The following is a 56,666-nucleotide window of genomic DNA, read 5'->3' on the forward strand; positions in this document are numbered from 1 at the left end:
TTGTTCCCGCACCTCGTCGTACTCTTCGCCGACCCACCCGCCCCCCGCCGCCCCCCCCCCCCCCCGCGCCGCCCCCCCCCCGGGGGGGGGGCCGCCCCCCCCCCCCCCGCGGCCGGGACCGGCTGGTTGTACGTCCTGCCCGCCCTGGTGATGTACGCGGTGTTCGTCCTGCGCCCGCTCGTCCTGACGCTCCAGTACTCGCTCTACGACTGGAACGGCATCGGGGTGGCCCGCTGGGTGGGCCTGGACAACTACCTCACCGTGTTCACCGACAGCGACCTGCTGAAAATCATCGGCAACGCGATCGTCCTGATCGTCTTCTTCAGCTTCATCCCCGTCGCGCTGGGGCTGTTGGTGGCCAGCATGGTTCGCCGGATCACCACCGGCGCGTTCGGCACCGTCGTCCGGACCATCCTGTTCCTGCCGCAGGTCATCCCCCTGGTGGCGGCGGGCATCGCGTGGAGCTGGCTGCTCTCGTCGAACGGTCTGGTCAACCAGGCGCTGCGCGCGGTCGGGCTGGGTGGCGTCGCCCGCGCCTGGCTCGGCGACTTCGACACGGCGCTGCCAGCCGTCGGCGTCATCGGGGCCTGGGTCCTGCTCGGCCTCTGCACGATCCTGCTGGTCACCGGCATGAGCAAGATCGACCCGGCGCTGTACGAGGCCGCCCGCCTCGACGGTGCCGGTCCGTTCCGTGAGTTCCTCGCCGTGACCCTGCCCAGCCTGCGCCAGGAGATCGGCGTCTGCCTCACCGTGACGATCATCGCGGCGTTGGCGAGCTTCGACATCGTCTACATCTCCACCAGCGGCGGCCCCGGCCTCCAGACCACTGTGCCGGGCCTGGAGATCTACCGGCTGGCCTTCTCGCAGCGGCAGGTGGGGCTCGCCTCGGCACTCGCTGTCGTACTCATGCTGCTCGTGCTGGCGTGTGTGCTGCCGATCCAGCGCCTGAGCCGAGGGGAGAAGCAGTGAATCTGAGCCGACGCGAACAGTTGACCGGCCGGGTCTTCCTGATCGCCCTGATCGTCGTCACCCTGCTGCCGTTCGTGAGCATGCTCTCGGCGGCGTTGCAGCCCCGGGGCACCGTGCCCAGCGGGCTCGAGTGGCCGTCCGACCCACAGTGGGGGAACTTCGCCGACGCCTTCACCGCCGCGAACATGGGCGCCCTGCTCCGCTCCAGCCTGCTCATCGTGGCCGGTGTCGTACCGGTGTCGGTGCTCATCGCGACCATGGCCGGCTTCGGGCTCGGTCAGCTGCGGGTCCCCGGTGGCCGCCTCGTCTTCGGTCTCTTCCTGCTGGGTCTGACCCTGCCGTTCGAGGCCGTGGTCACGCCGCTCTACTACCAGATGCAGGACCTCGGCCTGCTCAACACCCGCTGGGCCATCATCCTGCCGCTGATCGGGCTGTACATGCCGTTCGCGGTGTTCTGGATGCGGGCACACTTCACCAACGTGCCGGTCGAGTTGTCCGAGGCGGCCCGGGTGGACGGAAGCAGCACGTGGCAGTTGTTCTGGCGGGTCCAGGTGCCGCTCGCCCGGCCGGCGATCGCCTCGCTGACGATCCTGATGTTCCTCTGGACGTGGAACCAGTTCCTGCTCGCCATCGTCCTCGTGGACGACGCCACCAAACGCACCATGGCCGGGGCGCTCGGAGCGTTCCAGGGCCAGTGGGGCACCGACCTGGTGCTGCTGTGTGCCGGGTCGCTGCTGATCCTCACCCCGACCCTCATCGTGTTCCTGATCTTCCAGAGACAGTTCATCAAGGCTCTGATCCAAGGGTCAGTGAAGGGGTAGGCAGTGGTCACACAGCCGCAGATCCACGGCGACGTCGACGATCGCTTCGGCCGCGTCGCCGACGTCTTCCGCGACAACTTCACCTCCCGGGGAGAGGTCGGCGCCGCGGTCACCGTCTACGTGCGGGGCCGCAAGGTCGTCGACCTGTACGGCGGGCTGGCCGACACCCGTACCGGGCGGCCCTGGGACGCGCACACGCCGGTCGTCGTCTTCTCCTGCACAAAGGGGATCCTGGCGATCTGCGCCTACCTGCTGGCCCAGGAGGGCCGGCTCGACCTCGACGCTCCCGTGACGCGCTACTGGCCGGAGTTCGGACAGCACGGCAAGGCGGACATCCCGGTTCGCTGGCTGCTCACGCACCAGGCAGGTCTGCCCGCGGTGGACCGCTCCCTGACCCTCGACGACGTGCTGACGTGGGATCCGGTCATCAAGGCGATCGAGGCGCAGGCCCCGCTGTGGAAACCGGGTACGGCGCACGGCTACCACTCGATGACCTACGGCTGGCTGGTCGGAGAGGTGATCCACCGCATCAGCGGCCAACTACCTGGCGCGTTCTTCGCCGACACCGTCGCGGGCCCGCTCGGCCTGCACACCTGGCTGGGGCTCCCGGCCGCCGAGAGCGACACCGTCGCCTGGGGCCTGGCACCGCCCCCGGACCCTGACCCGTTCGTGGACCCGGTCGCCGAACGGGGCATCACCATGGGGGGCGCCTTCGCCTTCCCCGCCGACGCCGACGGCCTGGTCAGCTTCAACGACGACGCCATCCGGGCCGCGGGTGTTCCCGGCGCGGGCGCGGTGAGCACCGCCGAGGGCCTCGCGCGCCTCTACGCCGCCTGTGTGTCGGAACTCCAGGGTGGACCGCTGCTCACGGCGGCGTCGGTGGACGACGCGGTAGTGGTTCGCTCGCGTGGTCAGCAGCGGCACGGCCCGCCGGACACCGGGCAGCGCTGGGGCACCGGCTTCCTGCTGCACTCCCCACCGGCCCGGCCCTTGCTGGGTGAGCGCAGCTTCGGCCACGACGGCGCGGGCGGCAACCTGGCCTTCGCCGACGCCGAGCACCAGGTGGGCTTCGGCTACGTGGTCAACCAGATGCGCGGGATGGGCGACGAGCGCGCCAATCTGCTCACCGCCGCCGTCCGCGCCTGCCTCAGCGACTGAGGCGACCGGGCTGTGTGTCTCCCCGGTGTCGCCACAGTCGGCACCGGGGAGCCCGGCGGAGCGCCCGCTCCGGCGGGCTCGTGATCAGCGGTCACCGTCGACCCGTCTGTCCACTGTGGCCTGTCGACGGTGTTACGGGGATACTTCGGGCACGTTTCATCGATAGTCTTGACAGGCGTTGTTAGCGATAACACCATGGCCTTCACGCCGCTCTCGCGTTTGGAGCCAGCCTTGGTCCTGTCGGTCCGCTCGCGTGTCCTGAACATCGCCCGCGCATCCGCTGTGAACAGCCTGAACGCCGCCGCTCGCCACGCCACCACCACGTTGACTCGACTGACGTCCACAGTGCGCCCGGATCGCCTCCGTCCACTGTGTGCGCTCGCATCGGCGGCTGTTCTCATCGGTGCGAGCCTGGTGGCCACCCCCGCCGCCGCGCACGCTGCCGACGGATGGTCACCCCGATCGTCGTACACCTCGACCGACACCGGCGCCGGCACCTACTCGGTGCCGCTGCTCAACGCCGACGTGCCGGACATCAGCGTCGAGCGGGTGCCAGCCGCCGAGAACGACGAGGGCCGCGATCTCTACTACATGATCAGCACGACCATGCACCTGAGCCCGGGTGCGCCGATCATGAAGTCGTACGACCTCGTCAACTGGGAGATCGTCAACTACGTCTTCGACCGGGCGAGCATCGGCGACTCCTTCTCACTGCGCAACGGCCAGAACTCGTACGGCCAGGGCCAGTGGGCGTCGTCGCTGCGCTACCACGACGGCACGTTCTACGCCGTCTTCAACACCAACAACCTCAGCGGGGCGTACCTCTACCGCACCGACGACATCGAGAACGGCCCGTGGCAGCGCACCGCCCTCGGCCGTGGCCTGCACGACCCGTCGCTCTTCTTCGACGTCGACGGCACGCCGTACATCTTCTACGGCTCCGGCGGCACCAGCGCCGTACGCCTCAACGCCGACCTGACCGCCATCGCGGAGGACTACCCGAACATCTTCACCGCCAACAACTACGCCGGGCAGCCGTTCATCGGCGGTCTGTTCGAGGGCGCGCAGGTCTACCACATCGACGGCTGGTACTACGCCGTCATCATCACCTGGCCGTCCGGGCAAGGGCGCCAGGTGGTGATGTTCCGGTCGAAGGACCTGCTCGGGCGCTACACCTCCGCCGGCGGGGTCAACACCTACGAGGCGCGCGGAGTGCTCAACTCCAACGGCTTCGCGCAGGGCAGCCTGGTGCCGATCAGCCGGGCGGGCGGCGGGACCGACTGGCACGGCATGTTCTTCCGGGACACGTTCCCGATCGGCCGGATCCCGGCGCTCATCCCCGCCACCTGGCAGAACGGGTGGCCGACATTCGGCACCAACGGGGTCGTGCCGGTCAACGGCCTGTTCGACAAGCCGATCCGGCTCAGCCCGGCCGAGGAGCTGTTCGAGCGGCAGAAGAGCATCGTCGCCTCGGACGACTTCGCCAACGACGCGCCGCACAAGGCGTACCAGGACGAGCAGTGGACGGTCCCCGCCCCGCTGGACCCGGCGGAGATCGCCCCCAACGGCTCCCGGCTGGACCTGGCGTGGGAGTGGAACCACGCCCCGGACAACCGGTACTGGTCACTCACCGACCGCGACGGCTGGCTGCGGTTGACGGCCCGCACTGTGGTCACCGGCCAGTACGTCTACACGAAGCTGTCCAACCGGGCCGAGCTGGCGTGGTTCGAGGAGGCACGCAACACGCTCTCGCAGCGGACGTTCGGGCCACGACAGTCGGTCCAGACCCGGATGGACATCTCCGGGATGAAGAATGGCGACGTCGCGGGCCTGGCCGCCTACAACCGCGGATTCTCGTACGTGGCGGTCAAGCGCGTCGGTGACGTCAACACCCTCGGCGTGGTGAACCGGTCGCAGCCGTTCGCAGTCGACCTCGACCAGTCGACGCTGGAGAACTTCATCTCCGGCACGACGGTGTCGCTGGGCGACGCGACCGAGGTGCACGTGAAGGCGGACCTCGACTTCACCTCGCCGGTCGGCCAGCTGTGGACGACGTTCTACTACAGCCTGGACGGGGTCCAGTGGACCCGGCTGGGCAACCGCGTGGGCCCGCAGGCGCTCGACGGCAGCCTCGCCCACTTCATGGGCCACCGGGTCGGCCTGTTCAACTACGCGACCCAGGAGACCGGCGGCCACGTCGACTTCGACGACTACCTGCTCAGCGACGTGCTGACCGCGCAGGCCCGGCCACTGGACACCACCGCCCTCGACGCGGCCATCGCCCACGCGCAGACACTCGACCCGCGGCACTACCCGGCCGACGCCTGGGCCGCGACGCAGTCCGCGCTCACGGCGGCGACGTCGGCACGGGCCGGCCAGTTCGGCACGCAGAACCAGATCGACGCACCGGAGCGGGCACTCAGCTACCAGTTGGCCCGACTCGGAGTGCTGGCGGCGCTGCCCGTGACGGCCACCGCCCAGGTGCGCTGCCTGAGCGGCAAGGCGTACCTGGCGGTGCAGGTGCGCAACGACTCGGACGAGCCCGTCGAGATCACCGTCGAGACCCCGTACGGGAACCGGTCGTTCGCCGCCGTCGCGCCGGGGGCGAACGTCTACCAGTCGTTCAACACCCGTGCGTCGTCGGTGCCGGCCGGCTCGGCGACGATCCGTGCCACCGGGGCGGTCGCCGGCCGGGACGTGACCACCGTCCACGCCGCCCAGCACCCCGCCAACGCCTGCGGCGGATAGCCCCACGAGCCCTCGGCCCACCGACCAGCACCACCGGCGACCGGCCCGGCGGCACGGAACAGCGGACCTGTCCCGTGCCGCCGCCCACGGTCGGACCGGCGGCGGCAGTCGACCCCTGATGTCCGGACCACCCACGGAAGCGCACCCACCGATCCCCCGTACACCGATGACCGCACGTCAGAGATGAAGGAGGATGTCTCGTGGAACAACGAATGCGACGGGCGACCCGAGGACGGGTCGCAGCGCTCGCGACAGTCGGCCTGATGCTGACCACGGGGTTCGTCGCCCCGGCAGCGCCGGTCCAGGCCGCCGACACGAACCTCGTCGTCAACGGCGGCTTCGAGGACGGCCTGGCCAACTGGTTCGTCAACAACGGAAACGCCTCCGACGGCGCCCAGCTGTCGGCCACGTCGGACGCCCACTCCGGCGCGAACGCGGCGCTCGTCACCAGCCGGACGACCACCGGGTCCGGCCCGATGCAGGACCTCAGCGGCAAGGTGCAGGCCGGCCAGGCCTACACCCTCACGGCCCGCATCAAGTACGAGAACGAGAGCGGACCGGCGACGAAGCAGTTCTTCGCCACCATGCACTACGGCGGTGGCACCTACACCAACCTGGTCAGCGTGACCGCCACGAAGGGCCAGTGGGCACAGTTCAACGGAACGTTCACGATCCCGACGACGCAGAGCGTGTCGACGGCGCGCCTGTTCTTCGAGACCCCCTGGACGAGCACGCCGTCCACCGACCCGGCTCTGCACCTGATGGACTTCAAGCTCGACGACGTGTCCGTGGTCGGCGCCGCGCCGCCCGCGCCCGCGTCGAAGACCATCGAGGTCGTCGGCAAGCTGCCCGGCGAGCACAACCCGTTGATCGGGCACAAGTTCGGGGCTGACGGTTTCGGCCTCGTGCACGACGGTCGGGTCTACATGTACATGACCAACGACACCCAGGGCTACGCCCCGAACCCCACCACGGGAGTCTCGCCGGGGATCAACTACGGCGACATCAACCAGATCACGGTGATCTCCTCCGAGGACCTCGTGAACTGGACGGACCACGGTGAGATCCAGGTCGCCGGCCCCAACGGGGTGGCCCCGTTCACCGCCAACTCGTGGGCTCCGGGCATCACCAAGAAGGTGGTGAACGGAGTGGAGAAGTTCTTCCTCTACTACGCCAACGGCGGTGGTTCCAGCAACGTGATCACGGGTGCGTCGCCGCTCGGCCCGTGGACCAGCGAGCGCACCAGCACGCTGATCGACGGCCGTACCCCCGGCGCCGAGAGCGTCGCGTGGAAGTTCGACCCGGCCCCGTTCGTCGACGACGACGGCCAGCCGTACCTCTACTTCGGTGGTGGTCCCGCGTCGACGAGCATGCCGCCGGCCGAGCGCTTCAACAACCCGAAGAACATCCGGTCGATCGAACTCGGCGACGACATGGTCTCCACCGAGGGAACGGCCGCGGTGGTCGACGCCCCGGTCGCCTTCGAGGCGGGCCACGTCTTCAAGCGCGAGGGTAAGTACTACTTCTCGTACTCCTCGCACTTCGGCGGGAACGACTTCGGTGGCAGCCAGCAGCCGCTCCCCGGTTACCCCGGGGGTGGCCAGATCGGCTACATGATCTCCGACGGGCCGATGTCGTGGCCGAAGGAGACCTACGCCGGGGTGCTCTTCCCGAACCAGTCGCAGTTCTTCGGGGCCGGCACCGGTGGCAACAACCACCAGTCGGTGTTCGAGTTCGGGGGCAGGTACTACTTCACGTACCACGCCCCGACGCTGAACAAGCGCATCAACGGCAACACCACCCAGGGGTACCGCAGCCCGCACATCCAGGAACTGACCTTCAACCCGGACGGCACCATCCAGCAGGTCGTCGGCACCTACGCCGGCGTGGACCAGGTCCGCGACTTCGACCCGTACCGCGTCTTTGAGGCCGAGACGTTCGGCTGGAGCAAGGGCGTCGCGACCACGAAGGTCGACGGCAGCTCCGCCCAGTTCGGCGGCACGGCACCCAACCTCGTGGTCCGCGACATCGACAACGGGGACTGGACGGCACTGTCCTCGGTGACCTTCGGGGACAACGGCGCGCAGAGCCTGACGGCTCGGGTGCGTGCGCTCGCCGCCGGCGGGCAGATCCAGGTCCGGCTGGACGACGTCAACGGTCCCGTCGTCGGCACGGTCGCGGTGGACACGCCGGTCGGACAGTGGGCCGAGGTGACCGCCGAACTTGACGGCGTCAGCGGCGTGCACGACGTCTACCTCACCTACACCGGCCCGGCCGGCGTCGACCTCTTCGAGATCGACAACTGGGCCTTCGCGGCGGCCAGCTCCGACCTGCCCGTCACGCTCACCGCGTCCACGCGGTGCGTGGGCGGCAAGGCGTACGTGGCGGTGCAGGCGCGCAACGACCACGACGCGCCGGTGGGCATCACCCTCGAGACGCCGTACGGCGAGCGCTCGTTCACGTCCGTCGCGCCGGGCGCGAACGCCTACCAGTCCTTCAACACCCGCGCCGAGTCGGTGCCGGCGGGTTCGGCGACGGCCCGGGTGACCGGGGCGATCGGCGGACACGACGTGACGACCGTCCGCACCGTGCAACACCCCGCCGGCACCTGCGGCGGATAACCCCTCATGGCGGAGAACGGAGATCACATGAACACATACAAACGGCGACAGACACTCGCGGCCGGCGTCCTCGGCGCCGTGCTGACCGGGGCGGCTGTGCTGCCGTCGCCCGCACTGGCCGAGCCCGGTGACGACGCCAGCGTGCGGGTCACTGTCGACATCGACGAGATCAGGGAACCGGGCGTGCTCGCCCTGTCGATCGCGGGCGACGCCGTCGCGCTGTCCGAGGACGGCTCGACGCTGCTGGTACGCCAGTTCGTCGGCACGCTGCCGACGGTGACGGTCACCGACACCCGCGTCGCCGACGAGGTGCCCGACGGCGCCAACTGGGCGGTGCTCGGCAGCGCGACCGACTTCACCGGTGCCGCCGGCCAGGCGCCCATCACCGCCGACCACTTCGGCTGGAAGCCGCGCCTGCTCGACGGCGGGGAGACCGGCCTGGTCACCGAGGGCGAGGAGGTGGTGACCAGCCTGGACGAGCCGACCCAGCCGGGCAACAATGTCGGCCTCGTCGACCAGGAGCTGTTGGTCTCGGCCTTCGACTCCGAGGCCGTCGCCAGCGACTCGTACTCGGTCAACGCCGACCTGTACCTGCGGACTCCGGCGGAGGTCGCCGCCGGCGCGTACAGCTCCACGCTCACGCTCTCACTGTTCGAGTAGTGGCCTGGGCGGGGGCCCCGGACCGGGACCCCCGCCCAGCCCCGTGCCGAAGGGCCGATTCATGACCGTCACCCCGCTGCGCCGGGCGCTCGTCGTCCTCGCCGTCGCGTCCCTCGCGGTTGCGGCCGCGCCGACCGCGGCGGCGGCGGAACCGGACCCGAAGGCCCTGACCTGGACGGTCCAACCAGCAACCGCGACCGGGCCGGACCAACGCCGATGGATCAACGCCAGCCTCGACCCGGGGCAGGCGGTGACCGAGCACCTGGCGGTACGGAACTTCAGCCGCACTGCCGTCGCCTTCTCCCTGAAGGCCGCCGACGGCTATCTCACCGACAAGGGCCGCTTCAACATGCTGCCGTCCGACCGTCCCTCGGTCGACGGCGGCACCTGGATCGACGTGCAGGAGAAGGCCACCGTCGGTCCCAACGAGACACGGGTGGTGCCGTTCACGATCACGGTGCCCCAGGGCGCCACACCGGGTGACCACCCGGCCGGCATCGCCGCGACCGTCACCAGCACGGGCGGCACGGTCAACGTCGAGAGCCGTGTCGGCTTCCGGGTGATGCTGCGGGTGAACGGCTCCGCGCAGGCCGCTCTGGCCGTCCGGGGCCTCGACGCGACGTACTCCCCGTCGTGGAACCCCTTCGCCGGTGGCACGGTGCGGGTCCACTACACCGTCGAGAACGACGGCAACGTCTGGGTCGGCGGAACGAGTCGGGTGGCGATGTCCGACCTGCTCGGCCGGACCAACCACGACGCCACCAGCGCCGTCGAGGAGTTGCTGCCCGGCGGCGCTCGGACGGTGAAGACCCGGGCCGACGGCGTCTGGGCCCTGGGACGTCTCCGCACGACCGTCAGCACCTCGCCGACGTTGCTCGGCGACGGCCAGGCCGGGGCCGACCTCCGTCCGGCCTCGGCCACCGTCACCACCTGGGTCGTACCGTGGGCGCAGCTCGCACTCTTGGGCCTGCTGGCCGGCCTGCTCCTGGGTCTGCGGGCGGCGGCCCGGCACCGGCGGCGTCGGCTGGCCGGGCTGCTGGCCCGCGCGAGGCAGGAGGGCCGGCAGGAGGGTCAGGAGGCCGTGCTCGTCGGGGGCTCGCCCGCTGCTGCCGAAACCGACGCGGGCGACGCCCGCCGGTAACCCGTCGGCGCGAGGAAACCGCGCTGCCGGATCGCGGCGAGGCGTCGCCCGGTCCGCGGCCTCAGGGCTTGGACTGGCCCAGCAGCCAGCGCAGGATGCTGGCGTCCTCGTAGGTCGGCCCGAACGCCGCGTGATAGTCCGGCGACGAGAACGCGGCGTCGGCGTACTCGGTGTAGCGCACCAGGCCGGCGGTCTGCTCGGGCGTCTTGCCCCGGGCGGCGTACGCCTGCCGCAGCACGGCCGTGGAGTTGCGCGCGCCCGAGACGTTGAGCAGGTGGTCGTGCTCGCCGTGGGTGATCCACACCGGCACCTCGGCCGCCGCGATGGCGGTCGCCTGGGCGGCGTTGACCGGGAAACCACCGGTCACCAACCCGCCGGCGAACAGGTCCGGACGCTTGGCGAACGCCTCCCAGAGCAGTTGCGAACCGTACGACACGGTCGTCGCGTACACCCGACGGGTGTCCACCGCGAACTGGCCGACGAACTGGTCGAGCAGCTTGACCAGCAGGTCCGCCTCGGCGGCCCCACCGACCCGCTGGTGCTGGGGCGCCAGGACGATGACGTCCTCGGCGGTGCCGGTCCACCGGGGTTGGAGCCACGCGGTCGCCGGGATGTCGGCGGCGAGTTGGACGCCGAGGTTGTCGCCGTCCCAGCCCATCCCGTGACCGGGCAGGACGACCATCAGTGGGTACTTGCGGCCCGGCTGGTAGTTCTTCGGCAGGTGGTAGTGGTACGGCAGCACCATTCCGCCACTCAGGAACGAGCCGTAGGTGAACTCGTCGACCAGTTGGTTGACCGGCTTCTCGGTGACCGGTCGGGACTCGCGCGGGGTGGCCCGGGCGAGCACCGGCCCCTTGCCGGCCCCGCGGCCGGGCTGGCCGTGCACGTCCTCGCGCTGCACGACCCGGGTCGGCAGCTCGGGATTGACCTTCACCGTGCAGAGGAAGGTCGGGCACTTGGAGACGATGACCGTCGAGCCGCCGGTGTCGGCGGGGTCGAGCTCGACGATGACGTACCTTCCCGGCGCCGATCGGTGGTCGGCACGGGTGCCCGGTGTCCCGTTGGTGTAGGTGTGGGTGACGGTCCGGTCGGCGAGCTTCGGCAGGTCCTCGATGGGGTTGAAGCGGAAGTTGTAGATGGTGTCGGTCACCGAGAACGTGGCGGTGTCGAGGGTGCGGGGGTTGACCGTGGCTCCGTACTCGATCGCCACCGCCGAGACCTTCTGGCCGTACGTGTAGACGGTGGTGATCGGGGTGATGCTGCGGATTTCGTCCGTGTCGCCCCGGCTGCCGTACGCCGTGCCGGAGGCGCCGGCCAGGACGAGGGTGGCAGCGAGCGGGATCAGTCCTTTTCGCAGTCTCATGCGGGTCCTTTCTCGGGGGTGGTGCGCTCAGTCAGCGATCTCGCCCGGGGAGCCAGGAGTGGGACGGGTCGACGCGAGCCGGTCGCTAAACTGATTTAGCAGAGCATCGATGGCGGGCCCAGCCGTGTCAATACCGAGCGCGCAACAAGCCGGGAACCCGCGCCACCGACGGCCCGGACCGCGCTGGCCCGCACGCCCGACCCTCCCCGCGAGCACTGCAACAAACCTGCAAGCGTCAGCTATTGCCTTCAGGGAAACCGCTTTCCTACGATTGCGTTACATCGATGTTTCATTTAACGGTCGGGCGAGCGGTGTTGCCGGGCACACCCGTTCGCACGACACATCCCCGCTTCTACCAGGGCGCGAGAGACCTCGATGAAATCCTCGCGATTGACTGTCGCCAATTCCGAATGATGTTCGTCGGCAGGTGCGGTCGCGATGTCCGTCGGGGCGAAGCCTGGAACGAGACGAATGCGAAGGTGAGGCGACATGAGACGACCAGTCGTGTTGCGACGTCAGGCGGTACTGGCCGCGGCGGCTGCGGCGGCCGTGGTGATCGCGGCCGGGGTGGTGCTGCCGACCCCGCAGGCATCGGCGGCGGTCGGTAACGCCACCGGCTACGCCACCCAGAACGGCGGGACCACCGGCGGCGCGGGCGGGCAGACGGTGCGGGCCAGCACGGGCACGGCGATCCACGCGGCACTGTGCGGACGGACCAGCAGCAGCACCCCGATCACCATCGAGGTGACCGGAACGATCAACCACGGCAACACCAGCAAGGTGTCCGGGTCGAGCTGCAACACCGCCGCGGGCGTGATCGAGCTCAAGCAGATCAGCAACGTCACCATCATCGGGGTCGGCAGCGGCGCCGTCTTCGACCAGCTCGGCATCCACATCCGTGATTCCAGCAACATCATCATCCAGAACGTGACAGTGCGGAACGTCAAGAAGTCGGGCTCGCCCACCTCCAACGGTGGGGATGCCATCGGCATGGAGAGCACGGTCCGCAACGTCTGGGTCGATCACGTCACCCTGGAGGCCTCGGGCGGGGAGTCCGAGGGGTACGACGGCCTCTTCGACATGAAGGACAACACCCAGTACGTGACGCTGTCCTACAGCATCCTGCGCAACTCAGGTCGCGGTGGTCTCGTCGGGTCCAGCGAGAGCGACCTGTCGAACGGCTTCATCACGTACCACCACAACCTCTACGAGAACATCGACTCCCGCACGCCGTTGCTGCGCGGCGGGGTCGCCCACATCTACAACAACCACTACGTGAGCCTGCATGAATCCGGGATCAACTCCCGGGCAGGGGCCAGGGCCAAAGTGGAGAACAACTACTTCCGCGACTCCAAGGACGTCCTGGGCACCTTCTACACCAACGAGCGCGGCTACTGGCAGGTCGCCGGCAACGTCTTCGACAACGTGACCTGGTCCAGCGCCGGCAGTGAGAACTACCCCGCCGGCCCCAACCCGACCTCCAACACCACGGTCAGCATCCCGTACCCGTACAGCCTGGACGGGGCGAACTGCGTGCCGGACATCGTCCGTCAGACGGTCGGCGCCAACACGGGCCTGAGGGTGTCCAACGGCAGTTGCTCGCCGCAGACCCCGCCGCCCACGACGCCTCCGCCGACCACGCCTCCGCCGACGACACCTCCGCCGACCACGCCTCCGCCCACGACGCCTCCGCCCGGCGGCGGGACCAACCTCAGCCTGGGCGCCGGCGCCGACGGCTCCAGCAAGGCCAGCGGGACCAGCTACGGCAACGTGCGTGACGGCAACCTGAGCACCTACTGGTCGCCGGCCGGGTCGACCGGCACGATCTCGATCAAGTGGGGCTCGGCGACTCAGGTGTCCCGGGTGGTGATCCGCGAGCCGTCCGGTACCCAGGGCTCCATCGGGTCCTGGCAGCTGATCAACAACGACAACGGAGCCGTCCTGGCCTCCGGTAGCGGGGCCGGTTCGATCACCTTCTCGGCCGCCGCGATGAGCAAGATCAACTTCAAGATCAACAGCTCCAGCGGTACGCCACGGGTCGGTGAGTTCGAGACGTACGCCAGCTAGCGCCGAGCACGGGCGGGAGCGGGCAGGTGACCCCGTTCCCGCCCGTGCGCGTCCGTCACGAATCCGTGGACGGCAGGGTGTCCATGAAGGAGCTGACCGAGAAGACTGCTCGCCCGGGTCCGGCGGGGCCGTACCCGGGCGGGCTGGACAGGCCGTGGGCGTCCATGGTCGCCCGGTAGGCCTCCAGCAGGCGGACGTGGTATTCGAGCGGTGCGCCCTGCGGGTTCGTCCGGCCCAGCGGTGTGGTGGGCTCCGGGCACCAGGTGGTGAACCGGGGCGTGATCCCCCGGGACATGAAGTAGTCAAGCCCCTCGGTGGTGGAGGCGATCGCCTCGTCGACGCTCGTGAAGCCGTGTGGGGCGGCCATCTCGACGCCCGCCACGAAGTTCGGGATCACGTTGCGCGGGCCGAAAACCTCGGCGGAGTCGAGGATGCGCCGGTGCCACTCCTCCCGGCCGACGTACCGCTCCTTGCCCGGGCAGTACAACTCGAACAGCCGCTTGTCCCACACCTCGTAGTTGGGGTGGTAGATGCGGATTCCGTAGTCGTGGAACCGCTGCACATCGGCTCGGGGCAGCGCCTGGGCGACGACCTTGCCGATCCACCGTCCGGGAAACCGCTCCTCGATCGCCTGCGCGTACCGGCCGTAGAAGTCCGCCTCAGCCAGCCCGTTGACCTGCGAGGTGATGCTGCCACCGGTCAGCGTGTACGCCTGCGACGCGCGGTCGACGTCGTGCCGGTTGATGATCTCCAGGGCTTCGAGGACCTCGTCGACGGGCTTGACCCCGGTGTAGGGCCGGCCGGCCTGCTTGTGCTGCCGCCAGTTGTGGTTGATGTCGCAGTACTGGCACTCCTCCTTGGCGCCGAAGTACTGACAGACCCGGAACGCGGTGAGGTAGATGAGGTAGCCCCACTGGATCGTCGGGGCGACCTCCATCACCGACTTGCCGTTGGCGAGCGTGTGGCGGTAGTACGCCGGCATGGGGGGCAGCCCGACATCGGCGATCGGCCGCCCGTCCAGGAACAGGCGCAGCCGACCGTCGCTGTCGGTGCCGACGCGGTACGGCGAGCTGGGGTTGGTGCGGACCGAAACGACGGTACGACGCAGCTCGTACGGACCCCCGGTGAGCACGATCTCCTCCGGTGGCCGCCGCAGCGCCGCCGTCCCCAACTCCGGCAGCGTCCGGTGGTCGAAGGAGAAGATGAAGTACGACTTCGGCTTGACGTCGCCGTGCTCGTTGTCGGTCAGTGCCGCGTCGTCGAAGGCGAGCCCGCCCCGCAGCAGGTCCTCCTTGAGGACCGATTCCCGCGGCACGTGTGGAAAACGGCCCATCAACTCTTCGACGAGGTCGGTGCGCGACGTCATGCGGTTCCTCCCGAACGCGGTACGCCGAACCGGGTGGCCGGTGCCACCCGGTGCCGGCTGATCAGCTCTGCTTGGTTTCCCAGAAGATCTTCGAGATCTCCTCGATCTTGCCGAGGAGCTGCTCGGCGACCGCCGGGTCCGCGGCGCCCTTCGCGCCGCCGGCACCTGCCAGCTTGGTCGCCTCGTTGAAGAGGCCGTGCAGCTGGGGGTACTTCTCGAAGTGCGGCGCCTTGAAGTAGTCGGTCCAGAGGACCCAGAGGTGGTGCTTCACCAGCTCGGCGCGCTGCTCCTTGATGAGCAGCGCGCGCGTGCGGAACTCCGGGTCGTTGCTGGCCTGGTACTTCTCGGAGACCGCCTTGATCGACTCGGCCTCGATGCGGGCCTGCGCCGGGTCGTAGACGCCGCAGGGGAGGTCGCAGTGCGCGCTCGCGACGGTGCGTGGGCGGAGAAGGTGGGACAGGAACATCGGAATCCCTTCGACTGTGGCGTTCGGCTGACGTGCGTCCGGGCGCGGCGGCCCGGACGTGATCATCTAGGGACGCTAAAACCTCAACCGCACTTCATGTCAAGGTCGAGTCGATGGCGAGTGCTGTTTCCGGATGAGCGTCAGCAGGGCGGCGTGCGTCCGCTCGTCCGCGGCCACGACGAGACCGTCCCCACCGGCGTGCAAGGGCTGGCCGTCGAGCCCGGTGACCACGCAGCCCGCCGCCTCGCAGAGCGCGATTCCGGCCGCGAAGTGGACGCTGTTGCGCAGGTCGTGGCGGTCCGTCACGTAGGCGGCGCGGCGGCCGGCGGCGACCCAGGCCACGGCCAGGCTGGTGGAGACCACCCGGGGGCGGAACTGTTCGAGGAAGCTCTCGTCGGCGAGCATGCGGGCGGCCAGGAAGACGTCCCGGTTGGGAAAGGGCGGGTCGAGGTTGAGGTCGACAAGCGCCGACTCGGCCGACGGGACGAGTCGCCCATCCGTTCCCGCGCCCCGGACGTACGCGGCGGTGCCGTCGGTCCAGAACACCTCATCGGCGAACGGGTCCACCGAGGCCGCCACTGTGACGTCCGACCCGACCCGCAGGGCGACGTTGACCGAGGCCAGCATGGTCCGCGCGGCGAAGTTCAACGTTCCGCACAGCGGGTCGACCAGCCAGGTGCGCCCGTTGTCGCCGGCACCCGTGCGCCCGCTCTCCTCGGCCACCACGGCGTCGCCCGGACGCGCCGCGCGCAGGACGTCGATGATGGCCTGCTCGGCCTCGACGTCGGCGGCGGTGGCGAAGTCGCCGGCGGTCTTCATGACGCGCGTCAGTGCTGAGCCGTACCGGGAGCGGACAACTGAGGCTCCAGCTTCCGCCGCCTCGACAACCAGCGCATGGTCTGTGATCGACATGCACGAACCATAGGAGCTGTGGGCAAGGTCGATGACAGCCCCGCACCCAGGCCGTGGGTCACCTGGCAGGTCAGTCCGACAGTTCGATGATCGGTAGCTGACTGACGACCGCCGTCATGATCATCGGAGCGTCGCCGTCACACTGGTTGACTGAGACCGCGACCCACCGCCCCTCGGTCACCGTCGGCCCCCAGACGGTCAGGTCGCCGTAGCAGTCCAGGTCGCAGAGCGACTGGAACAGCGCCGGCATGGGTTCACCGGCCTGACCCCGAAACAGCGGCACCCGCATGGAGACCTTGCGGTGCGTGCCCCACCTCTGGTCCAACTCCGCTACGACCAGGGCCAGGTTCGCCTCGGCGGCCTCCTCGGCCTCGTTCCATTCGCGACCGTACACACCCGTCAGGGCGTCGCTCTCCCAGAGCGGGGCGACCCGAAAGCCCTCGCCACGGGTGCCGGTCCACTCACCGGTGGCCGGGTCCCCCTCGCTGACCGGCACGCCGCCCGTGGGCAGGTCCGCGGCGAGCAACGACTCGATGTCGGACACCGTCCGACCGGTGTCGAACACCTCACCGGCCCGGCCGGTCATCGGGGGACTCGTCGTACCGTCGGCGGCTCATACCGCATCGTCCGCACCACCTGTCTCCGTCGGCTCCGGGCCTCGATCATCGCACCGTGAGCCAGCCAACGAGAGGGCGGGCGTCGGTCAGGAGACCGCAGTCCGCACCAGCTCGGTGATCTTCTTCTCCACGGCCGGGCTCCACTGCTGCAACGCGTACGCCACCGGCCAGAAATCCCCGTCGTCGAGGTTGGCCGGGTCCTGGAAGCCCACTGTCGAGTACCGGTAGTTGAACTTGCCGGAGTCCTGGAAGAAGACGACGATCTTGCCGTCCTCGTTCGCGTAGGCGGGCATCCCGTACCAGGTCTTCGGCGTCAGGGCCGGGGCGGCGGCGGTCACCGTCACGTGCACCCGCTCGGCGAGCGCACGGTCCTCCGGTTCCATCTGCGCGATCCGGTCGAGGACCGCCTGCAGCCCGTCCGCCTTCTTGGCGCCCTTCTTGCCCTCGGCGCGCAGTTCGTCGGCGCGCTCCTTCATCGCGGCCCGTTCCTCGGCGCTGAAGCCGTTGGACCCGGTCGTGGTGCTCTTCGCGGACATTGTCGGGCTTCCTCTCGTCGTCTGGCCCGGCGCGCTGCCGACTGCCTGGGAAAAGGCTAGGTCGGGCGGCGCTCCCGAGCTTCTCGATTCCTGATCGTTCGAGGACCGCCCTCCTGCCGGTGAGGTGCCGCTGCGGGGTGACCTCGGCCTCTCGAAGGTGCTCAGCAGCCCGCCCGGTGGCTAAGTTGCCGGACGAGGGCGAGCGAGCGTTCCGGGGGAACCAGACATGAGCACCACCGCCGACCAGATGGCGACGGCGTACTTCGACGCGATCCAACTGCTCTGCCGGGTGACGCCGAAGGGCTGGTACGCCGAGCGGGGCACCGCCCGTGCGGGGCTCACCCACGCCAGCGTTCCGACACTCAACGGGGTCCTCGAAACGGCCACCGAGCCGGATCTCGCGGCCATCGACGAGTTGGCGACCGAGGTCAGCCGGCAGACACCGCACTGGTCGATCATCATTCGCGGTGCGGCGAGCGACGAGGTCGCCGAACTGGCGGCCCGGCACGGGCTACGCGGACGCGGCGACCTCCCCCTGATGGCCTGCGCCACCGACGACATCGTGTTCCGGGCCGGCTCGACCCAGCAGGCGATGGTCCGCCGGGTCGGAGCCGCCGAGAGCGACAGGTACACCGACGCCCTCACCCGGAGCTTCGAGGCGCCCGACGGCGTTTTCGGCCCGCTGATGGGCGGCGCGGTGCTCGATACCGACGCCATCACCGGGTATATGGCTGAGGAGGCTGGCAGCCCCGTCGGCACCGGGCTCGGAATGCGCACACCCGGCGTGATCGGGGTGTTCAACATCGCCGTCGTACCGTCCGCCCGGGGTCGCGGCCTGGGCCGGGCGCTCACCGAGGCGGCGCTGCGCGACGGCGTCGCCGCCGGCGCGGACGCAGCGTACCTGCACGCCAGCCCGATGGGTCGCCCGCTCTACGAGGCGATGGGCTTCACGCTCGTGGAGACCTGGACCGTGTTCCAGGCGGCCTGACCGGCGCGACCGGCCAGAAGGAGGAAGACCTGTGACCTTCAGCGAGAACGTCCGCTCGGCTTTCCGGCGTGGCGAGACCGACGCCGTGGTGCGGATGAGCGAGGCCGAGATCGAGCGCGCCCAGGCGGCCGGTGACCTGGTGGGCGAGGTGGAGGCCCGGTACAGCCTCGCCCGGGTCGCCATTCGCGGCGGTGACCTGCCGGGGGGCGAGGCACGGGCCCGGGAGGCCCTCGCGGTGGCGCTGCGCTCCGGCGACCGGGCCCTGGAGGAACGACCGAGGCACGTGCTGGCCGGCGTGGCGAGGATGTCCGGTGACCTGCTCCGCGCTCGGGACCTGTACCGGGAGAGCATCGCGCTCAACGAGGCGCTCGGCCAACCCAAGACGGTCAACTCCGAATTCCACAACCTCGCGTTCTGCGAGTTGGGGCTGGGCAACCTGGACGTGGCCCGAACGCTGTTCGCCGAGAACCGCGAGCGGGTGTTCCGCAACCGCTGGGCCGACTTCGTGCCGTACGTCTGCGTCGCGGGTGCCGCGCTCGCGACCGCCGACGGGGACCACTCCCGCGCGGCCCGGATGATCGGCGTCGCCGATGCCGCGTTCGCGGCACTCGGCCAGGTGCCGGACCCGGACGACGCGGCGGACCTGGCCAGGATGCGCGCCGCCGCGACCGAGGCGCTGGGCCCGACCGGCTTCGACGAGCAGTACGCCGTGGGCCAGCGCCTCGAACCGCGGGCGGCGTTCGACGCTTAGGCAGCCTCGGGCGAGGTCGAGGCTCGGGCAGCGGTGATGATCCGTCCCCGCTCCGACTCTCCGAAGCGGTCGAGCATGGCGCGTACCTCGTCGGCGCTCACGTTGGCGCCGAACAACTCGCTGCCCGGCTCGAGTCGTACCCCCTCGGCCAACGGGCCGGCGACGACCGGATCGAAGCCGAGCGCGTCCACCAGGGCCGCGACCTCGGTGAGGTCGGCGTTGTCGTCGCCGGCGATCGCGATGGCCTTGCGGCCGGTCGCCCCCGCCGGCCGGGCCTCGTCCTCCAGGTCGTGATAGCCCATGTGGTTGAAGGCCTTCACGACGCGTGAGCCGGACAGGAACGCCTGGACGGTCTCGCTCGACGAGGTACGCGGGTTGGTGAGGTCGTCGCGGATGCCGTCGATCTCCCACCAGTAGTTCATGGCATCGACGACGAGCTTGCCGCGCAACGCGTCGGCGGGAACGCTGCGGTACTTGCCCAGGGGTAGGGCGAGGATGACGACGTCGGCGTCGGCCGCCGCGTCGACCGCCGTCGTGGCCTCGGCCCCCGGGGCGAGGACCTCGACGGTGAGGGCGATCTTCGCCGGGTCGCCGGAGCCGGCCACCCGTACCCGGTAGCCGGCGGCGACGGCGAGCCGGGCGAGCACCGTGCCCACCTTGCCGGCCCCGAGGATGCCGAGGGTCGCAGGCCGGCTCCGGTCGTTGTCGTTCATGTCGTCCTCTCGCTTGGAAAGTGCTGATCAGGCCAGCAGTTCGCGGACCATGGGGATCACCTTCGAGCCGTAGAGTTCCACGGCGCGCATCCGGGCGCTGGCCGGCTGCGCTCCGGCCGAGTAGATGAGGTCGAACCGGCCGACGCCGAGGCTGCGGATCGCACGGGCCATCCGGCGGGCCACCGTCTCCGGTGAACCGATGTAGAGGGAGCCGTTCTCCACCTCGGAGTCGAACTCCGGACGGCGGATCGGGGGCCAACCCCGCAGTTTGCCGATCCGGTCTCGCATGATCCGGTAGTGCGGCCAGTAGATCTCCTTGGCCTGCTCGTCGGTGTCGGCGATGAAGCCCGGCGAGTGCATGCCGACCGGGTGCGCGGTGGTACCGAGCTGATCGGCCGCCCGGCGGTACAGGTCGATGTAGGGCGCGAAGCGCTCGGGGGCGCCGCCGATGATGGCGAGCATGAGTGGCAGCCCGTACTGAGCGGTGCGGACGACCGACTGCGGCGAGCCACCCACACCGACCCAGGTGTCCAGGTGGCCCGATTCGGTCTTCGGGAACACGTCGGCGTTCTCCAGTGGGGCACGTAGGGTGCCGCTCCAGGTGACCGGCTTCTCGTCCAGCAACTTGACGAACAGTTCGATCTTCTCCTCGAACAGCGTGTCGTAGTCGCGCAGGTCGTAGCCGAAGAGCGGGAACGACTCGGTGAACGAGCCGCGACCGAGGATGACCTCGGCTCGGCCGTTCGAGAGCGCGTCCACTGTGGCGAAGCGCTGGAACACCCGTACCGGGTCGTCCGAACTCAGCACGGTCACGCCGGAGGCCAACCGGATCCGCGAGGTGCGGGTGGCGATTCCGGCCAGCACCGTCTCCGGCGTGGAGACCGAGTACTCCGGCCGGTGGTGCTCGCCCAGGGCGATGACGTCGACCCCGAGTTGGTCGGCGAGCACGGCCTCGTCGACGACCTGCCGGATCGCCGCCGCGTGGGAGACGAGCTTGCCGGCGTCGTCCTGCGGTACGTCGCCGAAGGTGTCCAGGCCGAACAGCAGATCAGACATGGTTGGGCTCCTTAGCCAGCAGCTCCCGGACCCGCGGCGCGACCTCACTGCCCAGCAGTTGGATGGTGCGCGCGCGTGCCTCGCGGGGCAGGTGCATGATGTCGTACTTCAGGTCGAAGCGGCTCAGTCGCAGGTCGCGAGCGACCTTGGCGATCTTCTGCGCCACCGTCTCGGGCGATCCGACGAAGAGCGCCCCGTGGTCGATTTCGGCCTCGTAGCGCGCGCGGTCTGGTTTGTAGAAGCCGCGTTCGGCGGCCAAGGCCGCCACGACCGGCTGCCAGTATCGCCACCACGTCTCCACCGCCTCCTCGTCGGTGTCTGCGACAAGGCCGAGTGAGTGCTGCCCGATTGGCTGCAGGGTATGCCCGAATTGTTCGAGCGCCCTGGTGTAGAGGTCGACGTGGCCGGCGAAGCGCTGGGGGCGCCCGCCGATGATCGCGAGCATGAGCGGAAGTCCGTGCCGGGCGGCGCGGATGACCGAATTTGGGCTTCCCCCGACACCGATCCAGGTCGGGATGCCGCCCGGCTGCATCCGTGGGTGCAGCCGCTGCGCTGTCAGTGGGGTTCGTACCGACCCGGACCAGGTGACCGGTTCGTCCTGCTGAAGCCGCAGAAAGAGGTCCAGCTTCTCCTCGAACAACCGCTCGTAGTCGGCCAGGTCGTAACCGAACAGCGGAAACGACTCGGTAGCGGATGCGCGGCCGAGGACAATCTGGGCGCGACCGTCGGAGACGGCGTCGAGGGTGGAGAACTCGTGGTAGAGCCGTACCGGGTCGTTGGTGCTGAGCACGGTGACCGAGGTGCCGAGGCGAATTCGCTCGGTCGCCGTCGCGGCCGCGGCCAGCAGTACGGGTGTGGCCGAGTCGTTGTGGCCCTCGCGGTAGTGCTCACCGACGCTGAACACATCGAGTCCGGCCGACTCCGCGAGCCGTGCCTCGTCCACGAGTAGCCGTACGGTCTCGGCGTCGCTCAGAACCCGGTCGCCGTCGGTGGCCACCTCCCCGAACGAGTTGAGCCCCAGCTCGAAGTCTGCAGCTGCCATCGTCTCCTCCTCCGTGCAATCCGCCGCCGGCCCACGGGAGCGGACCTACCGGTTGACGTGTCAATGATGCTAACTTGACGATTGACACGTCAATTCCCGGGAGAGTGAGATGACGGAGGCCACACCCGGCCGGCGGGGCGGACGACAGCTCCCGACCGCCGACGAGCTGCGAATCTGGCGGGACTTCATCGAGGCGACGGCAGCGCTCGGCTCCCGGCTCGAATCCCGACTACAGGGCGACTCCTCGCTCTCGACCGGGGACTACTCCGTGCTCCTCGCCCTCAGCGAGGCGGAGGGCCAGGCGATGCGGTCGTCCGAACTCGCCTCGCACATCGGGTGGGAGCGGAGCCGACTCTCCCACCACCTCGGGCGGATGGAGCGGCGCGGCCTGATCCGCCGCCAGGAGTGCGCCACGGTTCCCCGCGGGTCGGAGGTGCTGCTCACGGCGGCCGGCGCCGAGGCGTTCAGCGGAGCCACCTTTCCCCACCTGCGCGCCATCCGGGAGCTCTTCGTCGACGCCCTCACCCCGGATCAGATCGTCGCGGCGGGCGAGATCGCCACGGCGCTGCGAGCGCGGCTCGACGTCCTGGCGAAGGATTGATCACTGGGCTTCCCGGTCATCTGGCGAGCTGCCCGAGCACAGTGGTGTCGGTGATCGTGTCGTCGGCGGCCAACATGAACGCCTTGGACAGGATCGTCGACAACATGGGGTCGTCGTCGAAGGGCAGGTGCAGCCGGCCTGTGCGGTCGCGCGCCGCGACGATGCAGAGATAGGCGTCGTCGGGCTCCATCATGATGTTGCCGGACCCGAGGTGGATCCGGTAACTGCGGATGGTGCCGCGGACGTGCAGGTACCGTTCGGAAAGGCGCACCCGATCGGCGATGTTCGTGCGGGGCAGCAGCCGAGCCAGTGCGTCCTTGCGCACCTGCGCCGACGGGGTCAGCTCCGCGACGGCAGTGCTGTGCCAGTAGGCGTGGAAGCGATCCTCGCCGCGATCGGCCCACTGCGGGTCACTGGCGATCGAGGTGACGCCGACGAACAGGTCCACGTCCCGCATGGCCTCGCTGAACACCAGCGGTGGCACGTCGACGACCGGCGTCGGTTGCCAGGTCGCGCCGTCGCGTTGGGCGAAGCGGACCTGGTCGGTGGAGCAGAACTCGACGTCGTGGCGGCGTTCATCCGTGTTGGCGACCAGTTGGTGGTGGAACGATGCCCGCCACATACCACCGCCGAAGGGCTTTGTGGCTTCGCTCTCGTAGCCGCCGTCCCAGGTGCCGAGGTATCCGGCCTGCCAGCCACGGGCGCGGACGAGCGCGTTCGCCTGCCGGTAGCGCAGGATGTGCGCGGCGAACCGGTTGGAATAGGTGTGCGTCCGTTCCTCGGCGGGCGTGAGCAGGTAGACCTCTCGGAAGGCCTGCTTGAACGGCTGCGTCAGACCGGTGGCGAGGACGTGCTCCCGCCAGGCGAGGACCTCGTCCGTCGTCGCGCGGACGGGATGCCAGAGCCTGACCTGATCCCCCGGGGCGGCCCGACCCTCCAGGTCGGCGATCGTCCAACCGTCGCTGTCGCGTCGGGGCAGGCCCGCCGTCCACCGGTGGCCGTCGCTGCTGGTCTCCCACACCAACCGCCGCCCGTAGGTCGCGGTGATCGGGTGTTCGAGGTATCGGGCCGACCAGTCCGAGTACGACCAGATGCGCTCCTCGGACAGCAGCCCCTCCACCCGCTGGCGCTCGCCGGACAGCGTCGCGCCGACACTCTTGGCGAGGTCACGCAGTCGCTGGAGTTCGCCACCGTACGCCTGCTTCACCGCAGCCGGAACGCCCTTGAGCGCGACGGCGTCACGCGAGAAGGTCAGGCGCGCCTTTTCGCCGATCACCTCGACCGCCGCCTCGTACGGCCCGACCCCTGTGCACAGTCGACCGTCGGGGGCGAGCCCGTGGTCGTCGACGGCGAGCTCCATCACCTCGTTGAGCGACCACCCGCGCAGCGCCCCGAGGGTGGCCAGTGCGGTCTGGACGCGGCTCTGCACCGCCTTGTTCCGGACCGTGACCGCCAGCCTCGCCAGCGTGCGTAACGGCGCCTCGCCGTCGCGTCCCGCGAGCAGCTGAATGGCCGCCACCGCCGTCTTCTGGGCATGGGGGAAGCCCGGCGACTGTCGTGGCGCCGCCGCCGCGGCGGCGGTCACCCGCGCCAACAGGTCCGTCGCCCGCTCGTCCGGCTGGCGCGACAGCGCCCAGACCAGGCCGCGTAGGAGGCGGTCGGTGTCGTCGTGCAGGGGGACACCGTAGGCGGCGAATGCTTCCAGGATCGATTGCACGGCCGCGGTGCCGCCCGGCGCGGTGGCGAGGAGGTCGTCGACGCGGCGCTGCCACTTCGCTGGCGCTGTCGGCTTCTCCAACGAGGCGCAGTGCGCCAGCAACTCCGGCACGCCCGGCGCGGCGAGGACGACACCCAACTTGGCGCGGGCGAGCGGCCCGAACCCGTCTCCGTCGTGGAGCAGCCAGGACGGCACACTCCGGCCGGTGGCACGATCGAGGCCCGCACCGATCAGGAGGACAGCGCGTCGTCGAGGCTCCACTGCGACGAAATGGTCACCGACCAGTTCGCTGACGAGGGCGTCGAGGGCAGGCACCAGGTCGGCCAACTCGGCCGGCGCCAGGCGCGCGGCGACCACGGCCGGTAACTCCAGGTGCGCCCCGTTGTCGTAGCACTCGCCGCGTGCGCAGACCTCCAGGCACCAGACGAGATCCTCCCGCGTCCAGGGCAGCTCGCCGTCGGCGAGGCTCCGCACCACATCGTTGAGCGCGGTGGGAGTCGAACTGGTCGCCGACTCCAGGTGCATGGCCAGGGCGGCGCTACGGCGTAGCTCGACGGGCCACGTCTCGACCGCGCTCCACTCCGGCACGTTGGTCACCGAGTACCGCCAGTGGTAAGTGCTGGCGGCGTGCAGGACGGCCCTGATTCGAGCGTCCGCCTCGGCGAGACTGAACTCCACCCGACGTCGGTCCGCCTCGGTCAGGACGGGGAGAAGCGCTGCCCAGTCAGCCATGTCAGCCACCCACCAGCGGGACGAGCCGTACGAACGCCACGTCCGGGTCGGCCAGCAGATCGATCTCCTCGTCGAGGTCCTCGATCTGGCGGTGCCCGACCAGCAGCAGGAAGCCGTTGCGGGCGAAGGCCTTACAGGCGGCATCCGCCTGCTGCTCCCAGTCGAGCCGCCTGCCCGAGGTGACCCGGTAGCCGTTCAGGGTGGCCTCCGTGTCGGTTGGCTGAACCAATCCCCGGAAGTGCTCGGACTGCTGGGCGTTGAACCGGGCAACCTCCTCGCGGACGCGTAGCCGGACCAACTCCCGAGCGGAGATGCGCTCCGGCAGCCCGGTCAACGGCCAGTGGTCGATGGCCTTCCCTGTCGCTGTCTCGTCCCGAACGATCACCGTGGCCATGCCGCCATGCTCCTTGCTGTGAGGGGAGCGCGATCATGGCACGGGCGTCCGACGCGATGGAGTGGCGCCGCATCCGGCCACCACGTCATCCATGACAATTAGTGACCGGTCAATTGCTAAGGGCTATGCCCGGGTGGTCCAATCCTCCAGGAACCCGCCAATCCGCCTGCGCTGGCTGAGACGGCAACGGCAGCCGCCCCGGGAGGTACGACCATGATCGAGACCGCCACCGCAGAGGCTCGCCGCGTTCGACCGGGCCAACCCGGCCCGGGGCGTACCGAGTCGGTGCTGCCGGAACTGCGGGAGATGTGGTGGGAGACGGGGGTACGGGCGCGCGCGGAGGCCGGCGTCTTCGCCGTCTTCGCGGAGCTGCCCAGGCTCGTCTGGACAGCCATCGGTATCAGTTGGCGCGCGGACCGGCTCCGTACCGGTGTGGTGGCCGCGGCCACGGTCGGCGCGGGGGTGATGGCGGCCTTCGGCCTGTTGGCCACGCAGCGGGTGTTGGTGGAACTGTTCGCCGGCGGACCGACCGCGGACAAGGTTCGGGCGGCGCTGCCCGCGTTGGCCGTGCTGGCGGCGACGGTCGCGCTCCGCGCCGGGATGGGCATCGCCACCGGGTACGCGCAGAACGGCTTGACGCCACGGGTGAGCCGTGAGGTGGAGCGGGGCCTGTTCGAGGTGTCCACAGCGGTCCGGTTGGAGGCGTTCGACGCCGACGCGTTCGCCGATGACATGGAACGCGCCTCGCGCGGCACCGAGTCGACGATCGGGCTGGTGCAGGCGTCGATGAACCTGCTCGCCGGGTTGGCCGGGCTGCTCGCCGTGGCGGCCGCCGTCGTCATCATCCATCCGCTGCTGCTGCTGGCGCTGCTGGTCGCCACGGTGCCCAACGCGTGGGCGTCGTTGCGGGCCGGGCATCTGCGCTACCAGACGTACACCGCCGGATCGGTGCGTCGACGTCGACTGTGGCTGCTGCACAAGTTGATGGCCGAACGTGCCTCGGCCCCGGAGTTGCGCTCCTACGGGCTGCGCCGGTTCCTGCTCGACCAGTACGACCGGGTGATGCAGGTGGAGACCGACATCCAGCTTGCCCTCGCCCGGCGGGTCACCACGACCACCACGGTCGGAGCCGTCGTCGGTGGCCTCGCGACCGGCACCGTCTACGCCCTGCTCGGGTTGCTGCTCCTCGACGGGCAGATCCCGCTCGCCGCCGCGGCGACCTGCGTCATCGCGGTGCAGTCCGCGCAGCGGTCCCTGGCCATCGCCACCTTTCAGGTCGACCACGTCTACACCGAGGGGCAGCACTTCGGCGACTACACCGGGTTCATGACCCGCGCCGACGCCTACCTGCCGACCAGCACCGGATCCGTTGCCGCGGCCGATCCTGAGCGGCTGCGGGAGTTGACCGTCAACGAGGTGAGCCTGCGCTACCCCGATCGGGACGACCCCGCCGTCGACGGCGTGACGTTGACGATCACCGCCGGGCAGACTGTCGCGTTCGTCGGGGAGAACGGCTCGGGCAAGACGACCCTCGCCGCGATGATCGCCGGCCTTCGCGTACCCAGCGAGGGCAGTATCGAGTGGAACGGCCGCCCGTTGTCGGACTGGAACGTCGACGGGCTGCGCGCCCGGATCGCGGTGGTGACGCAGGAATACCACAAGTGGCCGTTCACCGCGGCCACGAACATCGCCATCGGCGACGTCGACAGCGAGGCCCGGCAGGATCGCATCGAGGCCGCCGCCGGCCGCGCCGTCGCCCACGACATGATCAATGAACTTCCGCACGGGTACGAGACGCTGCTCGACCGGACCTTCGCGCGAGGCCAGGACCTCTCCGGTGGGCAGTGGCAGCGCATCACCGCGGCTCGCGGGTTCCTGCGCGACGCCGAGCTGCTGATCATGGATGAGCCGTCCTCCGCGCTCGACCCCCGCGCCGAGGACGCCCTGTTCCAGACCATCCGGGACCGGAGAGGTCGTGCCACCACGATCCTCATCACGCACCGGCTCGCCAACGTCCGGCACGCCGACCGGATCTTCGTCCTGCACCACGGCCGGCTCGTCGAGGCCGGCACACACGCCGACCTCGTCGCCACCGGCGGCCGGTACGCCGAACTGTTCGCCCTCCAGGCCGCCGGCTACGACGCGAACCTGGCCGAGGGCCACCGGCACACCTGAACCGTCCAGTCGGACCTTCTCCCGCTGGATCGCGGGAGGCTAGGCTTCGGCCCATGTCAGGGTGGCGGGGCCGGACGGCGGACGTGGCCCTGGTGCCCGCCGTGGGTCTGGTCGCCGTCACGGGCCTGGTGGTGCAGTCGCGCGGCATCGACGCCGCCGCCGAATGGGCGGCGCTGCTGGCGGTGCTGCTCTCCACCGGCGCGCTGTACGTCCGCCGCCGCCACCCGGTGCTGGTGGGCGTCGTGGCGCTGGCTGCCATCGGCGCGTACGGAGCGTTGCTGCACCGGCCCGGCCCGATCATGTTGGTGTTCGTCGCGGCGCTCTACACCGTCGTCGACGAGGGATATCTCGCGGTCGCCATCGGGCTCGGTCTCGCCTCGGTGATCGCCTTCGCCGTGGCGGACAGCTACAACCGGTCCCCGAACTCCATGAACGGGGCGACCCTGCTGCACGCCGGTTGGCTCGTCGCGGTCATCGTCGGCGTGACCCGCAACCGCCGCGCCTACCTCGCCGAGGCGCAGGCCCGAGCGGTCGTCGCCGAGCAGCGGATGGAGGAGGAGGCCCGGCGACGGGCCACCGAGGAGCGGCTGCGCATTGCCCGGGAGTTGCACGACGTGCTCGGCCACCACCTGTCGTTGATCAACGTGCAGGCCAGCGCCGCGTTGCACCGACCCGACCCGGTCCGGTCCGAGCAGGCCCTCACCGCGATCAAACAGACCAGCAAGGAGACGTTGAGTGAGCTGCGCGCGACGCTGGGCGCACTGCGCCAGGCCCCGGCGGTCGCGCCCGCACCCGGCCTGAACCGCCTCGGTGATCTGATCAGGACGGCCGCCCGGCCGGAGTTGGAAATCCGCACCGAGTTGGCCGAGACGCGGTCGCTACCGCCGGAGGTCGATCTGGCGGTGTATCGGATCGTCCAGGAAGCGCTCACCAACGTGGCGCGTCACGCGCGTGCCACCACCGCGGTGGTCCGGGTCCGGCCCGATCACGACGACGTGCTCGTGGAGGTCGAGGACGACGGCACCGGCCAGCCGGGTTCGCCGGGCAGCGGGATCCGCGGAATGCGGGAGCGGGCACGGGCACTCGGCGGTTCGTTGACCACTGGCGCGCAGCCGGACGGGGGCTTCCGGGTCTGCGCCCGTCTGCCGATGCGACCCGACCCGGCATCGGTGGGGGAGCAGGCGTGATCCGGCTGCTTCTCGTCGACGACCAGACCCTCGTACGCGCCGGCTTCCGGTCCATCCTCGACGGTGAGGACGGTCTCGAGGTGGTCGGCGAGGCTGCCGATGGATTCGAAGCGGTGCGGCTGGCCCGGCAACTGCGACCCGACGTCGTCCTCATGGACATCCGGATGCCCGGGCTCGACGGCCTGGCCGCCACTGGTGAGATCGTCGCGAACTCCGATGCTCGCGTCATCATTCTGACCACGTTCGACCTGGACGATTACGTCTACGACGCGCTGCGGGCCGGTGCCAGCGGCTTCCTGGTCAAGGACACCGAGCCAGCGGAGTTGATCCACGGAGTGCGGGTGGTGGCCCGGGGCGACGCGCTGATCGCGCCGTCGATCACCCGGCGGTTGATCGCCGAGTTCGCGGCCCGGGCCAGGCATCCCGACCCCGGGCCGCGACTGAGCGTGCTCACCGAGCGGGAGCGTGAAGTGCTGACGCTGGTCGCCGCCGGCCTCTCCAACGACGAGATCGCGGCGCGGTTGGTGCTGAGCCCGGCGACCGCCAAGACACATGTCAGCCGGATCATGACCAAGGCCCATGCCCGGGACCGAGCCCAGTTGGTGATCCTCGCCTACGAGTCCGGTCTGACCGTGCCGGGTTGGCTCGCTCGCTCCTGAGCACCACCATCGGCTGGTCGGCCGAAACGACCACCGGCGGGGCAGCCTCCGGATGGAACGAGATCAGCCCGGCCGATCCCGCGCCGGGACCGGTCAGGGTCAGCCCGCCAGGCGGCCGGTGCGGCGGGCGCGAAGCAGGGCCAGCCCGCCGAGCACCACGCCGGCCAGCCCGACCGCCAGCGCCACATAGGCCCCGCCTCGCCCGTTGCCCGTGCCGATGCCACTGTCGGAGGTGGCCACCACCAGCCCGCCGAGCGCCATGCCGATCACCCCCGTCGCCAGGGCCAGGACGGCTCCGCGGCTTCCCGAGCCGGTACCGAGCCGACTCGCGGGACGGGCCAGGGCCAGTCCTCCGATGATGGTGCCGACCAGCCCCAGCAGGACGGCCGCACTGGCGCCGAGGCGCCCGGAACTCATGGAGAGAGCAGCGGCGGCGGTCGGCTGGGCCAGGAGGTGCGCGGCTGTCGGTGCGGCCAGTTCGGTTCCTCCGAGCGGCGCGACGACGGCGGCGGCGAGCAGGTGACGGATGGACATCGTGGATCCCCTCGGTCGCGTGACGGTACGGGTGGCAGCCTAGGAAGCGAACCACTGGTGAGTCGTCATGCCGGAGTTGCCGATGGACCTACCACCCGGGGTGTACGCCCTCGGGACGTCGTACCGCCGCAGTTGACTCCCGGCCTGGCAGCGCATCACGACGTTGGGGAGTCGCCCTCCGATCTGGGCTCCAGCACCACCACTGTCGTTTCGGACGATCGCCGCGCAGCATGGGCGTCGAAGTTCTTGTCGGCCTCGCGCCAGCGTGGCCACAGTCGTTTCCGCTCGTCGTCGGTGGCGACGCGGCCACGCACCAGCCGCCGTCCGTCGACCAGATCGACTGACGCGTCCGGGTGCGCTCGAAGGTTGAGCCACCAGGCAGGGGCGCCCTCACCCCAGCCGTTCATCGCCACGCCGACCAGGTTCGGGCCGTCCTCGAAGTACGCGAGAATGACGCTGCGCTGCTGGCCGGTGCGGCGTCCGGTCGTGGTCAGTCGCAGCGTGCCCCACCGGTGCTCGCGCGGTCGCCACAGCCCGACCCGGCTGCCGGTGACCCGGTACAGGCCCCGGTGCACCGACCAGGCCAGTCGGATGAACCACCGCGGCGGGAGCCACGGCGCCTTCGTTTCCTGACCGTCCGACATGACGACCTCCTCCACCGACCAACGCTGATGGCCCGGGTGGCTGCGTCACGCGGTCGCGGTCGCCACAGTGGACCGAGATCCTCAAGTCTTCCGGCGCGACCGCGACTCGCGTCCGCGTGTCCATGATCCGACTGAGGATCGAACCGATCGGTGGAAGCCCCGCTTCGGTGGCGGGCGGGCGGATTACCGCTGCCAGGCGTCGATGGTGCGTACGCCGTCGCGGACAACTCGGTCCAGGATGGCGGGGTTGCCGCTGGTGCCCTCCCACCCCTGGTCGTCGAGGACCGTCACCGCGCTGTCGACGCGGGCCACCGCGATCTGGCTGGACGCCGTGTCGCCGGTGCGTTCGCCGTTCAGGCTCGTCTCGGGCCAGGTCCGGGTCAGCAGCAACGCCTCGTCGCCGACCCCGGGCAGTGCCTGACTCTTGACGGTGACGCGGATTCCGGCCTGGTCGTACGAGGGGCACGCCTGCACGCCGGTGCGGAGACGGCCCAGGTAACCCGAGGCGCCGTCGCCGTCGAAGGTGAAGATGGTCTGGTGGATCATCCCCTGCGGCACGTTGCTGTAGGGCTCGCCGGCCTTCTGATAGGTGACGGTCATCGCGGCGCTCGCGGTGACCTGCCGGCCGCCGGTGCGGAACTCGTTGCCGCACAGCTTCGGCAGGGCCTCCTCGACGGGCGTCGTCCGTCGCGGAGACTTCCGCAGCTCGGCGGGCAACTCGACGAAAGCCGAGGTCGGGATGGTCACCGGGGTGCTCGCGCTCGGCGATGGAGGCTCTGTCGGGGGCGCTGACGCCGACGCGGTGGCCGGTGCGGTGGTCGCCGGGGCCGAGCCGGGCGGATCCTCGGTGGTGGTGCAGGCAGCGGCGAGCGTGACGGCGCCGAGAAGCGGGAGCAGCGCGAGCGCGCGTCGCGTACGGGTCACCGGCAGTGGTGTGTATCGGCTCATCGTCACCCCTCGTCTGTCCCTGGGCAGTTCCCTGCCCGGTGTCCAACGAAACGACCACGCCCCGGGCATCGACCGGAGCACTGGAATCGAGGTGTCGTCGCGTCGGCCGGGCCGCTAGGCTGCCCCGCATGACCAGCGTGATCGCTCAGTGCACCGGACTGTCGTGTGACGTCCAGGTCGGTGCGCGGCGACGCCGGCGATCCGTCGCCCGCCCACGCTGACCTGTTTCCTGCGACCGGCGGATCGAGCCGCCGGTCGTTCGCTGGTCGTCCTCGGTCCGCCCGTATCTCCCCGTCAACGGCTCGCGTGACAGCGCGGGTCCGAGCGAGATCGGCGTACTCATGGATCTTGAAAAGTTGTTGTCCGACCGGCTGGCACCGGCGTTCGCGGCGGTGGCCGGCGGCCCGGTCGACCCGCTCGTGCGGCGGTCTCCGCGTGCGGACTTCCAGTCCGACGCGGCGCTGGCCCTGGCCCGGCGGCTCGGCCGGCCGCCGCGCGACATCGCCGCGGCGGTGCTGGCGCTCGCGGTGCTCGACGACGTCGGCGTATCCGCGGAGGTCTCCGGGCCGGGTTTCCTCAACCTGACGGTTGCCGACGGGGCCCTGGCCGACCTGGTCGCCGGGCTGGCCGGTGACGCCCGGCTCGGCGTGCCGCCGACGGCGACGCCGCAGACCGTGGTGGTCGACTACTCGGCGCCCAACGTGGCGAAGGAGATGCACGTCGGCCATCTCCGTTCCACAGTCATCGGTGATGCGGCGGTGCGGCTGCTGGACTGGCTCGGGCACCGGGTGGTGCGGGTCAACCACCTGGGCGACTGGGGGACGCCGTTCGGCATGCTGATCGAGCACCTGATCGACCTCGGTGAGACCGAAGCCGCGCAGAACCTGTCGATGGGGGACCTGGACACCTTCTACCGGGCGGCCCGGGTGAAGTTCGACGTCGACGAGGCGTTCCAGGAACGGTCGCGGCTGCGGGTGGTCGCGTTGCAGAGCGGTGACGAACGGACCCGCCGGTTGTGGCGGCTGCTGGTGACGCAGTCCGAGCGGTACTTCCTGACCGTGTACGACCTGCTCGACGTGACGTTGTCCGGGACCGACTTTCGGGGCGAGAGCGCCTACAACGACCTGCTCGCGGGCGTCGTCGACGACCTGGACCGGCTGGGGCTGCTGCTGCCCAGCGGTGGGGCCGAGTGCGTCTTTCCGCCCGGGTTCACCGGCCGGGACGGCGAGCCGTTGCCGCTGATCGTGCGCAAGAGTGACGGTGGGTACGGCTATCCGGCCACCGACCTGGCCGCACTGCGGCAGCGCGTCGGCGAGCTGGGCGCGACCCGGCTGCTGTACGTCGTCGGCCTACCGCAGCGGCAGCACTTCGCGATGGTGTTCGCCGTCGCTGAGGCGGCCGGCTGGCTCTGCCCACCGGCCCGCGCTGAGCACCTGGGCTTCGGGTCCATCCTCGGCACCGACGGGCGGATGCTGCGCAGCCGGGCCGGTGAGTCGGTGAAGCTGGTCGGGCTGTTGGAGGAGGCGGTCGCCCGTGCCACCGACCTGGCCCGGAGCAGGAACCCGGATCTGGCCGCCGAGACCGCTGACGAGATCGGCCGCGCGGTGGGCATCGGCGCCATCAAGTACGCCGACCTGTCCGTCGACCGGACCAAGGACTACGTCCTGGACTGGGAACGGATGTTGGCGATGGACGGCAACACCGCTCCCTACCTCCAGTACGCGTACGCCCGGATCCGGTCCGTGCTCCGGCGGGCCGGGACCGCCGTGCGGCCGGACGCGCCCATCGTGGTGGCGCAGCCGGCGGAGCGCGCGCTCGCGGTCGAGCTGCTCGGCTTCGCCGCTGTGGTCGGCGAGCTGGAGCGGAGTCTCGAGTTTCACCAGCTCGCCGGTTACCTGCACCGACTCGCGACCGCGTTCAACGCGTTCTACGAGCGCTGCCCGGTGTTGCGTGCCCCGGATGAGCTGCGGGAGAGTCGGCTGCTGCTGGCCGAGCTGACCGCCCGGACCCTGCGGCAGGGGCTGCACCTGCTCGGCATCCGCACGTTGGAGCGGATGTGACGAGCCGGCCTTCCGGCCCGGTCAGCGGGCCCTCTTCGTTGCCCGCTTCCGGGGCGGCGTCAACAGGTCGGCGATCTGCGCGATCGCGGCGGGCACCAGGCGGTAGTACGCCCAGACCCCGCGCTTGTCGCGTTCGAGTAGGCCGGCCTCGGTGAGGATCCGAAGGTGATGACTCACCGTCGGCTGGGAGAGATTGAGCGCCGCAGTGAGGTCACTCACGGAGGCCTCACCTTCCGGCGCGGACTGGATCAGGCTGAGCAACCGGAGTCGCGCCGGATCGGCGAAGGCCTTCAGCACCCCCGCTAGCCGCTCGGCATCGGCCCGCTTGATGGGATCGCCGGTGAGCGGCGAGATCGCAGGCATGGCAGTTTTCGCAGTTCCCACGCCTGCCATAGTGACACCAACACCATCAATAAACCGGCAGATCCGGCACCAGCCCTCCGATGGCGTCCGGATGGCGCGATGGAACCACCGAACGTGAGTCGAACGTCGACGTCCGTGGTGGCACACGGGCCGTGTGGAGCTTCGGGAAGCTCCACACGGCCCTCTGCGTCAACGGCGGGGCTTGGGTGCGATGCGGGGCAGGACGTACGGCGGCCCTGCGAAGATCAGGTCGGACTTCAATTCCTGGTACGCCCGCTTGGGCTGGTAGTTCTCGTCGTAGATGGTGGCCAGGCCCTCCGGCGGGTCGTCGAACCAGCCCGGCACCCACGAATGGTTGTCACTGAAACCCCAGACCGTGTACGACAGGCAGCTCCGCACCGCGAGGCACGCCTTCATCAGCACGCTGAAGTTTGCGGCCGACGCCTGTAGCCGGGGGTTGATCTCCTCCGAGTTGCCGGCCTGGACGCCCTCCGTCAGCTGGCTGCGGACGTCGACCTCGGTGAACGCGGTCGCGACGCCGAGCCCGCTGAACTTCTTCAGCGCGGCGGTCACCTGGAGGGTGTCGAAGTTGCCGTACTGGGTGCCCAGGTGGCCCTGGGCGCCGACACCGTCGATCGGGACGCCCTGGGCGCGCAGGCTCTTGGTCATGTCGTACACGAACTGGGTCTTGTCGTCCGCCGGGTTGCCCGAGCCGAACGCCTCGATGTTGTAGTCGTTGTAGAACAGCAGGGCCTTGGGGTCGGCGGCGCGCGCCCAGCGGAACGCGTCGGCGATGTAGCCGGGCCCGAGGTTCTGCGCCCAGAAGCCCTTGTAGTGCAGGGTCGACGGGGTGTCCCACGGGTCGCTGACCGCCTCGTTGACCACGTCCCACTGCCAGATCTTGCCCTTGTAGCGGTTCACGACGGTGGTGATGTGCTTGCGCAGCAGCTCGCGCAACTCCTGCTTGCTGACGGAGCCGTCGGCGACGCCGCTGGTCAACCAGGCGGGCAACTGGTTGTGCCAGACCAGCACGTGACCGCGCACGCTCTGCCGGTTGCGCTTGGCGAAGTCGACGAACTCGTCGGCCGGACCCCAGTTGTAGGTGCCGCGGGTGGGCTCCAGGCTCTCCCACTTCATCACGTTCTCGGCGGTGACCGAGGCGAACTCGGAGGAGGCCAGCTTGCGGTACTGCGGGTCGCTGGCGTCGTTGAGGGCGTCCATGCTGACCGCGGTGCCGACGTGCAGGCCATGGCGCAGGCCGAGGGTGCCGAGGCTCTGCGTCGTGGGGTCGTACGGTCGACTCGCGGTCGCCGGCACCGTGTTCAGCGTGGCGATGGTCGCGACGGCGACCAGGCCGACGGTCGACCACTGTCTTAACTTCATGTGCCTGCCCTTCCAGACGATCAATAGATAGATGTCGATCTAGGAGGTGAGGGTTCGGTGTTGACGGGCGGGAAGCCGATTGGGTCGGGTGACGCCGGTAGTTCCGGCCGGAAACCGGAAACTTGCTCGAAACGTTAAGCCGATCGATGTCTGGGCGTCAACGCTGAAAACTTCCGGAAATTCATCACATGACCTGCCCAGCGCTGAGTGGCCAGCGGTCGAAACTTTCGGTGGCCGGCGACCGGCGGCCGGCGACCGGTTCGCTTGGTGAGGTCATCGCGGCGCACGCCGCAGGCATCGTCGGCCCGGTGGCCGACGATGCCTGGTGGCGCTACGGAAGAGTGATCAGCGCAGACCGGCGAAGAGGTCGTCCTCGGGGGTCGGCGCGCCCGTCCGGTCCCGGACCCGCACGAAGGTCTCCACGCCCATCAGCTCGGTGAACCGTTCCTGGCCCAGTTGCAGGAAGAAGATGTTCTCGGTCTGACTGGCGTGCGTGGCCAGCGCGTCGAACTTCTGCGCGCCGTACTTGCTCGTGTCGACCCAGGTGGTGATCTCGTCGTCGGGCAGGCCGAGCTGCGGCCCCGGCTCCGTCGCCGCGTCCGGCTCGGCCCACTCGACGCCGAGCTCCTTCATGATCCGGCCGAACTCCGCGAACGCCGTAACCGGCACCGTGGTCCAGTAGACCTTCGCCGGGACGTCCGTCTGCTCGACGGCGGCCATGGTGATCCGATGGGCCTGGATGTGGTCCGGGTGGCCGTAGAAACCGTTCTCGTCGTACGTGACGATCACGTCCGGCTGGTACTGCCGAATCAGCTCGGCGAGCCGGGCCGCCGCCTCGGACACCGGTGTCGTCCAGAACGCGCCGGGCAGGTCGTTGGTGGGCCAGCCCATCATCCCGGAGTCGGCGTACCCGAGCGTCTCCAGGTGGGTGACCTTCAGCGTGGCGCAGCTGGCCTCCAACTCGGCCTGGCGCATCGCCACCACGGCCGCCGGGTCGTGCCCCTCCTCGCCCGGCTTGACCCCACCCGGGCCGTCCCCACATCGCCCGTCGGTGCAGGTAACCAGCACGGTGGTGACCCCCTCGGCGGCATAGCGGGCAAGGACGCCGCCGGTGCTCGTCGCCTCGTCGTCGGGGTGGGCGTGCACCGCCATCAGGGTCAGAGGTCACTCAGCCATGCCATCACCCTACGGTCATCCGGCTACGGCCCCACGACCTCCATCGGGAACGGGCATCGTACCCAGCTCGGCCTCCGTCCAGCGGTCCTTTCGTGAACGGCGCGCAGGCTCCGGGCGGGTCGCTAGATTCGGGCCTGATCGGCACATCCGAGCAGGTCCGGACGCAGGGAGAAGTCGATGGCAAGGGCCACTGGCGGGTTCACTGACCTGCGACAGGTCGACGCCGGAGTCCTGAACGTCGGATACGTGGACGCCGGGCCGCCCGACGGGGACGCGGTGATCCTCCTGCACGGGTGGCCCTACGACATCCACAGCTTCGCCGACGTCGTGCCGCTGCTCACCGCCGCCGGTCAGCGGGTCGTCGTCCCGTACCTGCGGGGCTACGGCACGACCCGGTTCCTCTCCGACGACACCATGCGAAACGGTGAACCGGCGGCCATGGGGCTCGACCTCATCGCCCTGATGGACGCCCTGAACATCGGCACCGCGAAGCTCGCCGGGTTCGACTGGGGCGCACGGACCGCCGATGTCGTCGCCGCGCTGTGGCCCGAACGCTGCCGGGGTCTGGTCTCGGTGAGCGGTTACCTGATCGACGGGCAGAAGTCGGGCACCGTCCCGTTGCCGCCGAAGGCGGAGTTCGCGTGGTGGTACCAGTACTACTTCGCCACCGAGCGCGGTCGGGAAGGGTACGACAAGAACCGGCGCGACTTCGCCAAGCTGATCTGGCGCACCGCGTCCCCCCAATGGGCGTTCGACGACGCGGCGTTCGACCGCAGCGCGGCGGCGTTCGACAACCCCGACCACGTCGACATCGTCATCCACAACTACCGCTGGCGGCTGGCCCTCGCCGACGGCGAGCCGCAGTACGAGGAGATCGAGGAGCGGCTGGCCGCGAAGCCGAAGATCACGGTGCCCAGCATCTCGCTGGAGGGCGATGCCAACGGTGCGCCGCACCTGGAGCCCACCGTCTACGGCAAGCAGTTCGCCGGCCCGTACGAGCACCGGACCGTCGGGGGCGGTGTCGGGCACAACCTGCCGCAGGAGGCGCCGCAGGCATTCGCGGACGCGGTGCTGGAGGTCTGAGTCGCTAGCCTCCCGGTCACCGGGGCGTCGGACGTTCCACCCGCACCGGATCGCCGCGAACCAGCCCGTCGTGGATGCGCCACCGGGCGGTGGTGACGGCACGCCGCGTCGCCTCGTCGCCCTGCTCGATGCGTTGGCGCAGCAGGTCCAGGGCGATCCGGCGGTTGAGGCTGAACTGCCGTTCCTCGTCCACCACGACCACCAGGCCGGATGGGCGGTGCGTTGCGCGTACCGCCGTGCTGGCCTTGTTCCGGTGCTGACCACCCGGCCCGCCGGTGCGGCAGGCGACAATGTCGACGTCCGCCTCGCGAAACGTCGTCGGCGGGGCGTCGCGTTCGGGCGGCTGGGCGGTGACGTACCAGTTCTTCCGGCCGGTGCCCGACCGGTACGGGCTCGGGGCCTGCCAGCACAGCGTCCCGGTCCACGAGGCGGCGAACGCCTCGGCGTCGACGCCGGAGATCCGGATCAGGACCGACCGGTAGGTGCCGGCGCGGTCACCGGGCACCGCCTCGACCTGCTGGATCGTCAGACCTCGGCGGACGCCCTCGCCCCGCAGACGGTGCAGCAGTTGACTCAGTGCCCAGGCGCACTCCTGCGGCCCACGCCCGGCCGACAACAGCAGGGACGTGGTCACGAGCGGCCTCGCCGGCCGCGGTGGCCCCGCCGCTCCGAGCCTGCGGCGGACCCGAGGTCGGGCGTCTTGTAGGTGACCAGGGGCGTCGTGCTGACCACCGGTGTGGCCAGCCGGTGCTCGACCAGATCGGCGATCACCTGCTCGATGCGCTTGTACGCCGTGGGCGCCTCCTCGAAGAGCAACTGCCGGTCACCGCACACCACCAGCGAACCCACCGGGGTGCGGCGTAGCTCCTCGACAGTGTGCTTGGCCCGGCCCCGCCGCAGGGCGTCGGCGCGCGACATCTTGCGGCCGGCACCGTGTGCCACCGAATGGTTGGCCTCCGGCCCGGCGTGCGCGGCCACCAGGTAGGACGCCGTTCCCCGGGTACCGGCGATGAGGACGTCGCGCCCGTCACCCGGCGCCGCGCCCTTGCGGTGCAGGTAGATCCCGTCCCGGACCTCGACCAGGTTGTGGCACTGGTCGACGATCGGCGCGGTGGGCGCGGCTCCCAACGCGTGTGCCACCCGGGCGGCCAGCACCCGGCGGTTGAGCGAACCCCAACGCACGGCGTCGTCGTGCATGCCCAGGTAGGCGGCGGGGTCGCGCGCCGCCCCGGCGCCGTGGACCTCGGTGTGCGCCCGCAGGATCCGCTCGCCCAGACCACGGGAACCGCTGTGCACGATCAGCACGAGATCGCCCGCGTCGAGTCCGAGTCGGCCCGCGTGCCGTACGTCGAAGACGGTGTCGACGCGGGCCAGTTCCACGAAGTGGTTGCCGCGGCCCACCGTCCCGAGGCCGTCCAGGTGACCGGCCGGAACGTCACCGTCGACGGCGGCCCAGGCGGGGTCGTCGGCGTCGCGCACCGGGTCGAGCGCCTGGTCCAGGTCGGGGAACCGGGCGGCGAGCCGTTCCGGTACGGCGCGCTTGAGCTTGATCGGAAACACGGCGATGCCGCAGCCGATGTCGGAGCCCACCAGGAACGGGTACAGCACTGTCGACGCCATGGCCGCGCCGATGGGCGCGCCCTTGCCGGGATGCAGGTCCGGCATCGCGGCGACGTGCCGCATGCCGTCCAGGGCGGCGACCTGTTGGCACTGTGCGAGCGCATCGGACTCGATCCAGCTCGCGGGAGAGGCGAACACCGTGACGGTGGCCGGGGCGGACGGGGGCAGGGGCTCCCGAGGGAGGTGGTGCTGGGACAAGGAGGCTCATCTCTGGCTGCGAACGTGAAAGCGGACGGCGTCACGGCCCCCGGGAGGCATCACCGGTGGCGCGGAGCAGGGGGGTGGAGTCCGTCAGTACGTCATGGACGTCACTCTGGCCGAGCCGCGCCAGGCACGACAACTGATTTTCCTTCACGACGTACGCTGCCGCGATGAGCGCACCGCGTCGCATCCTGGTCTACGGGGTGTACGGCTCCGGCAAGTCCACCCTCGCGGCGCGGTTGGCCGAACACCTCGGACTGCAGTGGTATCCGGTGGACGACCTGCTCTGGCAACCGGGCTGGGTCGAGGTGCCGGTCGCCCAGCAGCGCAGCCGGATCGAGGAGATCTGCCGGCGGGACCGCTGGATCATCGACGGGGCGTACCACGGCTGGCGGGACGTCCCGATGGCCCGCGCCGACCTGGTCGTCGGCCTGGACTATCCACGATGGCTGTCGTTCGGGCGGTTGCTCCGCCGCACCGTCCGCCGGGTGGTGACCGGCGAGGTGATCTGCAACGGCAACCGTGAGTCGCTGAGCAGTGTGCTGTCCCCGGACTCGATCCTGGTGTGGCACGTCACCGCGTTCGGCCGGGCCCGACGGCGGATGCGGGCCTGGCAGGCCGACCCGTCCGCGCCGCCCGTGGTGTTACTTCGCTCCCCAGCGGAGCTGGACGTCTGGCTGGCCGGGCTGCCCCGCCGGTGAGAGCTGCGATCGACGGCGATGTCAGGCCGGCCTGACCGCGCGGCCGAGGACGCAGGGGGAGGAGGGGCTGTTGCTGGTGGCCGGGAAACGGAACCTGCGCAGCTCCTGCACCTCGAAGCCGGCCGCGCCGATGGCGGCGACGGTGTCGCGGTTGGTGTGGCAGCCGGCGAACAGCTTCGGCCACAGTGTGGCGTCGAGGAGTCGTTGGGCGCGGTGCAGACCGCTGGCCTCCTCGGCGGCCACGTGCTCGAAGAACCGCACCTGGCCTCCGGGGCGCAGTACCCGGCTGATCTCGGCCAACGCGCTCGCCTGATCGGGCACGGTGCACAACACCAACGCGACCACGGCCGCGTCGAACTCGCCGTCTGCGGCGGGCAGCGCCTCGGCCAGACCGTCGACGACCGTGACCGGAACCGGCGCGGTTGACGCGGCGCGCTCGGCAGCGGCACGCAGACGCCGCTCCGGTTCGACAGCGAGGACCTGGGTCACCCCCGGCGGGTAGTGGGCGAACATCCGCCCGTTGCCCGCACCGATCTCGATCACCCGGCCGGACAGGCCGGCGACCAGCTCCCGCCGGAAGGCCGCCGTGCCGGCGCGGTCCATGGCGACGCTGAGCCGCTCGTAGACCCGAGCGAACACCGGGTGGGACACCGTGGCCACGTCGACCTCCTGATCTCCGTCGAACTGTTCTCCGGCGATTGTCCTGCATCCGTGCACGCTTTCCGTCTTACTGGTTGGCAGCACGACCCAACCCAGTGCAGACAGGACGTGGTTCGACCATGAAGATCGTCGTCATCGGGGGCAGCGGCCTCATCGGTTCCAAGCTCGTGGACCGCCTCGGCGCCCAGGGCCACGAGGCGGTGCCGGCATCGCCGAAGACCGGCGTGAACACCCTGACCGGGGAGGGTGTGGCCGACGCGCTCACCGGCGCCGAGGTCGTCGTCGACGTGTCGAACTCGCCGTCGTTCGAGGACGCCGCCGTACTGGAGTTCTTCGAGACCTCGACCCGGACGCTCCTCGCCGCCGCGTCGGACGCCGGGGTGAACCACTACGTGGCGCTCTCCATCGTGGGGTGCGACCGGATCCCGGACAGCGGGTACATGCGCGCGAAGGTAGCCCAGGAGAAGCTCATCGTCGCGTCCGGACTCCCGTACTCGGTGGTGCACGCCACCCAGTTCTTCGAGTTCCTCAAGGGCATCGTCGACACCGCCACGGACGGCGACACCGTGCACCTCGCGCCGGTGCTCATTCAGCCGATGGCCGCGGACGACGTCGCGGCCGCGGTCGCCGAGGTGGCGCTCGGCGCGCCGACGAACTCCGTGGTCGAGGTCGCCGGGCCGGAGCAGTTCCGCCTCGACGAACTGGGCCGATCCCTCCTCGCCGACCAACAGGACCGTCGTTCGGTGGTGGCCGACCCCGACGCCCGGTACTTCGGCGCCAAGCTGGGCGAACGCTCGCTCGTCCCGGCCGACGGTGCCCGCCTCGCCGGCACCGCCCTGGACGACTGGCGTGTCCGGGCGGGCCGGGGACACTGAGCCGGCCCGTCACCTCGGCGTCCGGGGCGGGCCGGCCCGCCCACCAAGTCGCTGCACCAACTCCCGTACCGCCTCGGTGAACGGCTCGTCGGACTCGCTCGGCCAGTGTCCTTGGATGGGTGGGGCGACGCTGTCCCCGGGGGGTGCCACCACGTCACAGGGGTCACGCTGTCGACGATCCACAGCGGCGGCCGGGTCACCGGTGCTGGCCGGCGTGGGTGACGTACGGGGGGAGAAGACCCAGCCGCCGATGGGGTCGGTGTCGCGCCACAGGTTCACCCACCGCCACCCCACCCGCCGGCCGATCTCGTGCAGTGCCGCGTCGTCGACGTACGCGGGGAAGAGTCGTGCGTAGAGGCGGCGCAGCGGGGATCCGTGGGTGAGCAGGGCGACCCGGTCGCCGACCTGCGGTGGCAGTTGGAGCACCGTGGCGGCGAGCAGAACCGAGCCGTGGCTGTGCCCGGTGAGCAGCACCGCGTCGCCGCGCTCGACGAGGTAGGTGATCCGGCGGGCCAGTTCCGGCACCGCCCGCTCGGAGTAGCAGGGCGGTGAGAACGGGTGGGCGGCCCGCGGCCAGAAGGTGCCGAGGTCCCAGAGGACGCCGATGTGTCGGCGGTACGGCTCGGTCCGGTACGCGAAGATGCCGCCGATGATCAGCCCGAGAATGATCGCCGCGATCACCCAACTACCGAAAGCGATGCCGAACGTGACAGCGTCCGCCGGCAATCCCACGTTCCGCTCGATCACGTCGCTCGGGAACTGCCCCAGCAGGCCGATGGTGGTGGTGGCAGTGGCGAGCCCGGCGAGGCAGCCGTACAGCACGGCCAGCGGCACCAGCTTCTCGGTGAAGCGAGCCCGAGCTATCGCGTCCCGGACCTGCCGCAGTCGGGGCCCTGCCTCGGCCGGTGGGTTCGGAAAGTCCCGCGCGACGATCGTCGCACCGGCTCGACGACGACCCCGGCGGGAGAGCAGGACGACGAGCCCAGCGATGATCACCGTGACCAGCAACGCCCGGAGAAAGCCGTAGATCGCCCAGGTGTAGGCCCGGGGCGGGCCGGAGGCGATGCCCTCTCCGGTCGGCACGTCGCGGTCCAGGAAGTCCGCCACCCGGTAGACCAGTTCGGCGGAGTACGCCACCGCCATGCTGATCCCGGTGGCGGCGACCACGAGAGGGCCCAGCCCGAACATCGGGGTGGCTCCCCGCTCCCGGCGGCGGTGCCGGAGCAGCACCACGCCCAGGACGGCCAACAGCGTGGTCTGAGTCACGAACAGACCGGCCAGGGTCGGGTCGTAGCCGGGGAGCCCGCGCTCCTGCGGCCACGGCTCCGAGTTGATCAGCACGTGTGCCACCACGACAACGGTCAGGACGATGGCAGCGGTCCGGAGGGTGCGGGTGACCCGGTCGAGCCGCTGGTCGCCGGGGGCCCGGTCCATCAACGGCGGTGTGCAGAGCAGCCCCACGCAGCCCGTCAGGAGCACCCCCGTGACCGCCGTCAGCGCGATAGTGGCCGGCGAGGCGTCACCGGCGCCTCGGGCCAGCAGCAGGACGAGGTCCAGCGTCGCGAAGGCCGCAGCGACGTGGACGGCGCGCAGCCGACCTACGAGCGGTTCGGCGTCCCACTGGCCGACGGTGCCGAGCCGAGACGGGGAGCTGCCCTGATCCGGTGCCCGAAACGCCTCGAAGGACCGCCCCGGACGGCAGCTGACCTGCCAGACCAGGCCGATCGCGGCGGCCGGGACCAGCGCGAGCACCGCCAGCCGCAGTCCGACCGGCCGTCCACCCAACCAGGACAACCAACTGCGTCCGGACAGGCAGTCCGGCGAGGCCAGGCACCTCCAACCGACGAGGTCCAGGGCGACGCCGGCGATGGCGAGTACGTACAACACGGTGAGGGTGAGCGCCAGCAGGCGGCACAGGGACTTGACCGTCGCCTCGGAACTCGGGTTCGCCGGGCGCATCCAGATCGCGACGTTGACCAGCATGAAGGGAAGCAGGAAAACCACCGCCAGGGTGCGGGCCACGGTCCCGGAGGGCAGGTCACCCCAGCGGTACGCCTCAAGCGTCACCCCGTGCGCGCCGGTGCTGTCCGAATACCGGGGGCGCGGCCGGTAGAACCCGCCACTGCGGTCGCCAGCGACCTGCCCGGTCTGTTGCAGGTCCAGCACCTGTGCGGCGCTCGCGCCGGAGACTCCGTGCACCCGTAGCTCCACGACGTCGCCGGAGTCGTCCGGCCCGCTCAACCGCGCTGATCCATCCGACGTTCCCCCGAGCGTCTCGCAGCCCTTGTCCCGCGACCCGGCCCGACGTCACGTCCCGGGCCGCCGACCGCGGTGGCGGCAGGGCCGGGTCTACCCGATCCGGACGCCCCCAATCTCCGCCGGCCGGGGTGCTACCGCCCAGGCCGGGCGTGACCGGCGGTCACCGGCCGGGCCGTGCCGGCGAGGATTGATCCGGTCGTGGCGGGGTAGGTGCCGCCATGGTCGCTGCCGGTCGGCGCGGAGCGGACTCGGGCCCGTCGACCGTCGCCCGGTGGTGGGACCGCTTGGTGGCCGCGTTGCGCGACCGGGTCCGTCGGGTACGAACCATCGGTGGCCTCGCCCTACAGGCCGGCCTGGCCGCGGCGCTGTCCTGGTTGGTGGCGCATTCGCTGCTGCAGGTGTCGCAGCCGGTCTTCGCGCCGATCTCCGCCGTCTCGACGCTCGCCGCGTCGGTCGGCCAGCGGTTGCGTCGCACCGTCGAGCTGATCATCGGTGTCACCGTCGGAGTGCTGATCGGCGACCTGCTCCTCCTGGTGATCGGCACCGGGTGGTGGCAGCTCGCCCTGATCGTCGTGTTGGCGATCGTCGTCGCGCTCTTCCTCGCGGGCAGCGCGGCGGTGGTGATCCAGGCGGGGGCGACGGCGGTGCTCATCGCCACGCTCAGCCCAACCGTCCGGGATCTTGAGATCCCCCGCTTCGTGGACGCGCTCGTCGGGGGAGGGGTGGCCCTGCTGGTCACCGCCGTGTTGCTGCCGCTGAACCCGCTGCGGGTGCTCAACCGGGCTGCGCGGCCGGCGTTGGATCTCCTCGCGACCCAGCTCGACGCCACCGCCGAGGCGCTGGCTGAGCGGGATGCCGCTCGGGCCCGTACCGCCCGAGGTGAGCTGCGGCAGAGCGCGGGCCGGTTGAACGCGTTCGTTGAGGCGACCCAGGGCGCCCGGGAAGCGAGCACCCTGTCACCGGTGTACTGGCATCAACGGCACGGGCCGGTGGGCCGCTACGCGCAGGCGGCGGAGCCGATCGACCGGGCGATGCGCAACAGCGGCACCCTGATCCGACGATCGGTGACGCTCATCGAGGACGGCGAGCCGGTGCCGGAGTCGCTGCCGACGGCGGTGGCCGATCTCGCCGAGGCGGTCCGCCTGCTCAAGCGGCAGTTCGCCGCAGGCGCCGAGCCGAACCGAGCCCGGGAGCAGGCGCTACGAGCGGTCCGGACGGCCGGGCACGCCTATCGGGACGGCGTTGGCTTCTCCGGTGCGGTGGTGGTGGCACAGGTCCGGACGACCGTCAGTGACCTTCTGGTCGCCTCCGGCCTGAGTCAGGAGGACGCGAATCACCTGGTCCGGAGGCTCTTCGGCGACCTCTGAGAGCCAGGTGACCGCCGGTGGAGCCAAGCGGCGGCATCTTTCTGAGCCATAGCTGTTGCATGCTGAGCCAAAGTGGTGCCATGATGGTGCCATGGAGCTGAGGTCATACGTCGAGAACCTGCGAAACGAGTTCGCCGTGGCCGCGGAGGGCGTGGACCCGGAGGCCCGGGCGCTGGCCGAACGACTCTTCGCGCAGTTGGAGGCGGCCACCCGTCTCACGCTGCTCGAAGCGCTGTCCGACGCGGCCGACGAGATCACCCGCGACCTCGCGCCGGGCTCGGTGCACGTTCGGTTGCGCGGGCGCGAGCCCGACTTCGTGGTGACGCCGGCCAGCCCGCCGGGCGAGGTGGCGAGCGAGCCCAGTGGCCCGCCACCGCTGTCGGTGCCGGTGTCCGCGCCCGAGGGTGACGAGGGCGGCACCTCACGGATCAACCTGCGGCTGCCCGACCACCTCAAGGCCAGCGTCGAGGAGGCCGCCGGGCGCGCCGGGCTCTCCGTCAACGCCTGGTTGGTGCGCGCCGTCGCCGGTGCCGTCGGTGGGGGCGAGGCGGAGCGTCGTCCGCCCCGCCGTCCGGAGCCGCGCTCCGGCCAACATTTCACCGGCTGGGCCCGCTAATCCCCTCGTACCCCACCTCATCACGCCGCTGACCAGCGGCGACCTCCGCCGACCACCTTTCGGGAGACCACCATGCCTGTTTTCGACACGCCAGAAGCGATTTCCGCCCGGATCGAGATTCCGGTCGGGGACGTCTGGATCGCGGCCAGCGACCGCACCGACACGGTGGTGACGGTGCGGCCCCGCGACCCGTCCAGCAAGGCCGACCTGAGTGCCGCCGAGCAGACCACAGTCGAGTACGCCGCCGGACAACTGGTGGTCAGGGTGCCGAAGAGCTGGCGTCGCTACGGGTTCGGTGCCGGGCCGTCGGTCGACGTCCTGATCGAGCTGCCGACCGGATCGGGCGTACAGGCCGAGTCGTCGTGGGCGGCGTTCCGCTGCGAGGGTCGGCTCGGCGAGTGCCGCATCAAGACCGGTGGCAACATCCGGCTCGACGAGACCGGGCCGTTGGACATCGACTCCAGTCACGGCGAGGTCGCGGCCGAGCGAGTCCTCGGCTCCGCCCGGGTGAAGGTGTCGTCCGGCAAGGTGCGTCTCGGAGTCGTCGACGGCAGCGCCGAGATCAAGAACTCCTCCGGTGACTGCTGGATCGGTAGCGGCGGCGGCGCCGTCCGGATCAACACGGCCTACGGCGACGTCACAGTGGACACCTCGCTGGCCTCGGTGACGGCCCGTACCGCCTACGGCAACCTCCGGCTGGGCGAGGTCGTCCGGGGAGTTGTCGAGTTGCAGACCTCCTACGGCGCGATCGAGGTCGGCATCCGTCGCGGGACGGCCGCCTGGCTGGACGTCAGTTCCAAGCACGGCCGTGTGCACAACGCGCTGGAGTCGACCGACAGCCCGGCGCAGACCGACGAGACGGTCGAGGTCCGGGCGAACACCTCCTTCGGCGACATCATGATCCGCCGCGCCTGACCCACCGCCTTCCGCCGACCACAAATGAGGAGATCATGACCAGCTCCATGAACCCCGCGATCGTCGCCACCGACCTGCGCAAGTCCTACGGCGACAAGGTCGTGCTGAACGGCATCGACCTGATGATCACCGAGGGCACCATCTTCGCGTTGCTCGGTCCGAACGGCGCCGGCAAGACCACCACCGTGCAGATCCTCTCCACCCTGATCGACGCCGACGGCGGCAACGCCCGCGTCTTCGGCCACGACCTGACCCGGGAACCCGACGCGGTACGCGCGCTGATCGGCGTCACCGGCCAGTTCTCCGCCGTCGACAACCTGCTCACCGGTCGGGAGAACCTGATCCTGATGGCCGACCTGTGCCACCTGGACAGGGCCGCCGGTCGACGGCGGATCGCCGACCTGCTCGACCAGTTCGACCTGACCGAGGCGGCGGGCAAGCCGGTGTCGACGTACTCCGGCGGCATGCGCCGACGGCTCGACCTCGCGATGACCCTGGTCGGCGAGCCCCGCGTCATCTTCCTCGACGAGCCGACCACCGGCCTCGACCCGCGCAGTCGCCGGGCCATGTGGCACATCATCCGTGCGCTCGCCGCCGAGGGCGTGACCATCCTGCTCACCACGCAGTACCTGGAGGAGGCCGACCAGCTCGCCGACCGGGTGGCGTTCCTCGACCACGGCCGACTGATCGCCGAGGGCACGCCGCGCGAACTCAAGCGGCTCATCCCGGGCGGCCACGTCGTGTTGCAGTTCGCCGACCAGGAGGGGCTCGACTCGGCGGCCCGAACGTTCGACGCCGCCACCCGGGACGACGCGGCCCTCACCCTCCAGGTGCCGAGTGACGGCGGGGTCGGCTCGCTGCGAGCCCTGCTCGACCAGCTCGACAGCGCCTCGATCAGCGTGGCGGGGCTCTCCGTGCACACCCCCGACCTCGACGACGTCTTCCTCACCCTCACCGGTCAGCCCGACACCCGGGCCGGCCGACCCGACCACGAAAGGGCTCCCGCGCGATGAGCACCCTCTCCCTCGCCGTCCGCGACTCGAGCACCATGCTGCGGCGAAACCTGCTGCACATGCGGCGGTACCCGTCGATGACGTTCCTGCTCATGGGCATCCCGATCATCATCCTGCTGCTCTTCGTCTACGTCTTCGGCGGCACGCTCGGCGCCGGTCTGGGCCCGTCCGGCGACCGCTCCCAGTACGCCAACTACGTCACCCCCGGCATCTTGCTCATCACAGTGGTCAGCGCCGCGCAGGGCACCGCCATCTCGGTCGCGATGGACATGACCGAGGGGATCATCGCCCGGTTCCGCACAATGTCGATCTTCCGACCGTCGGTCCTGACGGGTCACGTACTGGGCAGCCTGGTGCAGACCATGCTCAGCCTCGCGGCCGTCACCGTCGTGGCGCTGCTGGTCGGGTTCCGGCCCACCGCCAACCCGGTCGAATGGCTCGCCGCGATCGGCGTACTCGCCATGATCACCTTTGCGCTCACCTGGCTGTCCGTCGCCCTCGGCCTGGTCAGTGACAGCGTCGAGACGGCCAGCAACCTGCCCATGCCGCTGATCCTCCTGCCGTTCCTCGGCAGCGGGTTCGTTCCCACCGACTCCATGCCGACCGCGGTGCGGTGGTTCGCGGACTACCAGCCCTTCACACCCGTCATGGAGACCCTCCGCGGCCTGCTCCTGGGTACCGGGATCGGCGCCAACGGGATCATCGCGGTCGTCTGGTGCGCCGTCATCACCGTGGGCTGCTTCCTCTGGGCCAAGGCCCTGTACAACCGCAACCGGACGGCCTGATCCGTCCGGCGCGTTCGGTCCCGCCAACGCAACGGAGAGCCGGCGGCTCGGCCCACAGGGGTCGGGCCGCCGGCTCGTGGCGTAGTGCGACCGACGGGTCGGCGGCGCGAGTGCGCGATCGGGCGGCGAGTCGGCGGCGCGAGTGCGCGATCGGGCGGCGAGTCGGCGGCGCGAGTGCGTGCTCGACCGGCGGGCCGGCGGCGCGAGTGCGTGCTCGACCGGCGGGCCGGCGGCGCGAGTGCGTGATCGACCGGCGGGCCGGCGGCGCGAGTGCGTGCTCGACCGGCGGGCCGGCGGCGCGAGTGCGTGATCGACTCGGCTTTCGTGAAGTCGGCCGATTACGCCGCCGCGGACCCAGCGACTTCAAGGAGCGCGAGTGGATCTTGCTTTCCGAGACGCCGCCCGACGCGGCGTTGGGCGCGGGCGTCGACCGGGTGCGCGGGCACACCGAGACGTTGAATGTTATCGATAACACAGGCATGCCGTCCGGCTTTGCGGTGGGTGGGTCGCCCTCCGGAGCGCTCAGCCATGAGCCGCGTGGTCGTCGATGGCTGTCGAGCGGACCCGGGCACGCGACCGCGACACCTTGGGAATGTTATCGCTGCCATCACCGGCGGGGGAGAAGTGGTCGCTATCGGACGGCGACGCCGCGGTATGCGGCGCACTGGACCTGTCGCGCCGCCTGTCGACGGGTCTCCGGGTGGCACCCGTACCGGACCCAGGCCCCATTCGTCGGATGGTTGCCGCAGTTGGGGGTGGAATCTAGGGGTTTATGCCGGTCCGCTATCTACCCTCCCGAGTCGGTCCGCCTTCCGCGTTCCGTTACGGAGCTGTTGCGGGTAGATGTCTTGACGAGCCTGGATGTGAGCGTTAACACTATCCCCGTTAACGGTGGAGGTGAACATGAACCGTGTGGACGGAGCTGACGACCGCTACGTCGTCGGTGTCGACTACGGCACCCTGTCCGGGCGAGCTCTGGTGGTCCGTGTCGGCGACGGTGCCGAGTTGGGGACCGCAGTGCACGAGTACGGCGATGGCGTGATCAGCACGGCGCTTCCGGGAGGTCGAACGCTGCCCCCGGACTGGGCCCTGCAGAACCCACAGGACTACCGCGACGTTCTGCGGTACGCCGTCCCGGCGGCGGTGTCCGCCGCGGGGGTGGACCCGGCGGCGGTGGTCGGCATCGGCATCGACTTCACCGCCTGCACCGTGCTGCCGACGCTCGCCGACGGCACCCCGCTGTGCGAGACGCCCGAGTTGCGCGACCGACCGCACGCCTGGGTCAAGCTGTGGAAGCACCACGCCGCGCAGCCGCACGCCGACCGGATCAACGCGCTGGCCCATGAGCGGGCCGAGCCGTGGATCGGCCGGTACGGCGGCAAGATCTCCGCCGAGTGGCAGTACGCCAAGGGTCTGCAGATCCTGGAGGAGGACCCGGAGGTCTACGACCGGGCCGAGCGCTTCATCGAGGCGGCCGACTGGATCGTCTGGCAGCTCTGCGGCACCGAGACCCGTAACGTCTGCACGGCCGGATACAAGGGCATCCTGCAGGACGGTCACTACCCCTCCGAGGGCTTCCTGACCGCGCTCAACCCCAACTTCGGCGACTTCGTGGCCAAGCTGGACGGTCCGCTGCTGCCCCTCGGCGCCCGGGCCGGTTCGCTCACCGCCCAGGCCGCCGCCTGGACCGGCCTGCCGGAGGGGATCGCGGTGGCCGTCGGCAACGTCGACGCGCACGTCACCGCGGCGTCCGCGCAGGCGGTGCAGCCCGGTCGGCTGGTCGCCATCATGGGCACCTCGACCTGCCACGTCGTCAACGGCGCGGAGGTCGCCGAGGTGGCTGGCATGTGCGGTGTGGTGGACGGCGGCATCAGCCCCGGCGCGTGGGGTTACGAGGCCGGGCAGAGCGGTGTCGGCGACATCTTCGGCTGGTTCGTCGAGCATGCCGCCCCGGCCGGCGTCGACTCGCACGAACGCCTCACCGAGCTGGCCGCGAGTCAGCCCGTCGGCGGGCACGGCCTGATCGCGCTGGACTGGTGGAACGGCAACCGTTCCCTGCTGGTCAACCACGACCTCAGCGGGATGATCGTCGGCATGACCCTGGCCACCCGGCCGGCGGACATCTACCGGGCCCTACTGGAGTCCACCGCGTACGGCACCCGGATGATCATCGAGGCGTTCGTCGACGCCGGAGTCCCGGTGAACGACCTGGTGATCGCCGGTGGTCTGACCAACAACGCGCTGCTGATGCAGATCTACGCCGACGTCACCAGGCGACCGCTGAACATCATCGCCTCGGCGCAGGGGCCGGCGCTGGGCTCGGCGATCCACGCCGCCGTCGCCGCCGGCGAGTTCCCCTCGATCCACGAGGCGTCGCAGGCGATGGGTCGGGTGCACGAGGCCGTCTACCGTCCGGACCCCGAGCGGGCCCGCGCCTACGACGCCCTCTACGCCGAGTACCGGGCGCTGCACGACCACTTCGGACGTGGCGGCAACGACGTCATGCTCCGCCTGCGGGCGATCCGCAACGCGGCGGTCGAGACCGCCGCGACCACCCACGAGGCCCCGCTGGAGGTGGTGGCGTGAACGCCGAGGTGACCCGACAGATCGCCGAGCTGCGCGAGACCGTCGCCCGCCTGCACGCCGAGCTGACCCGGTACAACCTGGTCGCCTGGACGTCCGGCAACGTCTCCGCGCGGGTCCCCGGCCAGGACCTGATGGTGATCAAGCCGAGTGGGGTGAGCTACGACGACCTCACCGCGGCCACGATGGTGGTGTGCGACCTCGACGGCGTTCTCGTCGAGGGCGACTTCGCCCCGTCCAGCGACACTGCCGCCCACGCCTACGTCTACCGGGCCATGCCCGAGGTCGGTGGGGTCGTGCACACGCACAGCTCGTACGCGACCGCCTGGGCCGCGTGTGGGGAGTCGATTCCCTGCCACCTCACCGCCCAGGCCGACGAGTTCGGTGGGGAGATCCCGATCGGCCCGTTCGCGCTGATCGGCGGTGACGACATCGGCAAGGGCATCGTCGCCACGCTCGCCGGGCACCGCTCGCCCGCGGTGCTGATGCGCAACCACGGCGTGTTCACCATCGGCCGCGACGCCCGCGCGGCGGTCAAGGCGGCGGTCATGTGCGAGGACGTGGCCCGTACCGCGCACCTCGCCCACACCCTTGGGCAGCCGATCCCGATGGCCCAGGCAGACATCGATGCTCTTTATGACCGTTACCAGAACGTCTACGGTCAACAACCAGTCGCACCGGCGGGTTCCTGACCCCTGCACCGATCATCCGGGACCCGTCGGTCTGCACCACGACGCACCAGCACGCACCACCCGCGTACGCCGCTTCTCGCACCTCGGCGGTTGGCGCGGTTACCCACCACATCCAGCCAAGGAGATTCGATGGGAAAGATGCGAACGCAGTCCGTTCGGTGGCGCGCTGCCGCGGTCCTCGCCAGCGTGCTGCTGGTCGGCGGCGTGGCGGCCTGCGGCAACAGCGACACCGGCGGCGGCGGCACCAAGGACGACGGCAAGATCACGATGGGCTTCTCCCAGGTCGGTGCGGAGAGCGGCTGGCGTACCGCGAACACCATCTCGATCAAGGAGGCCGCCACGGCGGCCGGGATCGAGCTGAAGTTCGACGACGCGCAGCAGAAGCAGGAAAACCAGATCAAGGCGATCCGCAACTACATCCAGCAGAAGGTCGACGTGATCGCCTTCTCGCCGGTGGTGGAGTCCGGGTGGGACACCGTGCTCAAGGAGGCGAAGGACGCCGGCATCCCGGTCATCCTGACCGACCGCTCGGTGGACTCGGCCGACAAGTCGCTGTACAAGACCTTCCTCGGCTCGGACTTCGTCAAGGAGGGCAAGCTCGCGGGTGAGTGGCTGGTCGAGCAGAAGAAGACCGCCTCGGGTCCGGTGAACATCGTCGAGCTGCAGGGCAGCACCGGCGCGGCACCGGCCAACGACCGCAAGAAGGGCTTCGCCGAGGCGATCGCCGCCAACCCGAACCTGAAGGTCATCGCCTCCCAGACGGGAGACTTCACCCGGGCCGGCGGCAAGCAGGTCATGGAGCAGTTCCTCAAGGCCAACCCGAAGATCGACGTGCTGTTCGCGCACAACGACGACATGGGCCTGGGCGCTCTCGAGGCGATCACCGCCGCCGGCAAGGTGCCGGGCAAGGACATCACCATCATCACGATCGACGCCGTCAAGGACGGTATGCAGGCTCTCGCCGACGGGAAGTTCAACTTCATCGCGGAGTGCAGCCCGCTGCTCGGCCCGCAGCTGATGGACCTGGCCAAGAAGGTCAAGGACGGCCAGGAGGTGCCTGCTCGGATCGAGACGCAGGAGACCACCTTCACGTCCGAGCAGGCCAAGGAAGCTCTGCCCAACCGCAAGTACTGATCGACGACGGGGTCGCCGCGTTCGCGTGGCGGCCCCGCCGCGTCGCTTTCCTACCTGAAACGGACCGGGCTTGGCCCGCGACGACCTCCGAACCACGCCCGCCCGAGCGGCCCCCCAGGGTCGACCGGGCGGGCGTGGCGGGAGCGTAGCGGCCCTTCCGTGTCGACAACCCAGAAGAGGTCTGATGGGATGACGGATAGCCGTCCGGTCCTGACGATGACCGGGATCAGCAAGTCCTTCCCCGGGGTGCGTGCACTCCACGACGTCAACTTCCGGCTCTTCCCCGGCGAGGTGCACGCCCTGATGGGCGAGAACGGCGCCGGCAAGTCGACCCTCATCAAGGTGCTCACCGGCGTCTACGACACCGACGAGGGCGCGATCACCCTCGACGACGAGCCCGTGTCGTTCACCGGGCCGATGCAGGCGACCGCCGCTGGTGTCAGCACCGTTTTCCAGGAAGTCAACCTCTGCACCAACCTCTCGGTGGCGGAGAACATCTTCATCGGCCGTGAGCCTCGGCTCCTCGGCGCCGTCCGCTGGGGTGAGGTCCGCCGCCGCGCCCGGGACCTGCTGGCCCGCCTCGACCTCGACCTCGACGTCAGCGCGCCACTCGGCTCGTACTCGCTCGCGATCCAGCAGATGGTCGCCATCGCCCGCGCGATCGACATCAAGGCGCGGGTGCTGATCCTGGACGAGCCGACGTCCAGCCTCGACGCCAGCGAGGTGGCGCAACTGTTCCGCATCATGCGGCAACTGCGCGACGAGGGCATCGCGATCCTGTTCGTGACCCACTTCCTCGACCAGGTCTACGAGATCTCCGACCGGATCACCGTGCTGCGCAACGGCGGGCTCGTCGGCGAGTACCTCACCACGGAGCTGCCCCAGCTCTCCCTGGTCGAGAAGATGATCGGCAAGGAGCTCGACGTCCTGGAGGGCATCGAGGAGCACTCCCGGCGGGACCTCGCCGCGCTGGAGGAGGGCACCCCCCTGGTGGCGGTGTCGGACTTCGGTCGGGCGGGTGCGGTCGAGCCGTTCAGCCTCACCATCCACGCCGGCGAGGTGGTGGGCCTGGCCGGCCTGCTGGGCTCGGGGCGTACCGAGGTCGCGCGGTTGTTGTTCGGGGCCGACCGGGCCGACGGCGGTCAGGTCGCGATCGACGGCGCGGCGGGCAGCCTGCGCACCCCCGCCCAGGCCATCGACCACGGCGTGGGCTTCTGTTCGGAGAACCGCCGGGCCGAGGGGATCGTCGCCGACCTGTCGGTCCGCGAGAACATGATCCTGGCCATGCAGGCGGCACGCGGCTGGCTGCGGCCCATTCCGCGTCGCCGCCAGGACGAGCTGGTCGACAAGTACGTCAAGGCCCTCAACATCCGGCCCGCCGACCCGGAGGTGCCGGTACGCAACCTCTCCGGCGGCAACCAGCAGAAGGTGCTGCTGGCCCGGTGGCTGATCACCGAGCCGCGACTGCTGATCCTCGACGAGCCGACCCGGGGCATCGACATCGGCGCGAAGACCGAGATTCAGAAGCTCGTGACGCAGCTGTCCGACGGGGGCATGGCGGTGCTGTTCATCTCCGCCGAGTTGGAGGAGGTGCTGCGCCTCAGCCACAAGGTGGCCGTCATGCGGGACCGGCAGATGGTCGCGCAGCTCGCCAACGACGAGAGCCTGGACGCCGACCGCGTCATGCAGACCATCGCCAGCGGATCCCACCGGGAGGAGGCAGACCGATGAACGACACCATGAGCCGCTATCGGACGATGATCGGTCACCGGCTGTTCTGGCCCGCCGCCGTGCTGTTCGTCATGCTCGCCGCCAATACGATCTACCGGCCCGGGTTCCTGTCCATCGAGCTCAAGGACGGGCACCTGTACGGCACGCCGATCGACATCCTGCGGCTGAGCGCACCGCTGATCCTCGTCGCGTTGGGCATGACCCTGGTCATCTCCACCGGCGGCATCGATCTGTCGGTGGGCTCGCTCTGCGCGATCAGCGGTGCGATCGCCTGCATGTACATCAGCAAGCAGCCCGACCAGAACAGCCTTGGCGTGGTGGTGACCGCCCTCGCGATGGCGCTGGGTGTCTCGCTCGTGCTCGGCGCCTGGAACGGGGTGCTGGTGGCCGTGATCGGTATCCAACCGATCATCGCCACCCTGATCCTGATGGTGGCCGGCCGGGGTCTCGCCCAGCTGATCACCGAGGGCCAGATCATCACCATCAACTCCGAGCCGTACCGGGCGATCGGCCTGGGCCACGCGTTGACCCTGCCGCTGGCCATCTTCATCGCCCTCGCCGCGGCCCTGCTGGTCGCCGCGTTCACCCGTCGCACCGCACTCGGCATGATCATCGAGTCGGTGGGCGGCAACGCCATGGCCAGCCGGCTCGCCGGCATCCGGTCCGGCCGGGTCATCTTCCTGGTGTACGTGATCAGCGCCGCGTGCGCCGCGGTCGCCGGTTTCATGATGACGGCAAACGTCTCCAGCGCCGATGGCAACGCCGCCGGTCTCTGGGTCGAGTTGGACGCGATCCTCGCGGTCGTCATCGGCGGTACGTCGCTCGCGGGTGGCCGGTTCTTCCTCAGCGGCACGATCATCGGCGCGCTGATCATCCAGACCCTGACCACCACGGTGTACGCCATGGACATCTCACCGCAGACCTCGCTGCTGTTCAAGGCGGTCGTCGTCATCGCCGTCTGCCTCATCCAGGCGCCGGCCTTCCGGGCCCGGTTCAGCCGACGTAGGCGCAAAGCCCCGCCGCCCGCCACCATCGCCGACAAGCCGAAGGAGCAGGTGCCGGCATGACCACTGGAACGCTTACCGCCGGTCGTACCCGGTTCCGACTGCCGAGGAAGCAGATACCGGTCCTGGCGACGCTCGCCCTGCTGCTGGTGATGTACGGCATCGGCGTCTCGCAGTACACGGCGTTCTCCAACGTCCAGGTCATCTTCAACGTCTTCATCGACAACGGCTTCCTGCTCGTCGTCGCGGTGGGCATGACCTTCGTGATCCTCACCGGTGGCATCGACCTGTCGGTCGGTTCGGTGGTCGCCATGACGGCGATGGTGTCGGCCGCGCTGCTGCAGGACGGCATGCCGGCGGCGCTTGTGCTGGTCATCGCCCTGCTCATCGGCCCGACGCTCGGCTTCTTGATGGGCTGCGTCATCCACTTCTTCGAGATCCAGCCGTTCATCGTCACGCTCGCCGGGATGTTCTTCGCCCGGGGCATGTGCACGTTCATCTCCGGCGCGTCGATCCCGATCACCGACGGGTTCTGGACCTCGATGTCGCAGGAGCGGATCGGTAACCCGCAGGGCAACTTCGTGTCGATCAGCGTGCTGGTCGCCTTCGTGGTGGTCGTCATCGCCGCGTACACGCTTGCCTACACCCGGCTGGGACGCAACGTGTACGCCATCGGGGGCAACCCGCAGTCGGCGCTGCTGATGGGCCTGCCGGTGGGGCGGACCCGGATCGCCGTCTACACGATCAGCGGTCTGTGCTCGGCCATCGGCGGGATCCTGCTGTCCTTCTACACCCTCTCCGGCGCGCCGCTGATCGCCGTGGGGATGGAGTTGGACGTCATCGCCGCCGTCGTCATCGG

Annotated in this window: 50 protein-coding genes (1 of these 50 only partly in view); 29 read left to right on the top strand and 21 right to left on the bottom strand. The window is 70.1% G+C overall.

The features are described 5' to 3' along the window. The first annotated feature begins 126 nt into the window (after positions 1-126). The 7 genes from ACFYP0_RS29080 (at position 127) to ACFYP0_RS29110 (ending at position 10,118) form a co-directional block, all read left to right on the top strand. A complete protein-coding gene (locus ACFYP0_RS29080) occupies positions 127-969 on the top strand; it encodes a carbohydrate ABC transporter permease (protein ID WP_356980231.1) in 843 nt (280 codons plus the stop codon). Beyond that, on the top strand, positions 966-1,790 hold the full coding sequence (locus ACFYP0_RS29085) for a carbohydrate ABC transporter permease (protein ID WP_124860646.1): 825 nt from the start codon (positions 966-968) through the stop codon (positions 1,788-1,790). Before ACFYP0_RS29080 ends, ACFYP0_RS29085 begins: the two co-directional genes overlap by 4 nt. 3 nt (positions 1,791-1,793) lie before the next feature. Next, positions 1,794-2,948 carry a serine hydrolase domain-containing protein gene (locus tag ACFYP0_RS29090; RefSeq protein ID WP_124860648.1) on the top strand — a complete coding sequence of 385 codons (1,155 nt, stop codon included), beginning with the start codon at positions 1,794-1,796 and terminating at the stop codon, positions 2,946-2,948. A gap of 282 nt (positions 2,949-3,230) precedes the next feature. Then, positions 3,231-5,696 (top strand): family 43 glycosylhydrolase, encoded by a 2,466-nt coding sequence (locus ACFYP0_RS29095; RefSeq protein WP_355498760.1) that lies wholly within the window; start codon positions 3,231-3,233, stop codon positions 5,694-5,696. A 263-nt stretch (positions 5,697-5,959) separates the two neighbouring features. After that, positions 5,960-8,317 carry a family 43 glycosylhydrolase gene (locus ACFYP0_RS29100; protein ID WP_244219155.1) on the top strand — a complete coding sequence of 786 codons (2,358 nt, stop codon included), beginning with the start codon at positions 5,960-5,962 and terminating at the stop codon, positions 8,315-8,317. 27 nt (positions 8,318-8,344) lie between these two features. Continuing rightward, positions 8,345-8,977 carry a hypothetical protein gene (locus tag ACFYP0_RS29105; RefSeq protein ID WP_124860651.1) on the top strand — a complete coding sequence of 211 codons (633 nt, stop codon included), beginning with the start codon at positions 8,345-8,347 and terminating at the stop codon, positions 8,975-8,977. A 61-nt stretch (positions 8,978-9,038) separates the two neighbouring features. Further along, positions 9,039-10,118 carry a hypothetical protein gene (locus ACFYP0_RS29110; protein ID WP_208741367.1) on the top strand — a complete coding sequence of 360 codons (1,080 nt, stop codon included), beginning with the start codon at positions 9,039-9,041 and terminating at the stop codon, positions 10,116-10,118. A 61-nt stretch (positions 10,119-10,179) separates the two neighbouring features. Here ACFYP0_RS29110 and ACFYP0_RS29115 read toward each other — a convergent pair whose 3' ends face one another. Then, positions 10,180-11,481 carry a hypothetical protein gene (locus tag ACFYP0_RS29115; protein ID WP_386998295.1) on the bottom strand — a complete coding sequence of 434 codons (1,302 nt, stop codon included), beginning with the start codon at positions 11,479-11,481 and terminating at the stop codon, positions 10,180-10,182. Positions 11,482-11,970: 489 nt separating this feature from the next. Between ACFYP0_RS29115 and ACFYP0_RS29120 the strand changes: the two genes are divergently transcribed. Then, positions 11,971-13,548 (top strand): pectate lyase family protein, encoded by a 1,578-nt coding sequence (locus tag ACFYP0_RS29120; RefSeq protein WP_124860655.1) that lies wholly within the window; start codon positions 11,971-11,973, stop codon positions 13,546-13,548. Positions 13,549-13,603: 55 nt separating this feature from the next. Here ACFYP0_RS29120 and ACFYP0_RS29125 read toward each other — a convergent pair whose 3' ends face one another. From ACFYP0_RS29125 to ACFYP0_RS29145, 5 genes are all read right to left on the bottom strand, one after another. Beyond that, positions 13,604-14,914 (bottom strand): radical SAM protein, encoded by a 1,311-nt coding sequence (locus tag ACFYP0_RS29125; RefSeq protein WP_124860657.1) that lies wholly within the window; start codon positions 14,912-14,914, stop codon positions 13,604-13,606. Positions 14,915-14,975: 61 nt separating this feature from the next. Then, on the bottom strand, positions 14,976-15,380 hold the full coding sequence (gene sodN, locus ACFYP0_RS29130; protein WP_124860753.1) for a superoxide dismutase, Ni: 405 nt from the start codon (positions 15,378-15,380) through the stop codon (positions 14,976-14,978). 99 nt (positions 15,381-15,479) lie between these two features. Then, positions 15,480-16,292 carry an inositol monophosphatase family protein gene (locus ACFYP0_RS29135; protein WP_124860659.1) on the bottom strand — a complete coding sequence of 271 codons (813 nt, stop codon included), beginning with the start codon at positions 16,290-16,292 and terminating at the stop codon, positions 15,480-15,482. A gap of 70 nt (positions 16,293-16,362) precedes the next feature. Continuing rightward, positions 16,363-16,878: a hypothetical protein gene (locus ACFYP0_RS29140; RefSeq protein ID WP_124860661.1), complete on the bottom strand. Its 516-nt coding sequence runs from the start codon at positions 16,876-16,878 to the stop codon at positions 16,363-16,365. A gap of 117 nt (positions 16,879-16,995) precedes the next feature. Further along, positions 16,996-17,445, bottom strand: coding sequence for an iron chaperone (locus ACFYP0_RS29145; protein WP_124860663.1), 450 nt, complete (start codon positions 17,443-17,445; stop codon positions 16,996-16,998). Positions 17,446-17,671: 226 nt separating this feature from the next. Between ACFYP0_RS29145 and ACFYP0_RS29150 the strand changes: the two genes are divergently transcribed. After that, entirely contained in the window at positions 17,672-18,433 is a 762-nt protein-coding gene (locus ACFYP0_RS29150) for a GNAT family N-acetyltransferase (protein WP_124860665.1), read from the top strand. A gap of 31 nt (positions 18,434-18,464) precedes the next feature. Further along, on the top strand, positions 18,465-19,184 hold the full coding sequence (locus tag ACFYP0_RS29155; protein ID WP_124860667.1) for a tetratricopeptide repeat protein: 720 nt from the start codon (positions 18,465-18,467) through the stop codon (positions 19,182-19,184). On the opposite strand, the gene ACFYP0_RS29160 is transcribed toward ACFYP0_RS29155, so the two are convergent. Genes ACFYP0_RS29160 through ACFYP0_RS29170 form a run of 3 tightly spaced genes read right to left on the bottom strand, consistent with a single transcriptional unit; the run spans position 19,181 to position 21,995 of the window. Continuing rightward, positions 19,181-19,897, bottom strand: a complete 717-nt coding sequence (locus ACFYP0_RS29160) for an NADPH-dependent F420 reductase (RefSeq protein ID WP_124860669.1) — start codon at positions 19,895-19,897, stop codon at positions 19,181-19,183. The two genes, ACFYP0_RS29155 and ACFYP0_RS29160, sit on opposite strands and share 4 nt — an antisense overlap. A 27-nt stretch (positions 19,898-19,924) precedes the next feature. Beyond that, a complete protein-coding gene (locus ACFYP0_RS29165) occupies positions 19,925-20,953 on the bottom strand; it encodes an LLM class flavin-dependent oxidoreductase (protein WP_124860671.1) in 1,029 nt (342 codons plus the stop codon). Continuing rightward, positions 20,946-21,995, bottom strand: coding sequence for an LLM class flavin-dependent oxidoreductase (locus ACFYP0_RS29170; RefSeq protein ID WP_124860673.1), 1,050 nt, complete (start codon positions 21,993-21,995; stop codon positions 20,946-20,948). The genes ACFYP0_RS29165 and ACFYP0_RS29170 overlap by 8 nt, the downstream gene beginning before the upstream one ends. Before the next feature lie 109 nt (positions 21,996-22,104). Between ACFYP0_RS29170 and ACFYP0_RS29175 the strand changes: the two genes are divergently transcribed. Then, on the top strand, positions 22,105-22,596 hold the full coding sequence (locus ACFYP0_RS29175; RefSeq protein WP_124860675.1) for a MarR family winged helix-turn-helix transcriptional regulator: 492 nt from the start codon (positions 22,105-22,107) through the stop codon (positions 22,594-22,596). A gap of 16 nt (positions 22,597-22,612) precedes the next feature. On the opposite strand, the gene ACFYP0_RS29180 is transcribed toward ACFYP0_RS29175, so the two are convergent. Both ACFYP0_RS29180 and ACFYP0_RS29185 read right to left on the bottom strand, forming a co-directional pair. Then, entirely contained in the window at positions 22,613-25,045 is a 2,433-nt protein-coding gene (locus ACFYP0_RS29180; RefSeq protein ID WP_124860677.1) for a DUF4132 domain-containing protein, read from the bottom strand. Between the two features lies 1 nt (position 25,046). Further along, positions 25,047-25,439, bottom strand: a complete 393-nt coding sequence (locus tag ACFYP0_RS29185) for a hypothetical protein (RefSeq protein WP_355498769.1) — start codon at positions 25,437-25,439, stop codon at positions 25,047-25,049. Positions 25,440-25,745: 306 nt separating this feature from the next. Between ACFYP0_RS29185 and ACFYP0_RS29190 the strand changes: the two genes are divergently transcribed. The 3 genes from ACFYP0_RS29190 to ACFYP0_RS29200 are packed head-to-tail and all read left to right on the top strand — an operon-like array spanning position 25,746 to position 29,460. After that, positions 25,746-27,614, top strand: coding sequence for an ABC transporter ATP-binding protein (locus tag ACFYP0_RS29190; protein WP_124860755.1), 1,869 nt, complete (start codon positions 25,746-25,748; stop codon positions 27,612-27,614). A gap of 53 nt (positions 27,615-27,667) precedes the next feature. Further along, positions 27,668-28,801 carry a sensor histidine kinase gene (locus ACFYP0_RS29195; protein ID WP_355498772.1) on the top strand — a complete coding sequence of 378 codons (1,134 nt, stop codon included), beginning with the start codon at positions 27,668-27,670 and terminating at the stop codon, positions 28,799-28,801. Further along, positions 28,798-29,460, top strand: a complete 663-nt coding sequence (locus tag ACFYP0_RS29200) for a response regulator (RefSeq protein ID WP_124860681.1) — start codon at positions 28,798-28,800, stop codon at positions 29,458-29,460. Before ACFYP0_RS29195 ends, ACFYP0_RS29200 begins: the two co-directional genes overlap by 4 nt. 99 nt (positions 29,461-29,559) lie before the next feature. Here ACFYP0_RS29200 and ACFYP0_RS29205 read toward each other — a convergent pair whose 3' ends face one another. The 3 genes from ACFYP0_RS29205 to ACFYP0_RS29215 form a co-directional block, all read right to left on the bottom strand. Continuing rightward, complete coding sequence (locus ACFYP0_RS29205) at positions 29,560-29,994, bottom strand: DUF6223 family protein (RefSeq protein ID WP_355498775.1); 435 nt, start codon at positions 29,992-29,994, stop codon at positions 29,560-29,562. Positions 29,995-30,149: 155 nt separating this feature from the next. Further along, positions 30,150-30,638: a nitroreductase/quinone reductase family protein gene (locus ACFYP0_RS29210; protein WP_355498778.1), complete on the bottom strand. Its 489-nt coding sequence runs from the start codon at positions 30,636-30,638 to the stop codon at positions 30,150-30,152. Between the two features lie 183 nt (positions 30,639-30,821). Next, on the bottom strand, positions 30,822-31,586 hold the full coding sequence (locus ACFYP0_RS29215; protein WP_355498780.1) for a hypothetical protein: 765 nt from the start codon (positions 31,584-31,586) through the stop codon (positions 30,822-30,824). A 341-nt stretch (positions 31,587-31,927) separates the two neighbouring features. On the opposite strand from ACFYP0_RS29215, the gene argS reads away from it, so the two are divergent. Beyond that, positions 31,928-33,646 (top strand): arginine--tRNA ligase, encoded by a 1,719-nt coding sequence (gene argS / locus ACFYP0_RS29220; RefSeq protein ID WP_355498783.1) that lies wholly within the window; start codon positions 31,928-31,930, stop codon positions 33,644-33,646. Positions 33,647-33,667: 21 nt separating this feature from the next. Here the strand turns inward: argS and ACFYP0_RS29225 are convergent, their stop codons facing one another. The 3 genes from ACFYP0_RS29225 to ACFYP0_RS29235 form a co-directional block, all read right to left on the bottom strand. Further along, positions 33,668-34,009, bottom strand: coding sequence for an ArsR/SmtB family transcription factor (locus ACFYP0_RS29225; protein ID WP_112585316.1), 342 nt, complete (start codon positions 34,007-34,009; stop codon positions 33,668-33,670). Positions 34,010-34,198: 189 nt separating this feature from the next. Further along, a complete protein-coding gene (locus ACFYP0_RS29230) occupies positions 34,199-35,392 on the bottom strand; it encodes an endo-1,4-beta-xylanase (RefSeq protein ID WP_355498785.1) in 1,194 nt (397 codons plus the stop codon). 345 nt (positions 35,393-35,737) lie between these two features. Further along, a complete protein-coding gene (locus ACFYP0_RS29235) occupies positions 35,738-36,544 on the bottom strand; it encodes a PIG-L family deacetylase (protein ID WP_386998296.1) in 807 nt (268 codons plus the stop codon). Between the two features lie 201 nt (positions 36,545-36,745). On the opposite strand from ACFYP0_RS29235, the gene ACFYP0_RS29240 reads away from it, so the two are divergent. After that, the gene (locus ACFYP0_RS29240) at positions 36,746-37,651 is read left to right on the top strand and encodes an alpha/beta fold hydrolase (RefSeq protein ID WP_355498791.1); all 906 of its coding nucleotides are present in this window, start codon (positions 36,746-36,748) and stop codon (positions 37,649-37,651) included. Between the two features lie 16 nt (positions 37,652-37,667). Here ACFYP0_RS29240 and prfH read toward each other — a convergent pair whose 3' ends face one another. Beyond that, entirely contained in the window at positions 37,668-38,285 is a 618-nt protein-coding gene (prfH, locus tag ACFYP0_RS29245) for a peptide chain release factor H (RefSeq protein WP_355498794.1), read from the bottom strand. Further along, a complete protein-coding gene (locus tag ACFYP0_RS29250) occupies positions 38,282-39,469 on the bottom strand; it encodes an RNA ligase RtcB family protein (protein ID WP_355498797.1) in 1,188 nt (395 codons plus the stop codon). Before ACFYP0_RS29250 ends, prfH begins: the two co-directional genes overlap by 4 nt. Before the next feature lie 173 nt (positions 39,470-39,642). On the opposite strand from ACFYP0_RS29250, the gene ACFYP0_RS29255 reads away from it, so the two are divergent. Continuing rightward, positions 39,643-40,173, top strand: a complete 531-nt coding sequence (locus ACFYP0_RS29255) for an adenylate kinase (RefSeq protein WP_355498799.1) — start codon at positions 39,643-39,645, stop codon at positions 40,171-40,173. Positions 40,174-40,194: 21 nt separating this feature from the next. Here ACFYP0_RS29255 and ACFYP0_RS29260 read toward each other — a convergent pair whose 3' ends face one another. Further along, entirely contained in the window at positions 40,195-40,833 is a 639-nt protein-coding gene (locus tag ACFYP0_RS29260) for a class I SAM-dependent methyltransferase (RefSeq protein WP_355498802.1), read from the bottom strand. Positions 40,834-40,952: 119 nt separating this feature from the next. Between ACFYP0_RS29260 and ACFYP0_RS29265 the strand changes: the two genes are divergently transcribed. Continuing rightward, the gene (locus tag ACFYP0_RS29265; RefSeq protein ID WP_355498804.1) at positions 40,953-41,708 is read left to right on the top strand and encodes an SDR family oxidoreductase; all 756 of its coding nucleotides are present in this window, start codon (positions 40,953-40,955) and stop codon (positions 41,706-41,708) included. Positions 41,709-41,717: 9 nt separating this feature from the next. Here ACFYP0_RS29265 and ACFYP0_RS29270 read toward each other — a convergent pair whose 3' ends face one another. Further along, positions 41,718-43,949, bottom strand: coding sequence for a hypothetical protein (locus ACFYP0_RS29270; protein ID WP_355498807.1), 2,232 nt, complete (start codon positions 43,947-43,949; stop codon positions 41,718-41,720). A gap of 236 nt (positions 43,950-44,185) precedes the next feature. On the opposite strand from ACFYP0_RS29270, the gene ACFYP0_RS29275 reads away from it, so the two are divergent. From ACFYP0_RS29275 to yjfF, 11 genes are all read left to right on the top strand, one after another. Then, positions 44,186-45,334, top strand: a complete 1,149-nt coding sequence (locus tag ACFYP0_RS29275; protein ID WP_355498810.1) for an FUSC family protein — start codon at positions 44,186-44,188, stop codon at positions 45,332-45,334. A 91-nt stretch (positions 45,335-45,425) separates the two neighbouring features. After that, entirely contained in the window at positions 45,426-45,950 is a 525-nt protein-coding gene (locus ACFYP0_RS29280) for a hypothetical protein (RefSeq protein ID WP_355498813.1), read from the top strand. 72 nt (positions 45,951-46,022) lie between these two features. Then, the gene (locus tag ACFYP0_RS29285) at positions 46,023-46,865 is read left to right on the top strand and encodes a DUF4097 family beta strand repeat-containing protein (protein WP_124860711.1); all 843 of its coding nucleotides are present in this window, start codon (positions 46,023-46,025) and stop codon (positions 46,863-46,865) included. Between the two features lie 35 nt (positions 46,866-46,900). Then, complete coding sequence (locus tag ACFYP0_RS29290) at positions 46,901-47,878, top strand: ATP-binding cassette domain-containing protein (RefSeq protein WP_356980204.1); 978 nt, start codon at positions 46,901-46,903, stop codon at positions 47,876-47,878. Beyond that, complete coding sequence (locus ACFYP0_RS29295) at positions 47,875-48,663, top strand: ABC transporter permease (RefSeq protein ID WP_124860715.1); 789 nt, start codon at positions 47,875-47,877, stop codon at positions 48,661-48,663. The genes ACFYP0_RS29290 and ACFYP0_RS29295 overlap by 4 nt, the downstream gene beginning before the upstream one ends. 903 nt (positions 48,664-49,566) lie before the next feature. Beyond that, a complete protein-coding gene (gene araB, locus ACFYP0_RS29300; RefSeq protein ID WP_091402164.1) occupies positions 49,567-51,249 on the top strand; it encodes a ribulokinase in 1,683 nt (560 codons plus the stop codon). After that, positions 51,246-51,938 carry an L-ribulose-5-phosphate 4-epimerase gene (locus ACFYP0_RS29305; RefSeq protein WP_356980202.1) on the top strand — a complete coding sequence of 231 codons (693 nt, stop codon included), beginning with the start codon at positions 51,246-51,248 and terminating at the stop codon, positions 51,936-51,938. The genes araB and ACFYP0_RS29305 overlap by 4 nt, the downstream gene beginning before the upstream one ends. Positions 51,939-52,067: 129 nt before the next feature. Continuing rightward, positions 52,068-53,072 (top strand): ABC transporter substrate-binding protein, encoded by a 1,005-nt coding sequence (locus ACFYP0_RS29310; protein ID WP_386998297.1) that lies wholly within the window; start codon positions 52,068-52,070, stop codon positions 53,070-53,072. Positions 53,073-53,261: 189 nt separating this feature from the next. Then, positions 53,262-54,803: a sugar ABC transporter ATP-binding protein gene (locus tag ACFYP0_RS29315; protein WP_355498821.1), complete on the top strand. Its 1,542-nt coding sequence runs from the start codon at positions 53,262-53,264 to the stop codon at positions 54,801-54,803. Next, positions 54,800-55,870 carry an ABC transporter permease gene (locus tag ACFYP0_RS29320; RefSeq protein WP_355498824.1) on the top strand — a complete coding sequence of 357 codons (1,071 nt, stop codon included), beginning with the start codon at positions 54,800-54,802 and terminating at the stop codon, positions 55,868-55,870. The genes ACFYP0_RS29315 and ACFYP0_RS29320 overlap by 4 nt, the downstream gene beginning before the upstream one ends. Continuing rightward, on the top strand, positions 55,867-56,666 hold the 5' portion of the coding sequence (gene yjfF, locus ACFYP0_RS29325; protein ID WP_124860723.1) for a galactofuranose ABC transporter, permease protein YjfF. It continues 190 nt past the right edge of the window; the window shows 800 of its 990 coding nt (coding positions 1-800); it begins with the start codon at positions 55,867-55,869; its stop codon lies beyond the right edge, outside the window. The genes ACFYP0_RS29320 and yjfF overlap by 4 nt, the downstream gene beginning before the upstream one ends.

This window comes from Micromonospora arida (assembly GCF_042873195.1).
Classification (GTDB): Bacteria; Actinomycetota; Actinomycetes; order Mycobacteriales; family Micromonosporaceae; genus Micromonospora; species Micromonospora arida.

What these genes read in the sequence shown, in the direction of transcription:
- ACFYP0_RS29100 (WP_244219155.1), top strand. Translation starts at nt 5,960, where the DNA reads ATGCTGACCACGGGGTTCGTCGCCCCGGCAGCGCCGGTCCAGGCCGCC.
- ACFYP0_RS29105 (WP_124860651.1), top strand. Translation starts at nt 8,345, where the DNA reads ATGAACACATACAAACGGCGACAGACACTCGCGGCCGGCGTCCTCGGC.
- ACFYP0_RS29110 (WP_208741367.1), top strand. Translation starts at nt 9,039, where the DNA reads ATGACCGTCACCCCGCTGCGCCGGGCGCTCGTCGTCCTCGCCGTCGCG.
- ACFYP0_RS29115 (WP_386998295.1), bottom strand. Translation starts at nt 11,481, where the DNA reads ATGAGACTGCGAAAAGGACTGATCCCGCTCGCTGCCACCCTCGTCCTG.
- ACFYP0_RS29120 (WP_124860655.1), top strand. Translation starts at nt 11,971, where the DNA reads ATGAGACGACCAGTCGTGTTGCGACGTCAGGCGGTACTGGCCGCGGCG.
- ACFYP0_RS29125 (WP_124860657.1), bottom strand. Translation starts at nt 14,914, where the DNA reads ATGACGTCGCGCACCGACCTCGTCGAAGAGTTGATGGGCCGTTTTCCA.
- sodN (WP_124860753.1), bottom strand. Translation starts at nt 15,380, where the DNA reads ATGTTCCTGTCCCACCTTCTCCGCCCACGCACCGTCGCGAGCGCGCAC.
- ACFYP0_RS29135 (WP_124860659.1), bottom strand. Translation starts at nt 16,292, where the DNA reads ATGTCGATCACAGACCATGCGCTGGTTGTCGAGGCGGCGGAAGCTGGA.
- ACFYP0_RS29140 (WP_124860661.1), bottom strand. Translation starts at nt 16,878, where the DNA reads ATGACCGGCCGGGCCGGTGAGGTGTTCGACACCGGTCGGACGGTGTCC.
- ACFYP0_RS29145 (WP_124860663.1), bottom strand. Translation starts at nt 17,445, where the DNA reads ATGTCCGCGAAGAGCACCACGACCGGGTCCAACGGCTTCAGCGCCGAG.
- ACFYP0_RS29150 (WP_124860665.1), top strand. Translation starts at nt 17,672, where the DNA reads ATGAGCACCACCGCCGACCAGATGGCGACGGCGTACTTCGACGCGATC.
- ACFYP0_RS29160 (WP_124860669.1), bottom strand. Translation starts at nt 19,897, where the DNA reads ATGAACGACAACGACCGGAGCCGGCCTGCGACCCTCGGCATCCTCGGG.
- ACFYP0_RS29165 (WP_124860671.1), bottom strand. Translation starts at nt 20,953, where the DNA reads ATGTCTGATCTGCTGTTCGGCCTGGACACCTTCGGCGACGTACCGCAG.
- ACFYP0_RS29170 (WP_124860673.1), bottom strand. Translation starts at nt 21,995, where the DNA reads ATGGCAGCTGCAGACTTCGAGCTGGGGCTCAACTCGTTCGGGGAGGTG.
- ACFYP0_RS29175 (WP_124860675.1), top strand. Translation starts at nt 22,105, where the DNA reads ATGACGGAGGCCACACCCGGCCGGCGGGGCGGACGACAGCTCCCGACC.
- ACFYP0_RS29180 (WP_124860677.1), bottom strand. Translation starts at nt 25,045, where the DNA reads ATGGCTGACTGGGCAGCGCTTCTCCCCGTCCTGACCGAGGCGGACCGA.
- ACFYP0_RS29185 (WP_355498769.1), bottom strand. Translation starts at nt 25,439, where the DNA reads ATGGCCACGGTGATCGTTCGGGACGAGACAGCGACAGGGAAGGCCATC.
- ACFYP0_RS29190 (WP_124860755.1), top strand. Translation starts at nt 25,746, where the DNA reads ATGTGGTGGGAGACGGGGGTACGGGCGCGCGCGGAGGCCGGCGTCTTC.
- ACFYP0_RS29195 (WP_355498772.1), top strand. Translation starts at nt 27,668, where the DNA reads ATGTCAGGGTGGCGGGGCCGGACGGCGGACGTGGCCCTGGTGCCCGCC.
- ACFYP0_RS29205 (WP_355498775.1), bottom strand. Translation starts at nt 29,994, where the DNA reads ATGTCCATCCGTCACCTGCTCGCCGCCGCCGTCGTCGCGCCGCTCGGA.
- ACFYP0_RS29210 (WP_355498778.1), bottom strand. Translation starts at nt 30,638, where the DNA reads ATGTCGGACGGTCAGGAAACGAAGGCGCCGTGGCTCCCGCCGCGGTGG.
- ACFYP0_RS29215 (WP_355498780.1), bottom strand. Translation starts at nt 31,586, where the DNA reads ATGAGCCGATACACACCACTGCCGGTGACCCGTACGCGACGCGCGCTC.
- argS (WP_355498783.1), top strand. Translation starts at nt 31,928, where the DNA reads ATGGATCTTGAAAAGTTGTTGTCCGACCGGCTGGCACCGGCGTTCGCG.
- ACFYP0_RS29225 (WP_112585316.1), bottom strand. Translation starts at nt 34,009, where the DNA reads ATGCCTGCGATCTCGCCGCTCACCGGCGATCCCATCAAGCGGGCCGAT.
- ACFYP0_RS29230 (WP_355498785.1), bottom strand. Translation starts at nt 35,392, where the DNA reads ATGAAGTTAAGACAGTGGTCGACCGTCGGCCTGGTCGCCGTCGCGACC.
- ACFYP0_RS29235 (WP_386998296.1), bottom strand. Translation starts at nt 36,544, where the DNA reads ATGGCGGTGCACGCCCACCCCGACGACGAGGCGACGAGCACCGGCGGC.
- ACFYP0_RS29240 (WP_355498791.1), top strand. Translation starts at nt 36,746, where the DNA reads ATGGCAAGGGCCACTGGCGGGTTCACTGACCTGCGACAGGTCGACGCC.
- ACFYP0_RS29255 (WP_355498799.1), top strand. Translation starts at nt 39,643, where the DNA reads ATGAGCGCACCGCGTCGCATCCTGGTCTACGGGGTGTACGGCTCCGGC.
- ACFYP0_RS29265 (WP_355498804.1), top strand. Translation starts at nt 40,953, where the DNA reads ATGAAGATCGTCGTCATCGGGGGCAGCGGCCTCATCGGTTCCAAGCTC.
- ACFYP0_RS29275 (WP_355498810.1), top strand. Translation starts at nt 44,186, where the DNA reads ATGGTCGCTGCCGGTCGGCGCGGAGCGGACTCGGGCCCGTCGACCGTC.
- ACFYP0_RS29280 (WP_355498813.1), top strand. Translation starts at nt 45,426, where the DNA reads ATGGAGCTGAGGTCATACGTCGAGAACCTGCGAAACGAGTTCGCCGTG.
- ACFYP0_RS29285 (WP_124860711.1), top strand. Translation starts at nt 46,023, where the DNA reads ATGCCTGTTTTCGACACGCCAGAAGCGATTTCCGCCCGGATCGAGATT.
- ACFYP0_RS29290 (WP_356980204.1), top strand. Translation starts at nt 46,901, where the DNA reads ATGACCAGCTCCATGAACCCCGCGATCGTCGCCACCGACCTGCGCAAG.
- ACFYP0_RS29295 (WP_124860715.1), top strand. Translation starts at nt 47,875, where the DNA reads ATGAGCACCCTCTCCCTCGCCGTCCGCGACTCGAGCACCATGCTGCGG.
- araB (WP_091402164.1), top strand. Translation starts at nt 49,567, where the DNA reads ATGAACCGTGTGGACGGAGCTGACGACCGCTACGTCGTCGGTGTCGAC.
- ACFYP0_RS29310 (WP_386998297.1), top strand. Translation starts at nt 52,068, where the DNA reads ATGGGAAAGATGCGAACGCAGTCCGTTCGGTGGCGCGCTGCCGCGGTC.
- ACFYP0_RS29315 (WP_355498821.1), top strand. Translation starts at nt 53,262, where the DNA reads ATGACGGATAGCCGTCCGGTCCTGACGATGACCGGGATCAGCAAGTCC.
- ACFYP0_RS29320 (WP_355498824.1), top strand. Translation starts at nt 54,800, where the DNA reads ATGAACGACACCATGAGCCGCTATCGGACGATGATCGGTCACCGGCTG.